The following is a 57,671-nucleotide window of genomic DNA, read 5'->3' as shown; positions in this document are numbered from 1 at the left end:
CGCCCCGGCCACACCATTGTTGACCACCATACCTGGTGTTTCTTGGGCGATGGCTGTTTGATGGAAGGTATCTCCCATGAGGCAGCTTCCCTGGCGGGCACTCAGCAGCTGGGCAAACTGATCGCCCTCTACGACGACAACGGCATCTCCATCGATGGCGAAGTGGAAGGCTGGTTCACCGACGACACCGCCAAGCGCTTTGAGTCCTACGGCTGGCACGTGGTACCAAACGTCGATGGCCACAAGCCTGAAGAGATCAAAGCGGCCATCGAGCTGGCGAAGAGCCACGATGACAAGCCGAGCCTGATTATCTGCAAAACCATCATCGGCTTTGGTGCACCCAACAAGCAGGGCAAAGAAGAGTCCCATGGCGCACCGCTTGGCGAAGAAGAGGTCGCGCTGGCGCGTAAGCAGCTGGGCTGGGAGCACGCGCCTTTCCATATTCCCGAGCCGATTTACTCCGCCTGGGACGCCCGTGACGCCGGTAAAGCCCGCCAGCAGGAGTGGGAAGCGCGGTTTGCCCGCTATGCGGATGCCTTCCCTGCGGAAGCGAAAGAGTTTGAGCGCCGCATGAAAGCGCAGCTGCCCGCCGAGCTCTCAACCCCCGCCCTGATCGAACAAGCCCAGGAGAAAGGCGAGAGCATTGCCTCGCGTAAAGCCTCCTTCGAGGCGCTGAACGTGATTGGCCCGCAAATGCCGGAACTGCTGGGCGGCAGCGCTGACCTAGCCCCCTCCAACCTAACGTTCTGGAAGGGTGCCAAAGCAATTACTCCAGAAGATGCCAGCGGCAACTACCTGCACTACGGGGTGCGCGAATTCGGCATGGGGGCGGTGATGAACGGTATCGCCCTGCACGGCGGCTTCGTGCCGTACGGTGCTACCTTCCTAATCTTCATGGAGTACATGCGTAACGCCGTGCGTATGGCTGCACTGATGGGGCAGCAGGCGATTTACGTGTTTACTCACGACTCCATTGGCCTGGGTGAAGATGGCCCGACCCACCAGCCGATTGAGCAGCTCACCAGCCTGCGTACTACGCCAAATCTGAACACCTGGCGCCCCTGTGACGCGGTGGAAACCGCCGCTGCCTGGGATGCCGCTATCAAGCGCCACTCCGGCCCCACGGCCCTGGTCCTCTCGCGCCAGAACTTGCCCCACCAGCAGCGCACCAAGGCACAGCTGGCCTCCATTCAGCGTGGTGCTTATGTGCTGAAAGACAGCGAAGGCACGCCAGAGCTGATCTTGATTGCCACCGGCTCCGAAGTCGCCCTGGCGATGGACGCCGCCGCCGAACTGGAGCAGCAAGGTAAAGCCGTACGTGTGGTGTCCATGCCATCGGCTTACCGCTTCAACGGCCAAGATGCTGACTACCGTGAAAGCGTCTTGCCGAAAGCCATTACCAAGCGTATCGCTATCGAAGCGGGCCACGCCGACTACTGGTACAAGTATGTCGGCCTCGACGGCCGCGTGATTGGCATGACCACCTATGGCGAGTCGGCCCCCGCTGGCGAGCTGTTTAAGTACTTCGGCTTTACCGTCGAGAACATCGTCAAACAAGCCAATGAGCTGCTGGGTTAACGCCTCTCAAGCAGGCTATCCTGGGCGGGGGTTCCCATGCCCGCGCTAAATGGCCTGCTCTGGTTGACGAGCTACTGGTTAATCGGAGAAGTGGTGATCCGCTTCTCCGGATTACCTATCTCTTCCGGGGTGGTGGGTATGCTCCTGCTGTGCGCCACCCTGGCGGTTATCGGTCGAGTCCCTGCAAACCTAGCTGCTGCCGCCCAACCGCTGATCGCCTTGCTAGCCATGCTGATTATGCCGGGCGTGGTCGGCGTGTTCTTTATTTTGGGTGAACTTGCTGGCCAGTGGCTGGCGATTATCGCTGCCCTGCTTGTTGGTACACTGCTGAGTGTTTTCACTACGCTATGGCTGCTGACGCGCTTAATGGGGAGGGGTGATGCCGGCTGATCTGCTAACGACCTTAACCGCTACACCGCTATTCGCCGTGGGGCTCACGCTTGCTGCCTATTTGCTGGGCAGTGCGCTGTTCCAGCGCCTTGGTAAGCCCTCCTGGCTACCCGCTATTTTAATTGCCGCGCTGCTGCTAGCTGCCACGCTAGCGCTGCTTGGGTTGCCGTACACCACCTATCAGCAAGGGGCCACCTGGCTAACGGTGCTGTTAGGCCCCGCCACGGTGGCGCTGGGTATGCCGCTCTACCAGCAGTTGCCGCGCATTCGTGAGCTATGGCGTCCGCTGGCCGCCTGTTTGCCGATTGCCGCCTCTCTGGCTGCCTGCTATGCCCTAGGGATTGCATGGCTGCTGGGTGCAGGGCCAGAGATTCTGGCCTCCATCGCGGCAAAGTCGGTGACCGCTCCCATTGCCATCGGTATCACCGAACAGCTAGGCGGCAGCGTCGCGCTCCTAATGGGCTCGCTGCTGGTCACAGGGGTGGTGACAATACCGTTCGTTAGTTTGGCGGCACGGTTGCTACGTATTCGCGATGAGCGCCTCATCGGCTTTGCACTAGGACTAAATGGCCATGCTATTGGCACCGTGCGGGCATTTGATATCAGCCCAACCGCCGGGGCATTTGCTTCGCTCGGGATGAGCCTTACCGGCATCTTGACAGCCCTGCTGCTACCGCTGATGTGGCGGCTGCTTGGTTTGGGAGCTGGGTAAACAACCCCCGTTGAATACGCTATCATCGGGCCACTTTTTCCAAGAGCCGCACCGCGACATGGCTAACGCATCCACTAAATATCGCATTGCTATCAATGGTTATGGGCGCATTGGCCAGTGTGTGCTGAGAGCACTGGTGGAGCGCCAGCACCCGGAGCTTGAAGTGGTGGCGATTAACGAGCTTTCCGATCTCGCCACCATCACCTACCTGACACGTTACGACACCACCCACGGGCGCTTTCCTGGGGAAGTGGATAACGATGGCAGCGCTTTAATCGTCAACGGCCAGCGTATCCATGTGCTGTGCGAGCGCGACCCCCAAGCGCTGCCCTGGGGTGAGCTGGATATCGACTTGGTGCTGGAGTGTTCGGGAAGCTTCAAGGATCGCGCCACCGCCGAGCAGCATTTAAGCGCTGGGGCCAAGCGGCTGCTGTTCTCCCAGCCCGCTGAAAATGATGTGGACGCCACCATCGTGTGGGGCATCAACGAGCATGAGCTTGCCCCCACGCAGCGTATTCTCTCCGCTGCTTCCTGCACCACCAACTGCCTGGTGCCACTGCTCACCGTGCTGGATGAGGCGCTCGGCTTGGAGCACGGCGTGACCACCACGATTCACTCGGCGATGAATGACCAGCCAGTCATTGATGCTTACCATCAAACGGACCTGCGCCTCACCCGCTCCGCCATGCAGTCGATTGTACCGGTGGATACCGGCCTTGCGGTGGGGATTAGCCGCCTGATGCCACGTCTGGCCGGTCGCTTTGAGTGCCTGCATGTGCGGGTGCCCACTATCAATGTCTCTGCCATGGATGCTGCGCTGACCGTGCGCCACGATACCAGCGCCGAGCAGGTGAACGCGCTGCTACAGAGCGCTAGCCAACAGCGCCTAAAGGGAGTGCTAGGCTATACCGAAGCGCCCATGGCTTCGATCGATTTTAATCATGACCCCCGCTCTGGCATTCTAGATGCCACCCAGACTCGGGTGGCAGGCACGCGTTTGATCAAGCTGCTGTGCTGGTTTGATAACGAGTGGGGGTTTGCCAACCGTATGCTGGATATCAGCCAGCGCTTGGCATCGTTTCGCTAACGGGTGGGTCGTATCACCTGACGCTATTACATTCGCTTGAACACGAGGAAACCGCTCACATGAACGTGCAAAAAATGACCGACCTGCCGCTGGAAGGGCAGCGCGTGCTGATTCGTGAAGACCTGAACGTGCCGATTAAGAACGGCCGCGTGTCCAGCGATGCCCGCCTACGGGCCGCCCTGCCAACCATCCAGGCGGCAGCCAAAGCGGGAGCCAAAGTGATGCTGATGAGTCACCTGGGTCGCCCCACCGAAGGCGAGCCCGCCGAGGAGTTCTCACTGGCACCAGTAGCCGAGCATCTCAGCGAGCTGTTGGGTAGCCCCGTTAAACTGATCAATAACTACCTAGACTCCGCCCCAACGCTCAACAATGGCGACGTGGTACTACTAGAGAACGTGCGTTTTAACAGCGGCGAAAAGAAAGACGACGAGCAGCTTGCCAAGCAGTATGCAGCGCTGTGCGATGTGTTCGTCATGGATGCCTTCGGCACCGCCCACCGTGCCCAGGCCTCTACCCACGGCGTGGCACGCTTTGCTCCCACTGCCTGTGCAGGCCCGCTGCTGGCTCAGGAGTTGGATGCGCTGGAGAAAGCCCTGGCGAATCCGGCGCGCCCGATGGCTGCTATTGTGGGCGGCTCCAAAGTCTCCACAAAGCTGGACGTTCTGACCGCACTCGCCGATAAGTGCGACCAACTGATCGTCGGTGGTGGGATCGCCAACACCTTTATCGCGGCGGCAGGCTATAATGTGGGCAAATCGCTCTATGAAGCCGACCTGATTGGCCAGGCAAAAGCACTGATGGAGAAGGTTTCTATTCCGCTGCCTACCGATGTCGTTGTGGCAACGGAGTTCTCTGAATCAGCGGAAGCGGTGGTCAAGCCGGTGGACCAAGTTGCTGATAACGAGATGATTCTGGATATCGGCCCTGACACCGCCGCCCACTTGGCCAGCCTGCTGAAAGATGCCGGTACCATTTTGTGGAACGGCCCCGTTGGCGTCTTTGAGATTGACCAATTCGGCAAAGGTACCGAAGTGCTCTCCCATGCCATTGCCGATAGCAGCGCGTTTTCGATCGCTGGCGGCGGTGACACCCTCGCTGCCATTGATAAGTACGCCATTGCCGACCGGGTTTCCTATATTTCCACCGGCGGCGGTGCGTTTTTAGAGTACGTTGAGGGCAAACAGCTGCCAGCTGTTGCTGCGCTTGAAGCCGCCGCAACGCAAAGCTAATACGTAATAATTGAATTTGCACGCTCACTGCACCTGTTCACACTGACAACCTATAAGGTGACCCCATGGCTTTAATTAGCATGCGCCAGATGCTCGACCACGCCGCCGAATACGGCTATGGCATCCCTGCGTTCAACGTCAACAACCTTGAGCAGATGCGGGCGATCATGGAAGCCGCCGATGCCACCGACTCTCCGGTGATCGTGCAGGCTTCCGCTGGCGCGCGCAAATACGCGGGTGCCCCTTTCCTGCGCCACCTGATTTTGGCGGCGGTGGAAGAGTTTCCGCACATTCCGGTGGTGATGCACCAGGATCACGGCACCAGCCCCGCCGTGTGCCAGCGCTCTATCCAGCTCGGTTTCTCCTCCGTCATGATGGACGGCTCGCTGGGTGAAGATGGCAAGACGCCGATGGATTACGACTACAACGTCGACGTCACCCGTCGCGCGGTCGAGATGGCCCACGCTTGTGGCGTCTCTGTGGAAGGCGAACTGGGCTGCCTGGGTAGCCTGGAAACCGGCATGGCCGGTGAAGAGGACGGCATTGGTGCCGAAGGCAAGCTGGATATGGAACAGCTGCTCACCGACCCCGAAGAAGCCGCCGCGTTTGTGAAGGCCACCCAAGTCGATGCCCTTGCGATTGCCATTGGTACCAGCCACGGCGCGTATAAATTCACCAAGCCGCCGACCGGCGACACGCTCTCTATTCAGCGTATCAAAGAGATCCATGCGCGCATTCCGGACACGCACTTGGTCATGCACGGCTCCTCCTCTGTACCGCAGGAGTGGCTGGAAGTGATCAACCGCTACGGCGGCCAAATCCCGGAAACCTACGGCGTACCGGTCGAGGAAATCGTCGAAGGCATTAAGCACGGCGTTCGCAAGGTGAATATCGACACCGATTTGCGTCTTGCCTCCACCGGTGCCGTGCGCCGTTTTATGGCTGAGAACCCGTCAGAGTTTGATCCACGCAAATTCTTAAAAGAAACGGTCACCGCCATGCGCGATCTGTGTATTGCCCGCTACGAAGCCTTTGGCACCGCTGGCAATGCGAGCAAAATCAAACCGATCAGCCTGGAAGCGATGTTCCAGCGCTACGAGCGCGGCGAGCTGGCACCGAAAATTAAGTAACTTGCCAGCAAATAAACGTGTTCAAGGCGGCCTGCGGGCCGCCTTTTTTATTGCAATGCAACACAAATAGACTATTACTAAAAAGTGCTACCCCACATTTCTTCACTAGGCAGCCCTCACTATGAAGCACTCCCCAATGACCCTCTTCACACCGCCCACAGCCATATTTGATCTATGGAAAGCTGGCATGATGGGGATGGAGCTGTGGAGCTCATCGCTATCCACTATTGCGATGCGCCAACAGCTTTGGCAAACACAGCCCTTTTTTAGCCCCTCCATGATGCGCGAAAACCAGCGTATGGTGACCGAAAAGATCGAGGCCAGCATCGAAGCTGGCCTCGCGATGCAAAAAGCGATGCTCAGCGCCATGAGTGGCCAGTATGCGCCTTGGTGGATTACCAGCCAGAAAGCCATGAAGCCTTACCATCGGCGCAGCAGCGCCAACTCACGACGCCTTTCCCGCTAACCGACGCGTTTACTCGTTATCGTCGTTGCTCTGCTCATCTTCGCCGTTTTCAATGGCGTCTTCAGCGCTTCCCGTGCCACCGGTACCACCTTCGGTATCTTCACCGCCGTTGTCAGCGCCTTCTTCTGCGCTGGCTTCATCCGTAGCAGCCACGTTTGATGGCTGCTCATCTCGTTGAACAGACCCTGCTTTAATGCCGTACTTCTCTTCCAGCGCCGCATCATCCAGCGCTTGATGCTGCCCGCTGTCAGTTTCAGCTTCGGTCTCGGCTAATACGCTACCAGAGGAAGCAATCAGCGCAGTGCCAAACACAAATGAGAGTAGCCAAGGGGGAAATTGCATATCCAGCTCCATTTTATGGTTATTGTGACGTTGCTTAACTACTATAGCCCGCCTCATTAAGATTCACATGGGTTACCTTGTTAACCGAGCTGTTAACCTAGGAGTAGACCTGGCTGGGAGCCTGCTATGCACAAGCTGACTGATAAAAAATTATAAAACAGTGTTCACAAAGCTAGCAAAATCCCGTTCAATAGCAGTCTAGACGGCTTAAACTAACGTGAGTAGCGCTTGTAACGCTGCAAGGAACTACCATGCCGCTTCCACTTCTGCTGTTTGATTGTGATGGCACCCTCGTCGATAGCGAACCCCTGCTGGCTGAAGAGATGGCCCGTGGCCTGAATACGGTGGGTTTGCCATTCGCCTCTTCCGATTACTTGGGTGAGTTTCGTGGTGCCCGCTTCCGACGCATTGTGGCCGAGCTGCAAGCTCGTTACGGCGAGGTAGATGCGGACCAGTTAAACCGCATGGAGCAGACCATGCGCTCTAATCTGGCCAGCCGTTTAGCCAACGAGTTAACGACTATCCCCGGCGCTCGGGAGTCGCTCGATGCTCTCGTTCACTACCCAAGCGCCGTGGTCTCCAACGGGCCAGAAACCAAAATTCACACTGCACTTACAGCCACTGGGCTAAGCGATTATTTTGGTAATCGCTTATTTAGTGGCTATGCCGCCAACTGTTGGAAGCCTGAGCCCTGTTTACATCTTCACGCAGCCAGTATCATGGGGTTTGCAGCCAAGGATTGCATTGCCATTGATGATGCCTTAGTGGGTGTTAAAGCAGCCCTGCAAGCAGGCATGACTGTGATTCACTTGAATCGCTTTCCCGATGCTGAGGCAACACCGGAAGGCGCTATTATGATTAGCAATATGTATCAACTACCTGCCGTTATCGAACAATTGACCCACGAGCGATGGCAGGCTGCAATGCCTTATCACTCAATAGAGAATTAGTATGGTAGAGAATTAGCATGGCTTCATTACGTGATCAGTTAGGTGGTCTGGTTTACTCCACCGAGCATGGTAAAACTTGCCCCGACTGCCGAGCTCCCATTGATGACTGCCGCTGTGAGGAAACCAGTGAGCAGGAGCGGCTTGCGGCACTGGACGGCATCGTGCGTATTCGCCGGGAAACTAGCGGGCGCAAAGGCAAGGGCGTTACGACGATTAGCGGGGTACCGCTTGCCCACGCTGAACTCAAGGCGCTAGCCAAGACGCTTAAGCAGCGCTGTGGTACCGGTGGCGCTGTCAAGGATGGCATGATTGAAATCCAGGGCGACCATCGCGAAACGCTGCGCAATGCCTTAACCTCTATGGGCTACCAGGTAAAATTAGCGGGCGGTTGATGCGCTCTGGGCACTCATAGGCACTCTCCCCCCTGGCACACGGCTAAAGGGCAAGGCACGACAATGGTTTGGTTGGAATACCTGCTACCGCTCATCTTCTTGTTCCCCATGGCAGCAATGGGCGGCATTGTATTAGCATTGCGTAGCCTTCACGATGCCCGTGTTCACTCCCCCTTCGCCGCACCGCTGCGTGAGCCAGGCCAAGCGCTTCGCCACCGCCTGGACCAAGCATTCTCTAGCCTGTTTCTGAACGGTACATTGGGGCCTCTGGTCAGCCTAGCACCGCTGGTCTATGGCATGGGGCGTATGCTGTTTGTTGATAAACAGGACTGGGTGGAATGGGCTCTTTACGGTCTGCTAAGCACGCTGCTGGTGCTGGCATTTTCGCTGCTGCTGGTGCGTGACTACCAGCGCATTCGTCGTTTGAAACTGGGCCTTGCTTGCGAGCTGGCAGTGGGGCAGGAGTTGGAGCGCCTAGTGCGGCCAGAGGCGCATCCTTACTACGTCTTCCATGATGTACCTACCGACAGCTTCACCATCGACCATGTTGTCGTCACGCCCCACGGCGTATTTGTTGTCGAAACCAGGGCAAGGGCACTGGCGATCGGCACCGATGGCAAAGAGCTGAACTGCGTGGCGGTGGAGCGTGAGCGGCTGCGTTTCCCCCACTGGCAGGAGCGGCGGCCGCTGCATAAAACACGGCAAGGGGTTAGCTGGCTCAGCCAGTGGCTAGAGCGCCGCTGTGGCGTACCGGTGCCGGTGAAAGGGGTTTTAGTATTGCCCGGCTGGGAGATTGATACCAGCGAGGCCTCGCCGGATATTCTGGTGGTCAGTGGCGAGCAGCTTGCTAAGCAGCTCACCGAAATCACCCCTGGGCAGATGAGCGATGCCATTCATGACAAGATCATCCATATCTTGCTGGAGCGGGCACGACTGATGGAGCTCAAGCACCTCCGCCAGCCGTCCGTGTAATACGTGGCTCAGTCGCCGCGTAGCCGCCCCCCCATCTCTTGGGCAAGATCGACCGCGTAGTGGTCGGTCATACCGCCAATGAAGTCCAACATCCGCCGGTAGCTGTCATAGAGCGTCCATGAGGGTAACGGCGTGTTCTCGCCAATTAACGCCAGCACCCGCTGGTGTTTAAAAGAGCTGTGGCCGGTATGATGTAACTCATGGGCCGCGCCGATAAAGGCCTCTAACAGGATACCCAGCGTGGTATAAGCACCAATCTCTAGCTTGGCCTTGCGCTCATTCTGGAAAATCCGCTCTCGGGCAAGCTGCTTGGCGGAGCGTACGCCCCACCCCAAATCAGGGTGGCAAAGCTCCAGTAAATCTTCACTTAGCGTGCCGCTGAGTAGCGCCTGCTCATGCTGGACAAATACCGCGCCCACTTCATTAACGGCCCGCTCCATAGCAGCCCCCCTTAACAGGGCAATACGGCGGCGTTGCGAGACATTTTTACGCTGCATCTCGGCATACTCAGGAGGAAAGTCGCCGGCAATCTGGCGCAGAATCTCGACCACTTCCTCATAGCGCAGAATACCCATCTCCAGGCCATCTTCCAGGTCCAGCAGGGCATAGCAAATATCATCCGCCGCTTCGACAAGCCAGGCCAGCGGGTGGCGACACCAGCGCTGCTCCCCTTGGGGAAGCAGCCCAACTGCATCCGCAACTTCCTTCAACAGCGCCTGCTCCGACTGGTAGCAGCCAAACTTACCCGCCCGTCCGCTATAGCGCACCGTCCACGGGTACTTCAGAAGCGTGCCCAGCGTCGCTGCGGATAGGCGCATTCCGCCGTTGAACTGGTTGTACTCAATCTGGGTGATCACGCGGAAGCCCTGGGCGTTGCCTTCGTAGGTCAACAGGTCTTCCCGCTCAGCGTCTGACAGGCCATCCAGCAGGCCGCTTCCCTGGGCGCGCCGGAACCAGTCGCGGATAGCGTACTCACCGGCGTGGCCAAAGGGCGGGTTGCCGATGTCATGCCCAAGACACGCGGTTTGCACGATCACACCAAGGTCGGCGGGCGTAATCCAATCGGGGAGGCGGTCGCGCAGAAGCTCACCCACAATCATTCCCAGGGAGCGGCCAACACAACCAACTTCCAGGGAGTGGGTCAAACGCGTATGGATATGATCGTTTTCAGTGAGGGGATGCACTTGGGTTTTACGCCCCAAGCGCCGGAAGGAGCCGGAAAAGACAATGCGATCATGATCTTTATGAAACGGACTACGCCCAATTTCTCGGGAGCTACCTGTCCGTTTATCGTGAAGGCGTCGGGGGGAAAGTAACTGATCCCATTGCATTTGTGTCATAGCACTCCTCCTTGGAGTGCACATTCTGACATAAAAATGCTGACATAAAACGACGGGATCGATAGACAAACAAAAAACCCAGCCTAATGGCTGGGTTCTTTGCAGGATAGGTGCCTGACGATGACCTACTCTCGCATGGGGAGACCCCACACTACCATCGGCGCTAAGCGGTTTCACTGCTGAGTTCGGCATGGGATCAGGTGGTTCACGCGTGCTATGGTCGTCAGGCGTAACGGGTAATGCATATCATGCTGTGTTAAGTGACGTCTCTTTGGCAAGCCTTCGCTGGCTTGTGCGTATCCGGTGTTCTGAGTGGCTGTCCACTCGTCGTTATCATCGCGCCCAGACCCCTTGGGTGTTATAGGGTCAAGCCTCACGGGCCATTAGTACACGTTAGCTCAACGCCTTGCAGCGCTTCCACACCGTGCCTATCAACCAGCTGGTCTCGCTGGGCCCTTTAGGAGGCTCAAGGCCTCGGGGATGTCTCATCTTGAAGGGGGCTTCCCGCTTAGATGCCTTCAGCGGTTATCCCGTCCGACCATAGCTACCCGGCAATGCCACTGGCGTGACAACCGGAACACCAGAGGGTCGTCCACTCCGGTCCTCTCGTACTAGGAGCAGCTCTTCTCAAACATCCAACGCCCACGGCAGATAGGGACCGAACTGTCTCACGACGTTCTAAACCCAGCTCGCGTACCACTTTAAATGGCGAACAGCCATACCCTTGGGACCGACTTCAGCCCCAGGATGTGATGAGCCGACATCGAGGTGCCAAACACCGCCGTCGATGTGAACTCTTGGGCGGTATCAGCCTGTTATCCCCGGAGTACCTTTTATCCGTTGAGCGATGGCCCTTCCATACAGAACCACCGGATCACTAGAACCTGCTTTCGCACCTGCTCGACGTGTCTGTCTCGCAGTCAAGCACCCTTATGCTCTTGCACTCATTGCACGATGTCCGACCGTGCTGAGGGTACCTTCGTGCTCCTCCGTTACGCTTTGGGAGGAGACCGCCCCAGTCAAACTACCCACCACACACTGTCCTCGATCCGGATCACGGACCTGAGTGAGAACGCCAATGATGCCAGGCTGGTATTTCAAGGTTGGCTCCACCCGAACTGGCGTCCGGGTTTCCAAGCCTCCCAGCTATCCTACACAGGCAACATCAGCGTCCAGTGTGAAGCTATAGTAAAGGTTCACGGGGTCTTTCCGTCTAGCCGCGGGTACACCGCATCTTCACGGCGATTTCAATTTCACTGAGTCTCGGGTGGAGACAGCGTGGCCATCATTACGCCATTCGTGCAGGTCGGAACTTACCCGACAAGGAATTTCGCTACCTTAGGACCGTTATAGTTACGGCCGCCGTTTACCGGGGCTTCGATCAAGAGCTTCGGCCGAGGCCTAACACCATCACTTAACCTTCCGGCACCGGGCAGGCGTCACACCCTATACGTCCGCTTGCGCGTTAGCAGAGTGCTGTGTTTTTACTAAACAGTTGCAGCCACCTGGTATCTTCGACCGGTTCGGGCTGAGGAAGCAAGTTCCCTTACCCTACGCCGGCGTGCCTTCTCCCGAAGTTACGGCACCATTTTGCCTAGTTCCTTCACCCGAGTTCTCTCAAGCGCCTTGGGATTCTCACCCTGACCACCTGTGTCGGTTTGGGGTACGGTCGCACATGATCTGAAGCTTAGAGGCTTTTCCTGGAAGCGTGGCATCAATGACTTCGACACCGGGGTGTCTTCGTCTCGTCTCTCGGCCTTGGCGTCCCGGATTTACCTAAGACACCAGCCTACTGACTTTCACCAGGACAACCAACGCCTGGCTCACCTAGCCTTCTCCGTCCCCCCATCGCAATCATGTCCGGTACGGGAATATTGACCCGTTTCCCATCGACTACGCCTTTCGGCCTCGCCTTAGGGGCCGACTCACTCTGCTCCGATTAGCGTCGAACAGAAACCCTTGGTCTTCCGGCGAGGGAGTTTTTCACTCCCTTTATCGTTACTCATGTCAGCATTCGCACTCGTGATACCTCCAGCATGCTTCTCAACACACCTTCATTGGCTTACACGACGCTCCTCTACCGCTCATCCAGAGGATGAACCCGTAGCTTCGGTACCTGGTTTAGCCCCGTTACATCTTCCGCGCAGGCCGACTCGACTAGTGAGCTATTACGCTTTCTTTAAAGGATGGCTGCTTCTAAGCCAACCTCCTAGCTGTCTGAGCCTTCCCACATCGTTTCCCACTTAACCAGGATTTGGGGACCTTAGCTGACGGTCTGGGTTGTTTCCCTTTTCACGACGGACGTTAGCACCCGCCGTGTGTCTCCCACGCTGGCACTCACCGGTATTCGGAGTTTGCCTCGGGTTGGTAAGTCGGGATGACCCCCTAGCCGAAACAGTGCTCTACCCCCGGTGGTGATACGTGAGGCGCTACCTAAATAGCTTTCGAGGAGAACCAGCTATCTCCGAGCTTGATTAGCCTTTCACTCCGATCCACAAGTCATCCAAATCTTTTTCAACAGATCCTGGTTCGGGCCTCCAGTTGATGTTACTCAACCTTCACCCTGCTCATGGATAGATCGCTCGGTTTCGGGTCTATATCCAGCGACTGTGTCGCCCAGTTAAGACTCGGTTTCCCTACGGCTCCCCTATACGGTTAACCTCGCCACTGAATATAAGTCGCTGACCCATTATACAAAAGGTACGCAGTCACGGAACAAAGTCCGCTCCTACTGCTTGTACGCACACGGTTTCAGGATCTATTTCACTCCCCTCTCCGGGGTTCTTTTCGCCTTTCCCTCACGGTACTGGTTCACTATCGGTCAGCCAGGAGTATTTAGCCTTGGAGGATGGTCCCCCCGTCTTCAGTCAAGGTTTCTCGTGCCCCGACCTACTCGATTTCACGTGATCAGATTTTCGGCTACGGGGCTATCACCCGCTATGGCCGTGCTTCCCAGCACGTTCGCCTAATCCGTCACACGCTTAAGGGCTGGTCCCCGTTCGCTCGCCGCTACTAGGGGAATCTCGGTTGATTTCTTTTCCTCAGGGTACTTAGATGTTTCAGTTCCCCTGGTTCGCCTCCTACGCCTATATATTCAGCGTAGGATACTCAGCTGGTGCTGAGTGGGTTTCCCCATTCAGAGATGTCCGGGTCACAGGTTGTTTGCCACCTCACCGAACCTTATCGCAGGCTACCACGTCTTTCATCGCCTCTGGCTGCCTAGGCATCCACCGTGTGCGCTTCATTGCTTGACCCTATAACCCGAAGGGGTCTGGTATCGCGCAATGATAACGATTGCCGGATACGCTTGAGACGTATCACTTAACAATTTACGTATGAACGTTTTCAAAAAACGTTCATGTCAGCATGATATACATTGTTAAAGAGCGACTGCTATAAGCAGTGATAAACGAATCGTATTGTCACCATCAAAAGAAAAAGAAAGGGCTTTAAAAAGTCTTTTCTCTTTTTTCAATATGAAGAAGACGCTTATCACTGCGTACCAACAGCATTCTGATCAGGTAATTCATTGTGAGCGCTTACCGCGAGGGGGAGTCATCGTTTAAGGAGGTGATCCAGCCGCAGGTTCCCCTACGGCTACCTTGTTACGACTTCACCCCAGTCATGAACCACACCGTGGTGATCGCCCTCTTGCGTTAGGCTAACCACTTCTGGTGCAGTCCACTCCCATGGTGTGACGGGCGGTGTGTACAAGGCCCGGGAACGTATTCACCGTAGCATTCTGATCTACGATTACTAGCGATTCCGACTTCACGGAGTCGAGTTGCAGACTCCGATCCGGACTGAGATCGGCTTTTCGGGATTGGCTGACTCTCGCGAGCTCGCAACCCTTTGTACCGACCATTGTAGCACGTGTGTAGCCCTACTCGTAAGGGCCATGATGACTTGACGTCGTCCCCACCTTCCTCCGGTTTGTCACCGGCAGTCTCCTTAGAGTTCCCGCCATTACGCGCTGGCAAATAAGGACAAGGGTTGCGCTCGTTACGGGACTTAACCCAACATTTCACAACACGAGCTGACGACAGCCATGCAGCACCTGTCTCTGCGTTCCCGAAGGCACTAAGGTATCTCTACCGAATTCGCAGGATGTCAAGAGTAGGTAAGGTTCTTCGCGTTGCATCGAATTAAACCACATGCTCCACCGCTTGTGCGGGCCCCCGTCAATTCATTTGAGTTTTAACCTTGCGGCCGTACTCCCCAGGCGGTCGACTTATCGCGTTAACTTCGCCACAAAGTGCGCTAGGCACCCAACGGCTGGTCGACATCGTTTACGGCGTGGACTACCAGGGTATCTAATCCTGTTTGCTACCCACGCTTTCGCACCTCAGTGTCAGTGTCAGTCCAGAAGGCCGCCTTCGCCACTGGTATTCCTCCCGATCTCTACGCATTTCACCGCTACACCGGGAATTCTACCTTCCTCTCCTGCACTCTAGCTTGACAGTTCCGGATGCCGTTCCCAGGTTGAGCCCGGGGCTTTCACAACCGGCTTATCAAGCCACCTACGCGCGCTTTACGCCCAGTAATTCCGATTAACGCTCGCACCCTCCGTATTACCGCGGCTGCTGGCACGGAGTTAGCCGGTGCTTCTTCTGCGAGTGATGTCTTTCCTAGCGGGTATTAACCGCTAGGCGTTCTTCCTCGCTGAAAGTGCTTTACAACCCGAGGGCCTTCTTCACACACGCGGCATGGCTGGATCAGGCTTGCGCCCATTGTCCAATATTCCCCACTGCTGCCTCCCGTAGGAGTTCGGGCCGTGTCTCAGTCCCGATGTGGCTGATCATCCTCTCAGACCAGCTACGGATCGTCGCCTTGGTGAGCCGTTACCTCACCAACTAGCTAATCCGACATAGGCTCATCCGATAGCGGGAGCCGGAGCCCCCTTTCTCCCGTAGGACGTATGCGGTATTAGCCTGGGTTTCCCCAGGTTATCCCCCACTATCGGGCAGATTCCTATGCATTACTCACCCGTCCGCCGCTCGTCAGCATCCAGCAAGCTGGATCTGTTACCGCTCGACTTGCATGTGTTAGGCCTGCCGCCAGCGTTCAATCTGAGCCATGATCAAACTCTTCAGTTTAAGATCTATGCGGTTCTTGCCTGTCGCCAAAGCGACAGAAGCGAACCAAACTTGGCTCAAGGGTCAAACGAATTCATTTATTAGGCCGAAGCCTGTTTGACGAGTCGCTTGCCTTGATGTTTTGGTGATTTATCACCCTCATCGGCAAGCGCCCACATGAATTACCTGATCAAATTGTTAAAGAGCTGTGTCGCGAGGCGGGCTTCGATGACCTGAACCGTGTTTCCTCAGCGAGGAAGGCGTATTCTACGCATTCCGTGGTGTTTGTCAACCGCTGTTTTTAGCGAGGGAAGCGAGCAATCCAAACTACCTACAAGACGGCGCTAACTTCCTGACAAACCAGAGGTTTTTCACCTCTTGCACCGCTGGTAACGCTAGGCGTCCCCGGCAGCGGATGCGTACTTTACGGATTCGCGGCCGGGTTGGCAAGAGCTATTTATCAAATAGTCGAAAAAAGTTTTCTTGGGGCAGCGTTTGCTGCTGAAAACCACTCAGACACTCTCTTAATGGCCTGGTTGGCGGTTACACTTAGCACACTACCAATAACAGGCATTCGGCCACTTCACCCACGCCTACCTATGATGAGGTCCATGATGAGCCAGCACCTATTAACAGTCGATTCATTAAATCGCGATAGCGTTGACCACCTGTTACGTGTGGCGGCACGCATGGAGCCGATTGCCAGTCGCCGCCAGGTGACCCGGGTGCTGGAGGGTGCAGTGCTGGGTAATTTGTTTTTTGAAGCGAGTACCCGTACACGGGTGAGCTTCAATGCAGCGTTCTGCCGATTGGGGGGAAGCGTGTGCGACACCACCGGCTTTACGTTCTCTTCCATGGCGAAAGGCGAGTCGCTTTATGACACCAGCCGAGTGATGAGTGGCTACTGCGATGCGATTGTGATGCGCCATCCAGATCAAGGCTCGGTAGCGGAGTTCGCTGCGGCCACCCATGTCCCCGTCATTAATGGTGGCGATGGCCCAGGCGAACACCCAAGCCAAGCCCTGCTGGACCTCTATACGATTGATAAGGAGTTTCAGCGATTAGGCAAACGCTTAAGCGGGGCGCATATTCTGCTGACCGGTGATTTGAAATACGGGCGCACGGTGCATTCGCTAATTAAGTTGCTGTCGCTCTATGACCCGCTGCGTATTACGCTGGTGTCACCCCCAGGGCTGGAGATGCCCTCCCATTTGATTGATCTAGTGGCTTCCCGTGGGCACCGCATCGAGCAACGCGACTCGCTGGCCAGCGACTTTAGTGATTTAGATGTGGTCTACACCACTCGTATCCAGAAAGAGCGCTTTACGGATGAAATGAACGAGAGCTTCCAGGGGCTTTCCGATGACTTTATGGTCAACCGTGATTTTCTTGACCAGCGCTGCAGCCAGAGCACGATCGTGATGCACCCACTGCCCCGCGATAGCCGCCCTGGCGCCAATGATTTGAACGTCGATTTAAACGGGGACCCAAGGCTGGCGATTTTCCGCCAAACCGATAATGGTATCCCCATGCGAATGGCGATTTTTGCCACGCTGCTAAAAGTGGATGAACTGATCGAGAAGGATTTGCGCCCTGTCCGCTGGTTCGTGCCCTCCCAAACCGGCACCCTCGACCGTTAATACGATGCTGGGTTAGTAAGCACTCCGCCCGCCGGGAAGGCCTTCCTGGTGGGCGAACCAGCCTTCTAAGATCAGTACAGCGGCAATGCCATCCACGCTCTCTGCTCGGTAATTACCCCGGTGCCCTGCCGCATGAGCAATCTGTTTGGCTTCACGGGTAGAGCCACGCTCATCGATCATTTCACAGGGCTTGCCATAGCGACCGTGCAGGCGATTGCCAAACTTGCGTGCGCGGGTACTCATCAATGATTCAGTGCCGTCCATATTGAGCGGCAAGCCGACGACGAACAGATCTGGCTGCCACTCTTCGATGAGACGCGTGACCACGTTCCAGTCGGGGATACCGTCCCGAGCCGTCAGCGGCGACAGCTCACGGGCACTGTTGAGCAGTTCGTTACCAACGGCAACACCAATACGGCGCGTGCCGAAATCAAAGGCCAGTATTAGGCGCTGTCCGTGCTCTGCCATGCTGCTCCTACTCCACGCCACTGGGTCTTATGCGTGACCCGCGTTGCGCGTCATCAGATTTAAATCCACCCCCAAAATACCCGCCGCTGCCGCCAGGCGCTCCGCTGGGGGTGTATCAAACAACACGCTGGCTTGACCTTCGACGGTTAGCCAGGTGTTCTCTTTGAGTTCCTCTTCCAGTTGCCCAACTTCCCAACCCGCACAGCCCAAACAGACCAAAAAGTGCTCAGGGCCGGTGCCATCCGCCAGCGCCTGGAGAATATCCATGGAGGTGGTCAGCGCGATGCCATCTTCCACCTGGATGCTGGAGTCCCACGCCTGGCTGTCTCCGATATGCAGAATAAAGCCACGGTCTTTATGCATGGGGCCGCCGTAATAAACCGGCGCATTACGATGGGGGCTGTCGTCACCGCCGAGAGAGAGCTGCTCAAACAGTGCATCCAGAGTGATCTCCAACGGGCGGTTGGCAATTACGCCCATGCAACCGTTATGGTCATGGTCACATAAATAGATCAGGCTGCCCGCGAAGTTAGGATCTTCCAAGTGGGGCATCGCCATCAAAAAGTGGTGTTTTAAACTTTGCATGGATCTCCTACGGCTTGCCGATGGCTCGGCAAGCCTTGCGTCATTTGGCGAATAGAACGTTCACGGTTTAGGCCAAGCGACGTTCGATAGCGTCTAGCAGCATTCCGGCAATATTGGTGCCTCGCTGGTCGTCAATCTCACGAACGCAGGTGGGGCTCGTTACATTGATTTCCGTGATGTAGTCGCCAATCACGTCCAGGCCGACGAACATCAGCCCTTTTTCACGAATTATCGGCTGTACTTGCTGGATCAACCAGTGGTCGCGCTCAGTTAATTCACGGCTCACGCCGCGCCCGCCTGCGGCCAGGTTGCCACGGGTTTCGCCCGCTGAAGGAATGCGCGCCAACCCATAGGGTACCGGCTCGCCATCCACCAAAAGAATCCGCGTGTCGCCATCCTTGATTTCTGGCAGGTAGCGCTGGGCCATGATTTGCCGCTGGCCACGTAGCGTCAGCTGCTCAATGACCGCACCAATGTTGCGGCCATCGGGGCCAATATGAAAAATCCCCGTGCCGCCCATGCCGTCGAGCGGCTTGAAGATCACATCGCCATGCTCGGCATGGAAGGCGCGTAGCACGTCATCGCGGCTGGCGACCACCGTCGGCGCGCAGCACTGGGGGAACTGCTGGGCAAAGAGCTTCTCATTGCACTGCAACAGCGCGGCGGTGGGATTTACCACCAGTACGCCCTCGCGCTCGGCAAAGCCCAACAGATGCACCGCATTGATAAACTCCGCATCCACCGGCGGGTCTTTACGCATTAGCACTACGTCCAGCTCGGCCAGTGGCCGGTGAGTAGCCTCACCCAGATCGTACCAGTGCTCGGGGTTACGATGTACCTTCAGCGGGCGCATCCGCGCGTAAGCCTTACCTGCCTGCAAGAAAAGATCGTCCTGCTCCATGTAGTGGAGCGTATAGCCTCGCTCTTGGGCTGCCCACAGCATCGCTAAGGTGGTGTCTTTCTTGTAAGCGATGTCGCTGATGGGATCCATCACCACACCGAGATGCAACGTTGATTGGCTCATTGAAATACAGTCCATGCAGGATCAATAGGTCATCAGTATGCCGCACTGCTTCCACGGCTCCAAACGCAGCTACTTATCCGTAGCGTCGGAGAGCGCGCCAGGCACTAGGCGAATCGCATCCGGTGCGAGGGTGATTAACTGCTGTTTATAGAGTCGGCCAATCGCCTGCTTATAGGCGCTTTTGCTCACCCCTAACCGCGTTTTGATGTCGTGCGCCGAGCTTTTATCGCCCAGCGGCAAATAGCCACCGCTTTCGCGCAGCGCCTTCAGCACTTTGTCACCCACCACGTCCAGACGTGCCGCACCTGGCGGTAGTAGTGAAATATCCACGCGGCCATCCTCGCGGCGTTGTTTCACGAAACCTTTCAGCGACTGCCCACGACGTAGGGGCTGGGTAATATCGTCCTGATAAATCAGCCCCCAGTAGCGGTGATTAACCACCACTTTCATGCCCAGGTCGGTACGGTCGGCCACCACCACATCGACTTCATCGCCTTTCTCTAGGGCCCAGGCGTCGTCCGTCAGGAAACGGTCGAGTCGCATGGAAGCAACCGGCCGCCCCTGGTCATCGCTATACAGCATCACCAACACCCGCTTGCCGGGGTCGGGGCGAAAGCGCTGCTCGCTATAGGGCAGCAGCACGTCTTTGGGCTGCCCCCAGCGGAGAAAAGCCCCGGTGCTGTTCACCGCGGTCACGGTTAGGTAGGCCACATCGCCCAGTTGGGCAGACGCATCGCTGACGGATCGGGGGGTGGAGTGTGACTCACGGACCATGGGTACCGTCCTTACAAGAAGTAGATCTTCATTATGGTACCTTGCCTACGCAAGGCAAAGCAGCGTCGGATGACGTCATCGACGGGTACAAAAAACCGCTGCCGCAGCAAAGACGGCAGCGGCTTGATAGTAAGCGCTTACAAATCGCCGAAGTGGTGCTGCAAAAGCGTTAGCGCGACAACGGGAGCGGTTTCAGTACGCAGTACCCGAGGCCCCAGCGTGAGGGGCGTAAAGCGGCTGGCGATCGCTGCCTGAATATCCGTCTCGCTTAGGCCACCCTCTGGGCCAATCAACAGCGCGGCGGACGTGGGCCTCTCTGGCTGGGCAAAGCCGTTACCTGTCGCCAAGTGCAGCATCAAGCGAAGCGGCTCCTGGCGCTCGACCAACCACTCACCTAACGCCTGTGGCGGGTGAACAGGTGGAACAACGGCACGGCCGCTCTGCTCACAGGCGCTGGCCACCACGGCCTGCCAGTGGGCTAACTTCTTCTCTTCGCGATCACCTTTCAAACGCACATCACCCCGCTCGGTATAGAGCGGGGTGATCGCCGCGACGCCAAGCTCGACGGCTTTTTGAATGGCGTAATCCATGCGGTCGCCCTTGGAAATGGCTTGCCCAAGATGCACCGCCAGCGGCGACTCACCGCTGCCTGGCCACACCGCCTCAACAGTCACGGTGGTGTGCTTGCGGCTCACCTCCGCCAACCGCACGCCCGCCTCTTGGCCTGCACCATCAAACAAGATCAGCGGCGCACCTTCGCCCATTCGCAGTACGCGGGTCACGTGCTTCGCTGGGCCTTCGGGCAGCGTCAAGGTAGCGCCCGCTGAAAGCTCAGCAGGCACATAGAGGCGCGGCATTTTGCCGTGTTGGGCCAGCCAGTCTGCAGCGGTCAGCGAGTCCGACATGGCTTAGTGGGTGTTCTCAGCCGCTTGACTCGCCTGCTGCGCTTCGCGCTGCTTGCGCTGGGCATACATGGCTTCAAAGTTGACCGGTGCCAGCATCAGCGGCGGGAAACCGCCACGATTGACCAGGTTATCGACGCACTCGCGGGCATACGGGAACAACAGGTTGGGGCAGAACGCACCTAGCGTTTGCTCCAGCTGCGCGCCTTCGATACCCGCAATACGGAACAGGCCCGCCTGCTCAACTTCCGCCAAGAACGAGGTGGTGCCAGTCTCGCTATCGTTAACCTGGGCAGTCACTTTTACGACCACTTCATACTGGTCATCCGCCACTTTCTGGCTGGTGGTGTTGAGGTCCAGATTGACCTTCGGCTTGAACGCCTGCTTGAACACAGCAGGAGAGTTAGGTGCTTCGAAGGAAATGTCTTTCACGTAAATACGCTGTAAAGAGAATTTCAGCTGGGGCTTTTCGCCTTCTGCGGCGCCTGCCTGCGGGGTGTTGTTATCTTCCGCCATGGGATACTCCTGATTGTTCATCCAATAAAAATAGGTGCGGCAATACCGCTATTTATGCTCTCGTTTACTTCTTAACCATCGGAAGGCCATCCGCCTGCCACTGCATCATGCCGCCGCGTAGCTTCATCACACGCTCAAACCCTGCTTTAGCGAGTTTTGCCTGGGCAGCGCCAGCGCTTTGGCCATGCTTGCAGACTACAATGATCGGCTGGGCTTTCACTTTATCCAGCTCGTTCATGCGGCTATCAAGGCTGCTTTGGGGAATGTTGCGAGCGCCTGCGATATGCCCGGCTTTGAAGTCTTTGCTTTCACGAATATCCAGCACCACCGCGTCTTCACGGTTGATAAGCTGGGTGGCCTGCGTAGAGGACACCGCATTCGAGGCGGCGCTGCGCGTTTCATAAACAATCCACGCTATGAGCACCAGCAAAAATGCCCCCACGAGGAGGGGGTGGTTCATTACGAATTCGAGCAGCTGATCGATCATCGCGAACACAATCTCTTGGTCTATGCAGAAAAAAGCGGCCTAACCGCCCTCAGAAACGCGACAAGTATACACGTCACAGGGCATACCGCGCAGGCCATGACGCCCGACGGCTGCCTGCGTTATGATGCCCCAAGCGCGCGCCTGTCGCGACCCCGATTATCAGGTGTTGTCTGAAAACTGGCTGAGCCGCCCTCACCAGCGTTTCAAACAGCACCTCACGTCGCTTGGCTGACCCACAAACGAGGGATTTTTTCATGTCATCATCTGCACCGCGCCCCGTGGCGCTGATCATCCTAGACGGCTACGGCCACAACCCCGATAACGCTCACAACGCCGTCGCAGCGGCTAACACCCCGGTGATGGACGCGCTATGGGCCAACCGCCCCCACGCCTTCGTGCATACCGATGGCCGCCATGTCGGGCTACCCGACGGGCAGATGGGCAATTCCGAAGTGGGCCACATGAACCTAGGTGCCGGACGCATCGTTTACCAGGACTTTACGCGCATCACCAAAGCCATTGAGGATGGCGACCTGGATACCAACGAGGTGCTCACCAAGCCCATCGATGAAGCAGTCGCCAATGGCCGTGCCGTACATCTGTTGGGCCTGCTCTCCCCAGGCGGCGTACACAGCCACGAAGATCACTTCATCGCCATGGCCGAGCTAGCGGCGCGGCGTGGTGCCCAGCGCATCTACGTGCACGCCTTTCTGGATGGCCGCGATATGCCGCCGCAAAGCGCGCTGGCGTCTATCGAGCGCGCCAATGCCCGCCTGTCAGAGCTGGTCGGTGCCGATAACGGTTTTGTCGCCTCGATTATTGGCCGCTTCTTCGCCATGGATCGCGACAACCGCTGGGAGCGCGTGGAGCAAGCCTACCGCCTGCTCACCGACGGCCACGCCGACTACACCACCACCAGCGCAGAGATCGGGCTACGCGACGCCTACGAGCGCGGCGAGACCGATGAGTTCGTGGCCGCCACCAGCGTGCCGGTCAACGGTAACGCCATCACGTTACAAGATGGCGACGCGGCGATTTTCCTGAACTTCCGCTCCGACCGCGCCCGCGAGCTGACCCGCGCCTTTACCGATGCGAACTTTACCGGCTTTGAGCGCCAAGCCCGCCCCGCACTGGCAGGCGATGGCTTGGTGATGATGACCCAGTATGCGGCCGACATCGATGCGCCCGCAGCGTTTCCGCCTACCGACCTCACCGATACGCTGGGCGAAGTGGTGGCCAAGCGCGGTCTCACTCAGCTGCGAATTGCCGAAACGGAAAAGTACCCTCACGTCACCTTCTTCTTCTCTGGTGGTAACGAAGCCGAGTACGAAGGCGAAGAGCGCATCCTGGTGCCCTCCCCTCGTGACGTAAAAACCTACGATGAAAAGCCGGAAATGAGCGCGTTCGAAATCACCGACAAGCTCGTCGAGGCCATCGACAGCGGTCACTTTGATCTCATTGTGTGCAACTATGCCAATGGCGACATGGTGGGCCACACCGGTGATTTCGATGCCGCCGTGAAGGCGATTGAAACCGTTGATATTTGCGTTGGCCGCGTAGTGGAAGCGATTGAGCGCGCAGGCGGCGCCTGCCTGATCACCGCCGACCACGGCAACGCCGAGCAGATGGTCCACCCGGAAACCGGTGCCCCGCAAACCGCCCACACCACCTTTGTGGTGCCACTGGTGTACGTGGGTGAACGGCCTGCCCAGCTCGAAGATGGCCGACTGTGCGATCTGGCCCCCACGCTGCTAACCATGATGGACCAGCCGCAGCCTGAGGCGATGACCGGAACGTCGCTACTGCGCTTCGCGTAATGCCCATGTGGCGACGGCTCGCTTTAGCCTTCCTGCTGCTGGCGTTGAGCCAGACGCCTGCCTTGGCGCAGCAGGACGAGCAGGCCGCCAGAGAGCAGCTCGATGCCCTCGGCCAACAGATTGACGCCATGGCCGAGCGGCTGAGTGCCACCGGCCAAGCGCGGGACAGCGCCCAGCGCGAGCTACGTGCGGTGGAAACGGAGCTGGCCCAAACCCACCAGCGTCTGGATGAGCTACAGGCCGAGCGGCGCCAGCTAACCGACGAAACAACCAGGCTACGCCAGCACCGTGCACGCCTGGAGAGCGAACGGGATGCCCAGTATGCTGCCCTAGGGCAGCAGCTGGCCGCGCTTTACCGGCTGGGGCCAACGCCCCAGCTCAAGCTACTGCTTAACCAAAGCGACCCCGCCGAGCTTGACCGTATGCAGGCCTATTTAAACCGGCTTACCCAAGCACGTCAGCAGCGCTTGGCCGATATTGCGCGGCTGGACACGGCGCTAGCCGATACCGAACAGGCGCTTGCCGAGCGCCAAGCTCGTTTGGATACATTAGCTGACGAACTGGAAACCCAAAGTGCACTGCTCGCCGAGCGTACCGAAGAGCGCCGTGGCGTAGTCACCACCCTGGACGACCGCTACGGTAGCGAAGCGGATCGATTGGCCGACCTGAACCAAAGCCGCGAGCAGGCGGAGCAGCAGTTGCGAGCAATTCAGGCGGAACTAGCGCGCCTAGCGGAGCCCACACCCACCACGCACATCACCCGCACCCAAGGCGATTTGCCCTGGCCGGTGCAGGGCGCCATCACCACCGGCTTCCAGCGGCGCGATGGCGTTCACTATAACGGCATTGTGATTAAGGCCAGCCAAGGAACCGCCGTCACAGCGGTCCACGCGGGCCGCGTGGTGTTTGCCGATTGGATGCGTGGATTCGGTAACCTATTGATTATCGATCACGGCGACCAGATCATGACGCTCTATGCCCACCTGCAGCAGTTCAGCGCCCGCCCAGGCCAACAGGTGGAACGCGGCGATGACATTGGCCGGGTAGGCAACAGCGGCGGCCAAGCCAGCCCAGCGCTCTACTTCGAGGTACGCCGTAGCGGTGAACCAATTAATCCGCAACGTTGGATTGCGCGCCGTTGACGGGATAAGCTGGTGATAGTGGCTTTATGATGAACGTCTCAACCCATGCAGTGCTGTCTGGTGCTGCCTTTCGCCTAGCGGAGTCCGCATGACGCTATCTGTTACCAAGGTATCGGCCCCTGCCAAGCGTTTCTTGGCTACCCTGCTTCCGCTCGCGCTGCTGGCCACTTCGTTCCCCCTCGCTGCTCAACCGAACGACGTTGCCGATGCGCTGCCGCTAGAGGAGATCCAAACCTTCGCTGAGGTCTTCGAGCGCATCAAGCGTGGCTATGTGGAAGAGGTGGATGACCGCACGCTGCTACGTAATGCCATGCGCGGCATGTTGAGCGAGCTGGACCCCCATTCGGCTTATTTGGATGAAGACGAGTACCAGAGCCTGCGGGAATCCACCCAAGGCGAGTTTGGCGGTATCGGTATCGAAGTGGGCACCCAGAATGGCCAACTGATGATTGTGACGCCCATTGACGACACGCCCGCCTCCCGGGCGGGCCTACTGTCCCAGGATATTATCATCGCCATCGACGGCACCCCCACCGATAGCCTATCGCTACAGGAAGCCGTCAATCTGATGCGTGGCGACCCCGGCACATCGCTTCGTTTGACGATTCTGCGCTCCGGCGAAGAGTCACCCCGTGAATTTACGCTGACCCGCGAAGTTATCCGCAGCGAAAGCGTCAAACATGAAACGCTGGAACCTGGCTATGGCTACCTACGTATCAGCCAGTTTCAATCCCGCACTCCTGAGCAAGCTCGCAGCGCCCTTGAGGATATGACCCGCGAGCAGCCGTTAGAAGGCTTGATTCTTGATCTACGAAATAATCCTGGAGGTGTTCTACAAGCAGCCGTCGGGGTGGCGGATCTGTTTCTGGATGAGGGGTTGATCGTCTATACCGAAGGGCGGCTGTCGGATACAGAGATGTCATTCTCGGCTTCCCCCGATACTCCCGCAAGAGACGTACCGCTGGTGGTACTGATCAACAGCGGCAGCGCGTCGGCGGCGGAAATTGTCGCCGGTGCCCTGCAAGACCAGCGCCGAGGTGTCATCATGGGCACCGAAAGTTTTGGTAAAGGATCGGTGCAGCAGATTATGCCGCTAGGTAACGGTGAAGGCTTGAAACTCACCACCGCACTTTACTACACCCCCAACGGCCGCTCGATTCAGGCCCAGGGTATTGAGCCCGATGTCGACGTGGTGCGCGGCCGCCTGGAAGTCGCGGAAGGGCGACGAGAAATCCGCGAAGCAGACCTGGACGGCCACTTGAGCAGCCAACGCGAGCTGCCGCCGGAGCGCGCCGCGATGTCCCAGCGGCTGCGCGACGACTACCAGCTCAGCGAAGCCCTTAACCTGTTGAAAGCGCTGAACGTGGTGGATCGCCGCCGCGGCTAGCTAGCGGCACGACGCTGGCAGGCGGCCCCGCTCTCCGGTCGCCTGTCGCATTACCAAGCGCTTGAGCGGCACGAGCTGGTTCATACTGCTCATCCCGACATTGCGCGCCAGCGTGAGTACCGGCTGATGGCTGCCAAACAGCAGCTTAAAGCCTTTCATTAAGCCCAGCATGGCGCTGTTATCCAAGCGCCGCCGGCGCTCATAGCGGCTAAGCGTGGCAAGGCTTCCCCAGGGGGCACCGCGCCGCCATGCCGCGACCACCTCTTCAGCTAACACCGCTGCGTCCATCAAGCCCAAATTAACCCCCTGCCCAGCCAGTGGATGAATGCTATGGGCAGCATCGCCTACCAGAGCGAAGTTGGGCTGCACATACTGTTTGGCGTGGCGCTGTATCAGCGGAAACCGGTAGGCGCTATCCACGGGCACGACTCTGCCCAGGCGGTGGTCGAAGGCTTCCCCAAGCGCCTGCCCCAATGCTTCTGGAGCACACCCGGTAAGTTCATTGGCATGTTCCGATGTGGTGGACCAAACAATGGAACAGTAGCGGTCATCGCCATTGACGGTGAGCGGCAAGAACGCCAGCGGACGGCCGCCAATAAAGGCTTGGCGTGCGGTAGCGCCGTGGGGCTGTTCGCAGCGCACCGTGGTGACCACCGCTTCTTGCTCCATGGACTCCTCGGCAACCGAGATCCCTGCCAGCTCCCGCAGGGCTGAGCGCGCACCGTCGGCGGCGACTAATAGCGGCGTCTGTAGCTGCCGACCATCGTCCAGCACCAGCCAACGGCCACCGGCTGTGGTTTGCAGGGCAGACACACGGGCACCATCCAAGCGTGTCACGGTCGGCAGCTTGGCGACCTGCCCATTCAGCGCGGCCAGCGTGATATCGTTTTCGACAATATGGCCAAGCACGGCGGTACCCGCCTCGTCCGCCGAGAAGTGGATATGGCCACTGCCCTCGGCATCCCACACCTGCATATAGCGGTAAGGCGTGACCCGCCGCACAGTAGCCATGGCGGACCACGCTCCTAAATGAGTCAGTAAGCGCTGGGAAACCGGGGTTAGCGCACTCACCCGCGCGGCGGGAATATCCCCCACAACATCGTCAAGGTGCAGCGGCGCCTCTTTAGCCTCCACCAGCGCCACCCGCATCCCTTCTCTGGCCAGTAATCCGGCAAGCGCCGTGCCCACCATGCCCGCACCAACAATCACCGCATCGAAACGCGCGACGGGCGGCTTAGCTGCTTCTGATTGCGTTGTCATAACACTCCTTAGATGCACTCCCTAGACGAATGAGCACTCTAGCGTTCAAGCCCCATCGCGCGGCGAGCCAACCCACGGCGCAGCGGGCCAATCAAATTAAGGCCGATCAAGCCAGCTCCACGGGCGTGGGGCAGCAGTGGCAGCGAATAGCCGAATAGCCGCACTAAGCCGTCGCTAAAGCGGATCACATTGGCACGGTCTTGGGCACGACGGCGTTCAAAGGCCAGCAGCGTGTCCATATCGCCCAAGGTGCGTTGTTGTTGAGCGCCCTGGGAGAGTGCTTCGACCAAATCCATCACCGAGCGCAACGCCAGGTTGAAGCCTTGCCCAGCCACCGGATGTAGCGCATGGGCGGCATTACCTAGCACCACCAAGCCAGGACGCACCGGCTCCTCTGCGGTCACCAGCGAAAGCGGATAGCTAAACCGCTGGCCAACACGGGTAAAGCGCCCAACTCGGTCGCCAAATGCCTGTTGAAGCTGGCTCAGGAACGCATGGTCCGGTAGCGCCAGCCGTGCCTGCTCGCTACCGCTAGGATGGGTCCACACCAGCTCCATAACCTGCCCTGGCAAGGGCAGTAGGGCAATGGGGCCTTCTGAGGTAAAGCGCTCATAAGCAACGCCTTGGTGAGGCTGGCTAATACCGACATGGGCAATCACCGCCGTTTGCTCATAAGAGTGGCGGCGGCTGGCGATGCCTAGCTGCTCTTTCAGCCCCGAGCGTCCGCCATCGGCCAAAATCGTCAGCGTCGACGTTAGCTCGCTTCCATCGGAAAGCCGCAGATGGTGTCCGCTTGCCGTAGGGGTTAGCTGCGCCACCGTGGCTGGGCAGTGCCACTCAATGGGTAATTGCTGTAGCTGCCGATGCAGCACACGGCCCATCCAGGCGTTGGGTATCACATGCCCTAACGCCGCTACCCCTAGTTCTTCCGCATGCAGGCGAGTGGCGCCCAAGCGGCCCCGCTCGCTGATATGGATGCGCTTAATAGGCGCTGCCTCGGTCTGCATCGCCTCCCACACGCCGAGCTGGCGAAAACGCTGGGCAGAGCCTTCGGCAATGGCGCTGGCGCGGGCGTCGAAGCTGGGCTGCCAGGCGGTTTCCTGAGTATTTTGCGGGATCGCAGTCGCCTCAATAATGGCGACCCGCCAGCCGTAGCGCTCAATCAGTGGTGCCAATGCACAGCCCAAGCTGGCACCTACCAGTCCACCGCCCACAATCACGATGTCATGGGTGGGCGACTGCTTCTGTGCAGGCTTCACCTGTTCAGCCCCATGCATTGGCCTCTCCTCTTCATATTGCGTGGCTTTAAACCTAAACGTAATTTCGTAACGTAGTTTACATAATAAAAAAATCAGCCATATTGGCTGGTTATTTCTTAGCCATTATTTGCTCTATTTCTGCTACCTGCTTCGGCACACCATCGGTGAGAATGTCGTGCCCTTGCTCAGTGACCACTACGTTATCCTCGATACGAATACCCATACCGCGATAAGCGCTGGGAATATCATCGTCGGCAGGAATATAGAGGCCTGGCTCAACGGTGAGCACCATGCCAGGAGCCAGCGGGCGAGGCGTCGCTTCATCCAGGCGGTAAGTGCCTACATCATGCACATCCAACCCTAGCCAGTGAGAGGTAGAGTGGAGATAAAAGCGGCGGTAGCTTTCATCATCGATACGCGCCTGAACGTCACCCTCTAAAAGCCCCAGTTCAATCAACCCGGCGGTTAGGTCATGCACCACGCCTTGGTGGATATCCGCCAGCGTAGCGCCAGGAGCGACAGCCTCAACGGCGCGCACCTGGGCGTCTAGCACCACTTGGTACAGCGCCCGCTGGGCATCATTAAAGCGCCCGTTTACCGGGAAGGTGCGGGTAATATCGCCCGCGTAGAGATCAAACTCCGCACCGGCGTCAATTAATACCAGCGTGTCCTCCGCCAGCACGTCGCTGTTTTCAATATAGTGCAGCACGCAGGCGTTAGCGCCGCCGCCCACGATGGTGCCGTAGGCCGGGCCGCTGGCTCCCTGCCATACAAAAGTGTGCTCCAGCTCTGCCTGTAGCTGGTACTCGCCAAGCCCGGCACGGCAGGCACGCATGGCACGCACGTGCGCCTGGGCCGAAATGGCTGCGGCGTGGCGCAGCAGGGCAATTTCGGCGGGGCTTTTGATCAGGCGCATCTCGTGAGTCAGCGGGCGGCTATCCAGCCAGCCCTTCAGTGCAGGCTTGCCCCGGCGCATGCCCGCCTGGGCATGGGCAAGAGCCTCTTCAGCGATGCTAATTGCTTCGGGGTTATCCAGCGGCGCATAGAGCAGCTCGCGGCACTCCAGCAGGCCAGGCAGCAGGGCATCACGCTCGGCATTCTCGAATGCCTGGTCGATACCATGCAGGCTGACAACGCCTTCGGCCCCTAGCCGTCGGCCGGTCCAGGCCTCCATGGTGGGGTCGCGGTCTTGGCAGAACACCACGCTCTGCCCCTCGGCGCGGCCAGGCAGCAGTAACAGCAGCGCATCCGGCTCTCGGATACCGGTTAAATAGTAGAAGTCGCTCTGCTGGCGGAAGGGGTATTCACTGTCGTGGGAGCGGGTCACCAGCGATGCTGCAGGCAGCAGCAGCGCAGCATTGTTAGGCAGCTGCGCTATGAGCGCTTCCCGACGCTGCCGATACTCGTCTGGCCCAATAGCGGCGGGGCGAGGCGGTAACGATGACGGTAACTCTGGCAACATAACGGCTCCTATAAAAGCTTGGTCAACAGGAAAATTAGTGAACGGGGGCGTCGGTTTGCTCAACCTGGGGCTTGCCGGGGTGCTGTTCGGTGTAGAGCAGCATGGCTGCCATTCGGGCATGTTCGGTTAAGGCAAACAGGTCGTTCTCGTTTTCCGGGCTATCGTCGATGTCGGTTTCGATCTGCCCAAGGCCTTGGAGGTCATCAATCGCTTCTTTCAAGGTTTGCGACCAACGTTCCCGCAGGGTGTTATCCGCCACTTCATCGACCACTTCCATGAAGCCCAGCGTCCACTCTTTAAGGCCTTGGGCCTGCTCTGCAAGGGAGAACAACTCATCAGGCAGCAGCGGTGCGTAGTTCATGTCGCTGGCGCTAAGTGCCTCTAGCGTTTGGCGGCGCCAGCCCAATAGACGCTCGGCGCTGGCCGGGTCGCGGGGCTGCTCAACGCCCAGGCTTAGGCAAACCTCCTCCAGCCATGCTTCGGCAGTTACATCGCGCAGCGCCAATAAGCCGCATAGCCGGCCATCCAAAAAGGCAGGTGACTGCATGCTACCGTGCAATAAAAATACATCCGCTACGTCAGAAAAGTCCTGGCGCTCGTCAATCAATGACATGATTCGTGCTCGCTTTATCGAGTGTGAAGGTATGACCATGGGGATAGCGCGGCGTGCCTGCGCGTTGACCCCGCACAAGCGGCTCTCTTATAGTGAACGCCGACTATCCTTCCTATGTAGTGATGTTAACGCATCAGGCCCCTTACTGGCCTGTGCTGGAGCCTTTGATGAGTAACGCAAAGCGGCCAACGAAAGAGATTACCCTGCTGGGTCGCAGCTATATGATTGCCTGCGACACGGGCGAAGAAGCCCAGCTTGAACGCGCTGCTCGCTATTTGGATCGCGCCATGCACGGCATTCATGCCCAAAGCAGCGTGCTGGGCAGCGAACGCATCGCGATTATGGCCGCGCTCAATATTACCCACGAATTGCTGGAAGCGCTGGATGAGCACCGCGCGGGTGAAGCGAGTCTCACCCGTTTAAACGACCGGCTTGAGCGGGCGCTCGCCAGTGCCCGGCCGCGCAAAGACCCCTAAAGCCACCGCTCATCTTTAACCGATACTTTGGCATTAGCGGCAGCTCTGTTAGGATAGCGGTGTTCTCTGGGGTGTACGCCAGTCGTTATAGTCCCTCGAGCCTATGCGCAGTACCCAGGGGGCCAAATGCTAGCCAGACCCGTGTGCATGTCCGTGCGTCGGAAAGCCTGACGGTTTGGCTGCGGCCACCCACCTGAACCAGTAGGTTCAGGGCCAGAACGACAGCGGCACTCTGGGGAACACTTTTCTAATGGCCTAACGCGTTATGATTCACACCTCGCCTAGCGATAAGCCTGCACTACGTCGCGAACTGAAACGCCGACGCCGCGCTCTCACCGCCAGGCAGCAGAAGCAGGCGGCTTTGGCTCTCTGCCAGCGTCTAAAACAACTGCCAGAAATCCATCGTGCCAAACGGATCAGCCTTTACCTGCCGGTGAATGGTGAGATCGACCCCACCCCGTTAATCCCTTGGCTGCGCCAGCGCCGCATCGCGATCTACTTACCCGTGCTGCGCCCGTTTAGCGCCAATAGCCTCTGGTTTGTTGCTTACCGCGATACCACACCTATGGTAAAAAATCGCTTTGGCATTGCCGAACCCTGCCCGCGCTTTGCAGCCCATCGCCGTAACCGGCTGCCTGCCTGGGCACTGGATACGCTGATTGTGCCGCTGGTGGGATTTGATCAACACGCTAACCGTATGGGTATGGGAGGCGGCTTCTATGACCGCAGCTTAGCCTTTATGCGCCGCCCAGGGCCTGCGCCCACATTGATTGGCGTGGCCCACACCTGCCAGCAGGTGGATGCCCTACCGGTTGAACCCTGGGATATCCCGCTCAACGCGGTGGTCAGCGATTCGGCCGTTGTACGGCCAACCAATGTACGGCCAACAAAAACGGGCTGATCGTTAGGATCAGCCCGTTTTATTCATTCACCTAGTAGGTGCAGCGTTCATGCTGAAAGCGCTGTGATTAACCGTTGGTTAACTCCCCGACAGCGCTTGCGCATATCCAGTGGCTAATACGCCGAGTAAAAACACCACTGTCAACGCCATCACCATATCAGGCTTTCTACGCCGCATGCCTCTTCTCCAACGTCTTACTTAGTTGCTAATTTATCTTAGTGCGTCACCAAGCTTTTCATTCTGAGAAGATGACACACCTCATCAATGTCGAACACGACTATAGGGCCATAGAGTGCTTAATGACAACTGTTAATAGCACTCTTTTAGCCCCTTAATTGAACGTTTTAACCAAAACCTTCTGCCTACCAGCTCTGGTATGCGTCGTAAGTAAGCACTTACATAACGTTACGCCATAAAGAGCCGGTAAGCGGGGTTCTCACTCTCTTGCCAGTAGCGGTAGCCAATTGCGTCTAGATACTCGGTGACATGGGTACGATCTTCGCTGGGCACCTGCATTCCCACCAGCACGCGGCCATAGGCGGCACCGTGGTTGCGATAGTGGAACAGCGAAATGTTCCAGTCGTGTGGTAGCTGAGTTAAGAAATTCATGAGTGCGCCGGGGCGCTCTGGGAACTCGAAGCGATACAGCTCCTCTTCAAAGCGTTCGCTGGGGCGGCCACCGCTTAAATGGCGGATATGCAGTTTCGCCAACTCATTATCGGTTAAATCTTCTACCTGATAACCGCCCTCGCGCAGTTTATCGATCACCGCTTGGCGATCCTCCCCACCCGGCTTGACCTGTACGCCTACGAAAATGTGCGCTTCGCTATCGTCGGCGTAGCGGTAGCTAAATTCGGTCACCATGCGTTTGCCCAGCGTGCGGCAGAATTTCTTAAAGCTGCCGGGTTTTTCTGCAATGGTGACGGCCAGAATGGCTTCGCGCTGCTCGCCCAGCTCGGTGCGCTCGGCAATATGCTGCAGGCGATCAAAATTGGTATTAGCCCCGGAATTAATGCACAGCAGTGTCTCGCCTTCCGCGCCAGTTTGCTGCACGTATTTTTTAAGGCCCGCCAACGAGAGCGCACCGGAAGTTTCTGCCACGGCGCGGGTATCTTCAAAAATATCTTTCACCGCAGCACACATTTCATCGGTATTGACGGTGATCACATCGTCGATCAGGTCACGCACCAGGGAGAACGGTACTTCGCCAATCTGCGCCACCGCAACGCCTTCGGCAAAGACGCCTACCTGATCCAGCACCACTCGCTCACCGGCTTCCAAGGCAGCCTTCAGGCAGGCGCTGTCCTCCGCTTCCACGCCGATGATTTTGATGTCCGGACGCAGGTACTTCACATAGGCGGCCACCCCGGCAATCAGCCCGCCGCCGCCTACAGGGATAAAAATCGCATCTAACCGGCCACTGTGCTGGCGCAGAATCTCAACGCCAATGGTGCCTTGGCCCGCCACTACGTCGATATCGTCAAACGGTGGAATATAGGTGTAGCCGTGCTCTTTGATCAGTTCCTGGGCATGCTCGGCGGCGGCGGCAAAGGCGTCGCCTTTCAACACCACTTTCGCACCACGGGCACGCACCGCTTGCACTTTGATGTCCGGCGTAATGCGCGGCATGACAATCACCGCTTTCACGCCCATCAGCTTAGCCGCCATGGCTAACCCCTGGGCGTGGTTGCCCGCCGAAGCGGCGATAACGCCTTTGGCTTTCTGCTCATCGGTCAACTGGGCCATTTTGTTGTAGGCCCCGCGGATTTTGAACGAGAACACTGGCTGCAAATCTTCGCGTTTAATCAAAATCTGGTTGTTGAAACGACGCGACAAAAAGGGAGCGGGAGAAATAGGCGTCTCGCAAGCGGCTTCATAAACGCGGGCTTGGAGGATCTTTTTGACGGTTGCTTCGAGCATGCTGACATCCCAGAAAAATGACGTGACCCTGACGGGTGCGAACAAAACCTTTATTGGTAGCAGATTACGCCTAGCAACGTCTAGCGGCGTTTCCATCGGCAGCCAGCGCTTAGGTCGTTATACTAAGGGGCGACTGCCTCTCCTGATACTGGAACCATCATGACACAAGATGAACTAAAAGCCGCCGTGGCGGATGCCGCCATTCGCGAAATTGAGCCTCACCTGGATAAAGACACGGTGCTGGGCATCGGTACCGGCTCGACGGCCAACCTATTTATCGACCGCTTAGGCCCTCTAGGCGACCGGTTTAAAGGTGCTGTTGCCAGCTCGGAAGCCAGTGCCGAACGGCTGAAAGGCCTGGGTATCGAGGTGTTTGAACTGAACCATGTGGGCGACGTGCCTTTCTACATAGACGGTGCAGACGAAGTAAATGCTCACTTACATATGATCAAAGGCGGCGGCGCAGCGCTGACCCGAGAAAAGATTGTGGCCGCTTGCGCCAAACGCTTCATCTGTATCGCCGATGGTTCCAAATACGTGGCACAGCTAGGCCGCTTTCCGCTGCCGGTGGAGGTGATTCCCATGGCGCGCTCCTACGTGGCGCGGGAGTTGGTCAAGCTGGGTGCCGAGCCTGTTTACCGCCAGGGTGTGGTGACCGACAACGGCAACCATATCATCGACTGCTTTAATTTTATGATTGATGACCCGGTCGCCATGGAAGCGCGCATTAATGCCATTGTCGGCGTGGTTACCAACGGCCTGTTTGCCGCACGCGGCGCCGACGTACTGCTGCTGGGCAAGGCCGAAGGCGTAGAGCGCACTGCGTTACGGTAAATAGTGGTCAAGCCCATCAAGGGTGCGCGACAGCGCCCCGCGATGGGCTTCGATCACCGCCTGCCCTGCCTCACCCGCCTGCCGAGCGCGCTGGGGGTAGGCGATATACTCTGCCAAAGCGCTTGCAAGCGCTTCTGGGGTATCCACCACGGTCAGCGCCTTGGCCGCCAACAGCGGTTCCGCGACGTCGCTGAAGTTCTCCAGAGACGGCCCACACACCACTGGTTTACCCAATGCGGCAGGCTCTAACACGTTGTGCCCACCCAGCGATACCAGGCTGCCGCCCACGTAAGCCACGCTCCCCGCACCGTACAGCGCTGACAGCTCGCCTAATGTGTCGCCCAAATACACTTGAGTGGAAGGCGTGACAGGCTGTTGCTGGCTACGGCGACTGACTTCCCAGCCGTCACGCTCGCAAAGTTGAGCCACGTCGCCAAAGCGCTGGGGGTGGCGTGGAACAAGCACTAAAAGCGCCTCTGGAAAGTGTTTAAGCAGTTGGCGGTGTGCCGACAGCATTAGCGCCTCTTCCCCTTCACGGGTGGACCCCGCTACCCAAACGGGCCGCCCATCCCACATTCGTAGTAAGCACTCACTCTCTTTTAGCGCCTTGGTTGGCAAGGGTTGCTCAAACTTCAGCGAACCCACCACGCTGGTAGTGCTCGGCGCGCAGCCCAATGCCTGGAAACGCTCGGCATCCTGTGGCGACTTGGCAGCCAGCCACGTCACATTGGCGAGGGCGCTTTCCATCAGCGGGCGCAGCCGTTGGTAACGGCTAAACGCACGGGGCGATAGCCTGCCGTTGACCACCGCCACCGGCACTGCCTGCCGTCGACAGGCATGGAGCAGGTTAGGCCACAGCTCGGTTTCAAACAGGATGGCCAGGGCAGGTCTTACGCGGGCCACAAAGCGCTTGGCTGCGCCGGGGAAATCCAGCGGAAGAAAACGGTGGGCAAGGCGAGGTTGATTGGTAGCGCCCTGCTCTGCTATCAGCGCCAACGCCTGCTGGGCACCGGTGGCGGTCATGGTGGTCAACAGCAGGCTATAGTGGGGAAAGCGCGCCAGCAGCCCTTCGATCAGCGGGCGGGCAGCGCGTACCTCGCCTACCGAGGCACAGTGCAGCCAAATGCGCGGTGCGGGCGGCAGCGGTTCGAGGCGCACCCCCAGCCGCTGGAGCCGTGAGTAAGTGGGCACTTGCTCACGCCAGATGCGCCAGCCGATCAGCGGCGCTAGCCCATAGAGCGCCGCCGAATAGGCCAGCCGAGGCCAGCGGGGGGCTGCCATTAACTTTCGCGGTCCAGAATGGAGCTGATCATCGCCGTGGTGGAAACGCCATCTTCAAAGCCTAGCACTTTCACCTCGCCACCGTTGGAGATCACGGCGCTGCCGCCGGCGATATCCTCGGGGCGGTAGTCGCCGCCTTTGACCAGGATATCCGGCAGTACCTGCTTGATCAGCGCAGCGGGCGTATCATCACTAAACGGCACGACCCAATCCACTGCACCTAGCCCGGCCAGCACCTGCATCCGCCGGTTCAGCGGGTTGATGGGGCGCTTTGGCCCTTTTAAGCGGCCAATGGAGGCGTCGTCGTTCACCGCCACAATCAGGCGGTCGCCCAGGCGCTTGGCCTGCTCTAAGTACGCCACATGGCCGGCATGGAGAATATCGAAGCAGCCGTTGGTCATCACCACACGCTCGCCGCGTTGTTGCGCGGCACGTACCGCGTCGACCAAGGGAGCCTGCTCAATAACGCCGAATTCGGCCAGCTTATCGCCGTGCAGCGCCGTGTAGAGTTCGGCAATGGAGAGCGTGGCGGTCCCCGGCTTCGCTACCACCAGGCCCGCCCCCAGGTTAGCCAGCATCATCGCTTCCGGCAGCGCGTGGCCGGCGGCTAGGGCTAACCCCATCAGGCCGATCACGGTATCGCCTGCGCCGGTCACATCGAATACTTCCTGGGCACGGGTAGGCAGGTGCAGTGGTGCTTGGCCTTCACGAATCAGCGTCATGCCCTTCTCACTGCGGGTAATCAGCAGCGCTTCTAACTCAAGTTCAGCACGCAGCGCTTCGCCCCGCTCGGCCAGTATGGCATCGGTGGGGCAAGGGCCTGCCACGGCTTCAAACTCGGTCAAGTTGGGGGTAATCAGGCTGGCCCCCCGGTACTTGGTGAAGTCTTGGCCCTTGGGATCGATCAGCACCCGCTTGCCGTGGTGGCGCGCCATCTCGATTAGCCGCTCCACTTGGTTAAGCGTGCCTTTGCCGTAGTCCGACAAAATCACCACGTCGCACTCGGGCAGTGCCTTTTCTACTTGTGCCAGCAGAGCGCTGGTATCCACGCTGTCGAGGCGCTGTTCAAAGTCCAGGCGCAGCAGCTGCTGGTTGCGGCTCATCACTCGCAGCTTGGTGATCGTGGGAATCTCGGCACTGCGCTGAAAGTAAGTGCTTACATCAGACGCAGCCAGGCGTTTGGTGAGCAGCTCGGCATTCTCATCCTCGCCCACCACGCCCGCCAGTGCCGCATGGCCGCCTAATGACGCCACATTGAGCGCCACGTTGGCCGCGCCGCCGGGGCGGTCGTCGGCATTTTCCACGCGCACCACCGGCACCGGCGCTTCAGGTGAGATGCGCGAGGTACCGCCATGCCAGTAGCGGTCGAGCATGACATCGCCTACCACCAGTACGCGGGCATGTTCCAGGGCGGTTAAATCAACTTTCATCCGAGAGTCCTGTTGTGGTCTGCGCTGCGCTATGCGCCAGCAGCACGTCTAACTTGGCAATCACATCGTCAGCTTTGATTAAGTCCATGGCATCGGCATGGCGTACTCGCTGCCCCCAGCTCACCTCGTCCACTGATTTATGCAGGTAGGTGCGTACCGCATCGGGGTAGGCATTGACTGCAAAATCGCGCCACAGATAGGGCGCGGCCCGCTGGGGGTTGGTGGTGGCGTAGAGGCCGAGCGTTGGCGTGTCCATGGCATTGCCCATATGGGCAGGGCCGGTATCCGGCGCGATCACCGCACGGGCGTTATCAATCAGCGCCAGCAAGCCTTTCAGTGAAGTACCGCCAATGGCGTTGATCACGCTACCAGGCTGGCAGAGCGCTTCGATGCGGTCACCCATTTCACGCTCAAGAGGACTACCGCCACCGGTCAGCACGCTCTTCAGACCGTGCTGCACCCAGGCGTGTTCAATCACGCTGGCGTAGCCTTCTACCGACCAGTTGCGAAAGTTGCGAAGGCGGGCATTGCTGCAGGGGTTAATCACTAGGTAGGGGGCATCGCCGCTAATCGCGTTGGCTTCCTCATAGGCTGCCGCTGGCACCGCGAGATTCCACTCCAGGCTGTCGTCCTCTACGCCCAGTAGACGAGCAAAGTCCATAAACGACTCCAACACGTGGGCATTGGCATGGGGCGCTAGCTGGTGCTGGGTAAACCAGTGCTGGGCATCTTTGGCGCGGGCTTTATCATAGCCAACGCGCACGTTGGCTTTGAGCCCCAAGGAGAGCACGCTGGCGCGAATGGCCTGCTGCATATGCAGCAGCACATCAAAGCGGGTATCGGCCAGCTCGCGCCAGATAGCGCGCATGCCCGAAAGCCCCGTCGATTTGTCGTACACAACAAACTCGACCCCGGAAAGCCCCGCCAGTAAACTGTACTCCCCCTTGCCGATAATCCAGGTAATGCGCGCGTTCGGCCATTGACGCTGCAGCGCCCGCACCGTGGGCACGAGATTGCATACGTCTCCCAATGCGGAGAGGCGCAAAATGGCAATATGGTTTGGTTGAGCAGGCAGAGAGGGCTTCATGCGCTTAGCGGCACTCCGGCAGAAAAATGGGCTGATTCTACATGATGCAGACAGTTTAAGTGACGCCTGTGCATCACACCAACTCTCCTCCCCAGCTCACCCCCTGAGCACGGCGCTGTTTGATGCGGCCTACTGGCGCTCGCACGACTTAGTAGTGGGCGAAGCGCCTGGTCGTGGCAGCAGCCTGTTCCTGCAGGCACGCGACGATGAGCAGTGGGTGCTGCGGCCCTACCAGCGCGGTGGGCTCATCGCCAAACTCAGCCAGCAGCGTTATGTCTGGCTGGGGGCAGAACGCACCCGAGCGTTTCGCGAAGTGCGCCTGACCGCCGCGCTGTATGAGCAAGGCCTACCCGTGCCCCGCCCGGTGGCCTGTTGCGTCACACGGTTTGGGCTGACCTATGAGGCGGCGCTGCTGACCGTGCGCATCCCCGGTGCTCGGGCGTTGGCCTCATTACTCACCGATGGCGAGGCTGATGAGGCGCTGCTAAAGCGCATCGGCGCGATGATTAAACGCTTTCATCAAGCAGGCTTGGACCATGTAGACCTCAACGCCCGCAACATCCTGGTGGATGAGGCTGGCAAGCCCTGGCTGATCGATCTCGACCGCTGCCGACTGCGCCCGCCGGGCAAGTGGCAGGCTGGCAACTTGCAGCGGTTGGAGCGGTCGGTGGTGAAGTTTGGCAAAGCCCACCACCATATTGGTATTATTGAAGGTTATCAGAGCGCGCGCTGATACTCCCTCATCAGTTTACTGATATGCACATCCATGGCCATATGGGCAACCACCCATTGACGTGCCTTTTCTCCCAACCCTGTGCGTAAAGAGAGATTGTTCATTAACTCTTCAATCGCGGCTGCCCAAGCGCCAGGGGACTGGGGATCAGCCAAGCGTCCGCGCTGATGGTCTACTAATTCAGGAATTGCTCCGCTATGCGCGCCCACAACCGCACACTTAGCTGCCATTGCTTCAATAACCGTTAAACCGAAGGCTTCGTTACGAGATGGAATGCAGGCAATGTCCACTGCCTGCAGCAGTGTCGGCAAGTCCCGACGAAACCCTAAAAAGAGTACCCGCCCATCAAGCCCTAGCTCTGCAACTCTCTGCTTGATGTATGCTACAAATGACTCATCTGCGCCTTCACTAGCACTCACGCCCCCGATGATCACACCATACCAAGATTGTGTACGGTCCAACTCAGCCAAGGCTTCTAACCACACCTCATGCCCTTTGCCCGGTGTAATACGGCCCGGCAATGCAATCAGGCACCCTTCCTCCGGCAATCCTAGCGCTGATTTAGCGCTCACGTGGCCCGTGTAAGCGTCTAAATTCACTCCTAGCCCTAGACAATAAATGCGCTCCTTAGCGATTGGAAGCGCATGGATATTGCGCTGATAAGTCGCCTGACTAATAGAAAACACGCGAGAAACGCGCGAGTAGGCAAACCGGTGGTATAGGCCGTGCTTTGGGCGGGTTACTCCCATGTGTTCAGTAAAAAATAGTTTTAGCTTTGGGCGAAAAACGGTAAGGAGCGATGCAATACGAAGGTCACTGGACTTGTGGCAGTGCAGAATCTCGATTGCATGTTGATCTATATAGGCAAGTAGTGCTGGCAGCGAAAGTATCGCTCTAGTGGAATTCGGCACGGTAATTAATGTTGCCCCAGCCGCTACCATACTCTCCGCGACACGTGACCCAGCTATGGCAAGTCCATGGTTCACCACCCCCAAACGCTGCAATTCAGGCATAATACGCGACGGGTACATTTCTAGTCCGCCCCATCCACGAGAAATACAGACCTGCATAATATGGTGAGTCACTGATACCCCTCTGCCATCGCGTTGACGTTTATACTGTTAAGCATTATCACCCCAGGAGCTTTCATGAATCACCCCCAAGCTGCGAAACCCAACATTCTAGTGGTCCGCAACGATAAAATTGGTGATTTTATGCTGGCTTGGCCAGCCCTAGCGTGTTTAAAGCAAGCTTCGCCGGTCCCCCGCATTACCGTTTTAGTCCCCGCCTATACCGCTCCCTTAGCCAAGGCTTGCCCCTGGGTGGACGACGTTCTTGTTGATCCCGGCAACCAAGCCGATAAAGCGGCGCAGCAGGCGCTGCTTTATCATGTAAAACAAGCGAAGTTCGATGCGCTGCTAACGCTCTTCTCAACGCCACGCATTGGCTGGCTAGGAGTTCGTGCGGGCATTCCACTACGTGTTGCCCCCGCTACCAAATGGGCCCAGGTATTTTATAACGTACGGGTACGCCAACGCCGCTCTCAATCGGCAAAGCCAGAGTACCAGTACAACGTCGATTTGGCCTGTGAACTGCTGGCTCGCCTTTCGCTGAAGCTCTCCACCCTGCCCTCGCCCCCCTTTTGGCCGCTGGATCACACTCAGCGCCATGCCCAGCGCCAAACGTTGGTCAACAACGCCTCAGAGCACGTGGTAGTGGTTCATCCTGGCAGCGGTGGCTCGGCCGTGAATCTATCAGTGGCGCAGTACGCCGCGCTGATCACTCAAGTTCACCAGCAGTGCCAACACCTGCCACTACGCTGGCTGATCAGCGCTGGTCCCAGTGAACAGCCCCAAGCAGAGGCATTGAGGGAACAGTTGGCTGAAAACGGCGTCGCGGCAGACCACTTCCCTGATACCCCAGGCGTGGATGCCTTTGCCCTGCAGCTGGGCGGAGCGGATATGCTGATTGCCGGTTCAACTGGCCCGCTGCATATCGCAGGCTGTCTCGATATCGCCACGGCGGGGTTTTATCCGGCCAAGCGCTCCGCCACGCCGCTGCGCTGGCAAACCTGCAACCTTGCGGAAAAGCGTTTGGCGTTTAGCCCCCCTTCAGGCGCCGAGCAACAGGATATGTCTGCTATCGACCTCTATGAAGCCGCTGAACAGATCTCAGCGCTGCTTATCAGAGGTCTGCGTGCGAACCCAGAGATCGGCGTACTTGGCGAAAGTTGAATGTGCAGACAGAAGGGCTAACAACAAGCCCTGTTTGCCATCTTTAAACCCCGCTTTGAGCACATACATTTTGAGAAAGCAAGCCAGCCCGTGGCTAATGCCCTGCCATAGCGTGGCCGTTTTACCCTGTGCGGCACGCTGCTCTGCCCAGGCCTGGGCGTAATGTGCCGATTTTTCAAGATAGTGGCGCAGGTCGCGGTAGGTATAGTGAAGCAGGTCGCCGGATAACGGCTTTTCAGCCAGACCTGTTTCTACCACCAGCTTTTCATGTACCAGCGCAGTGTTATAGCCCGCCTGATGTTTCGGGTAGAGGCGCAGCACGCGGTCAGGATACCAACCGGAATGTCGAATAAAACGGCCAAAACACCAGGAAAGGCGGCTAACACTATAGGCAGCGGGCGTCTGTTGAACAGCTGCTTGAATGCTGTCACGCAGTTCAGGCGTTACGCGTTCGTCGGCATCGACCATCAAAATCCACTCGTGGCTTGCCAGCGCTTCTGCCCGCTGGCGCTGAACACCAAACCCCTGCCAGTCAGCGTTCACATGCACCTTATCGGTGAACTCGCGGGCAATCGCACACGTCTCATCCTGGCTGCCCGCATCCAGCACCACGATTTCATCGGCCCAGGTCAACGTTTTCAAGCATTCACGTAAATGATGAGCTTCGTTTTTGACAATTAACACAACGGAAATAGACATAAAAAAACCTCATCAAAAATTAATAAAATTAAGCCGTCTTTAACACAACGCCCTCATGCCAGCACCTAAAAGCAGTCTTTTTTTATTACCTGCTTGTACCTCAGGCTATCTTTTTTAGCAAATCCACCCAGCATAGAAGCAAAAATACTTAGCCCACTCCTACGCTTAAATACCCTAAATAACAGCTTAAAAAAGAGGGCTAGCTTTAGCAGTCCTCTTCCCAACTTACCATAGTGCTTGTCTAGCAAGTGAAAATAAGAAATATAATACTCTTTCTCTAAAGAGGTTTCTTGGCTAGAGCTTCCACCTGAAGCATGAAAAATCCGAGCGGAAGGGACAAAATAAACCTGACCACCTTGATCCCACACTCGCTTAGAGATATCTTCTTCTTCACAATAAAGAAAGAAAACGGTATCAAAACCACCAATTTCGCAAAACACTTTAGCATCGAAAAACATACAGGACCCACTAATCACTTCAACCTGTGCAGGGTGCTCAAGCTTCACTTTATTGCTAGGGAATTTTCTTTTTGAAAAAAGCCTTTGCACACTGTTCCCAAACAATTGCTTAGCTATGTGAGGGAATTGCTTGTAAGAAGACGAAGCCCTATTCTCTTTATCCAGTACGCTACCTGTTACCAACGCTGCCGTTGAATGGGTGGTCAAGAATTCTTTAAAAATGCTCGCCGCATCATTAAGCAGCTCACAATCATTATTTATAAAGAAGTAGTAACGCCCTTTCGCAACAGACACACCAAACATATTGCCACCGGCAAAACCAAGATTGATAGGGCTTCTTATTAATTTAACACTCTCACTCCAAAAACATTGAGCGCTCAAATTTTTAAAATCCTCCTCACTTGATGCGTTATCTACAACTATAACTTCATAAGAAGCACCCTTTGTATTTAACAAAATACTATTCAACAAAGACTTTGTATAATTTGAAGAATTGTAATTTATCGTTATAAAAGAAACTTCAACATTTTCCATAAGAAACACCTCAGCACTAAAAAGGATCTATGCGGATAGCTGGACGCCAAATATCTTATCGTCCATAATCACATTGCGATATAAAACGTTATTTTACGCAAACAATATTCATACCACATATCTTTATGAACTAAGGATACGGCATGCCCGCCTTAAGGTCACCCAAACTTACCCCCTGGCTACCGCTGGTCGTGATTGGTCTTAGCCTTGGCTATGCGGTCACCGTGCTGACGCGCTTACCCTGGTGGACACTCTTTTTGACGGCGGCGGTGTGGATCGGGATAGCGGTAAAACTACGCTGGGGAGCCCCGCTGAATGCGCGCTACCGGCCAGTGTGGCCTTGGTCGCTTATTCCGCTTAGCCTATTTAGTATTTATGTCTACTTAGCTGATAGCTTTGGCAATGTTGACCTAGGCGCGGTGTTTTTCCACCTTCAGGCGGGCATGGCAGAGCACGGTGGAGCCGGAAAAATGCTGCTGGCGCTCACCTACACCATAATCGTACTAGCGGTACTAGCATCCGTTACTTGGCTGTCACGCCATGACCAGCGTTGGCGCTTAACCGAGCGCTTCTTTGCCATTGTGCTATTAGCGGCCAACCCGCTGCTGTACGGTATTGGCCAGCGCAGTGCCGCGATTGTGACTGATGATGGTGCCTGGCTAGATCGCCGCTACGTGCCGCCGCCTACCAGTGACCAACCAGAAGCGCCCAACCTGCTGCTAATGTATTTAGAGAGCATAGAGCGCACTTATAGCAATGAGATATTTGGCGACGCTTACGCTGATTTAACCGCGCTAGGCGAGCGTGGGCTGGTGTTTGAAGGTATTCACCAAATGGAGAATACCGGCTGGACCATGGCCGGGATGATCGCTAGCCAGTGCGGGGTGCCTCTAATGCCTGCGGGGTTGTTGCACGATAGTCAGTTTGAACCGCTTTCTAAGGTAGTACCTGGTGTTGATTGCTTGGGCGATGTGCTAGCTGAGCAGGGGTACCGGCTAAGCTTTTTAGGCGGCGCCAGCACCCAGTTTGCCGGTAAGGGGCTTTTCTATCGCGGGCACCAGTTCAATACCGTCAAGGGCAAAGAGGAGCTGATGCCTGAGCTTGAAGATCCCGAGTACGTGAACAGCTGGGGGCTTTATGACGACACCCTCTATGACTTTACCGCCGACGAAATACGCCGCCTAAACGAAGAGGACGACGGCCCCTGGGCGGTTGTGAACCTGAGCATTGCAGGCCACGCTCCCAGCGGATTCCCTTCGCAAACCTGCCTAGACCGTCAGGGAGAGTTCGACGGCCAGGATATTCTCTACTCGGTGAAGTGCTCGGCGCGCCAAGCGCGGGACTTTATCGAACAGTTAGCGCAAGAGGGGCTGCTGGAAAATACTCTGGTGGTGGTCCTCAGTGACCACCTCACCATGCGGGTATCGGTATGGGATCAACTCATCGCGCTAGATCGCGACAACACGCTCATTATGCTGGGTGATGGCATTAGGCCACAACGGGTGCGTCGAAGCGCTACCATGCTGGATGTGTTTCCCACTATTTTGGATGCCATGGGCCTGCCGCTGAACGATAACCGTGCCGGGTTAGGTGCGTCACTGCTGAGCAGTCAGCCCACGCTGGTAGAGATGCATGGGCTTGAGGCGCTGAACGAGCGGCTACGGGAGGAGACCGCGCTACAGCATCGTCTTTGGGAGGGGCTGACGCCTCAGCGGCGGGATCCTGAAGAGAGCACCACCCAGCAGATTACCGAGACGCCCGCTGACCAAGTCGATGAAGTTGAGATTATGCGTTAACAATAACGCTAGTCGCGTTATGTCGATCAGCGCGCATCGCCTGATAGACTCTCTCAACGTCTAGCTCGTTTAAACAGTTAGTGTGGCCTAAGGGGCAAGTCCGCTGAAAGCACGGCGAGCAGGAAAGCCCCAGGTAGTGAATTACCGCATTGTTCGTGAGCGGTGGCGTGTAGGCAGGTGAGGAGGAGCCATAAAGCGCATGGATTCTTACGCCCACGGCGGCTGCCACATGCATCAGGCCCGAATCGTTGGTCACAACCTGACGGCAGTCGGCCAGCAAATCCACCGCATCCGCTAGCTGCGTTTTTCCACATAGGTTATGCGCGTGGGGTAAGCCCTGCACAATGGCTTGCCCCGCCGCCTGATCTTTGGCCCCGCCCAGTACGCGTACCTCAAAGCCATCTTTGATCAGCCTTGCTGCCAGTTGGTGGAAGTACTCAAGCGGCCACTGCTTGGCAGGCCCATACTCTGCCCCGGGCATCATGCCAATGGCGGGGCGTGACGAAAGTGCATGAGTGAGGCGCAGGTTGACTAGGTTATTCCGGTCGATGGCGAGCCGTGGCTTGGGAATGGCAAACTTGCCAGCTTGCGCTTCTTCCTGGGGTAGCCCTAGCGACACAAAGCGTTTTACGGTTTGGTCTAGCACCTGTTTATCTAATTTGCGACGCTCTTTTAACAGCCCGTAGCGGTGCTCACCTAAAAACCCTACCCGTTCGGGAATACGCGCCATAAAGGGCACCAGCGCTGCTTTCCAGGAGCGCGGCAGCACAATGGCACGATCAAAGCGGCCCCGCAGCCGTGCGGCCAGCTCGCGGCGACTCACCAGGCCGAACTCACCATGGCCCACCGCCAGCGGCAGCACTTCATCCACTTCCGGCATACGCTCAAGAATCGGCTGGGACCAGGCGGGTGCGACCACTCCTAGGGTGGCACCTGGGTAGCGCGCTTTTAAGGTCATAAACAGGCTCTGGGCCATGACCATATCGCCTACCCAGGAGGGGCCTACTACCAGCAGCCGCTTGGCAGGGTTAACCATTTAACCACTCCAAGTACGCCTTAACGCCCTGGGCAACGGTTTTGAACTCCACGTCGCAGCCAGCCGCCCGCAGGTTGCTAATATCAGCACGGGTGTAGCTCTGGTAACGGCCTTTCAGCTCCTCGGGGAAGGCGATGTAATCAATTTCCCCCTGACCATAGAAGTCGATGACTGCCTCGCCAATAGCCTTGAACGGCTCCGCACGGCCAGTGCCCAAATTGAAGATGCCCGAGGCGCTGGGGTTGTCCAGGAACCAGAGATTTACGTCGACCACATCGCCTACGTAGACAAAATCGCGGCTCTGCATACCAGCCTCATAGCCGCCGTAAGCGCCAAACAGCTTGAGCGTTTCCCCGTTACGGATCTGCAGGTGGTTATGGTAGGCCACGCTGGCCATCTTGCCTTTGTGCTGCTCACGCGGCCCGTAGACGTTGAAATAACGGAAGCCCACCACCTGAGTGGTCAGCTCGTTCCAGCGAGAACGCACATGCTGATCGAACAGCAGTTTGGAGTAGCCGTACACGTTAAGCGGCTTTTCATGCTCCGGCGCTTCCTTGAACACCTCGCTGCCGCCGTAGGTCGCTGCCGATGACGCGTAAAGGAAAGGAATGCCCAGTTTTTCACAGTAGTTGAGCAGCACTTTGGAGTACTCGAAGTTATTCTCCATCATGTAGTGCCCGTCCCATTCGGTGGTGTCCGAACAGGCTCCTTCATGGAAAATCGCATCGATGGTGGGTAAATCCACCGTCTCACCGCGCAGCGCTGCTTTCACGCGGGCAATAAAATCATCTTTATCCAGGTAGTCGGCGAGGGTGCAGTCCGCCAAATTGACAAACTTGGTGCCATCGCGCAGGTCGTCGACCACCATCACATCATCACGGCCACGAGCATTTAGCGCTTTGACAATATTGGCGCCGATAAACCCGGCCCCGCCTGTTACAACGATCATCTCGTTCTCCTTACCAAAAGCGGCTCTTTGGCTAACGTGCCTATAACCCATCTGCCTGTGATTGTATACTTGACGGCTTATGAATTCATGGCCAACGGTGCTTTCCGCGATGAGTGTCTCGACAAACCAATCGACACCCGATGTGTCGACCTTTCAAGGCTTGATCCTTGCTCTGCAACAGTACTGGGCAGAACAGGGCTGTGTCATCCTCCAGCCCCTCGATATGGAAGTTGGTGCGGGCACCTTCCACCCCGCTACTTTCCTTCGAGCGATTGGCCCAGAAACCTGGAATGCTGCCTATGTTCAGCCTTCCCGCCGCCCAACCGACGGCCGCTACGGCGAGAACCCCAACCGCCTGCAGCACTACTACCAGTTCCAGGTCGTCATGAAACCCTCCCCCAGCAACTTGCAGGACCTCTACCTAGGCTCACTCAAACGCCTAGGGCTTGACCCGCTAGTACATGACGTGCGCTTCGTGGAAGACAACTGGGAGTCCCCTACCCTCGGCGCCTGGGGCTTAGGCTGGGAAGTATGGTTGAACGGCATGGAAGTGACTCAGTTCACCTACTTCCAGCAGGCGGGCGGCATTGAGTGCTACCCCGTTACCGGCGAGCTGACCTACGGGCTTGAGCGTATCGCCATGTACCTGCAGAACGTCGATAGCGTTTATGACCTGGTGTGGGCCATCGCGCCGGACGGCAGCAAAGTCAGCTATGGCGACGTCTACCTGCAAAACGAGCGGGAGCAGTCAGCGTATAACTTCGAGCACGCCGACGTCGACCAGCTCTTTGCTGCTTTCGACCACCAAGAGAAAGAGTGCAGCAAACTGCTGGCTGCGAGTCTACCGCTGCCCGCTTACGAGCAGGTGCTCAAAGCGTCCCATACCTTCAACCTGCTGGATGCACGCCACGCCATCTCCGTGACCGAGCGTCAGCGCTTCATTCTGCGCGTACGCACCATGGCGCGTGACGTAGCCACTGCTTACTTCGAGTCCCGTAAAGCAGAAGGATTCCCCATGGCGCCCGAGGCCCTGCGCCGCGAACTGTTACAAGAATCACTCGCCGACCAGGGAGACGCATAATGGCTGTTGATACGCTTTTATTAGAACTAGGAGCAGAAGAGCTGCCGCCGACCGCACTGGACGCGCTCTCGGATGCCTTTGCCGCAGGCATTGAAAAAGGCCTGCAGGAAGCGGAGATTCCCTTCGAAGCGGTGATCGCCTATGCCACCCCGCGCCGCTTGGCAGTGCAGGTTACCGGGCTTGCCGACAAGCAGCCCGACCGTGAGGTTGAGCGGCGTGGACCGGCCTTGGCCGCCGCGTTCAAAGATGGCGCACCAACCAAAGCAGCGGAAGGTTTCGCGCGCTCCTGCGGTGTCAGCGTGGAGGATCTGATCCACCTAGAAACCGATAAAGGCACCTGGCTTGGCTACCGCGAACAGCAGCAGGGCGACAGCGTTCAAGCGCTGCTGCCTGAGATGGTACGTAAAACGCTACAGTCGCTGCCGGTGCCCAAGAACATGCGCTGGGGTGCCTCCCGCGTTGAGTTTTCCCGTCCGGTTCACTGGCTGGTGGCACTTTACGGTAGCCAGGTTATTGCCGCCGAAGCCCTGGGCCTTCAAGCCAGCCGTACTACCTACGGCCACCGGTTCCACGCGCCGGATGCTATCCAGCTTGAGCACGCCGATGACTACCTTGCCGCGCTGGAAAACGCCTACGTACTGGCTGACCGCCAGCAGCGTCGGGAGCGTATCCGTGAGCAGGTGCTAGCCGAGGCCGAGGTTCAGGAAGCCAATGCGGTGATCGATGAAGACCTTTTAGTTGAAGTGAGCGGTTTGGTAGAGTGGCCCGTCGCACTAACCGGCAGCTTCGACGAGCGTTTCCTGGAGGTGCCTGCGGAGTGCCTGATTTCTTCCATGAAGGCCAACCAGAAGTACTTCCACCTGCTGGATGACCAGGGCAAGCTGAAGCCCCTGTTTATCACCATCTCGAACATCGAGAGCCAAGATCCCGAACAGGTGATTTCTGGTAACGAGAAAGTAATTCGTCCTCGCTTGGCTGATGCCGCTTTCTTCTACGATACCGACCGTAAACAGACACTGGCCTCGCGCATTCCCCAGCTGGAGAGCGTGGTATTCCAGCAGCAGCTGGGCACGTTAGCGGATAAAGCCCGTCGCAGCACGGCGATTGCGACCTTTATCGCCGAGCGCATCAACGGCGACATTGCCCACGCCCAGCGCGCGGTGGCCTTAGCCAAGTGTGACCTCGTCACTGAAATGGTGCTCGAATTCCCTGAACTCCAGGGCATCATGGGCCGCTACTATGCCGAGCAGGATGGCGAGCCTGCAGAGGTTGCCCAGGCGTTAGAAGAGCAATACCTGCCCCGCTTTGCTAGCGATGCGATTCCGCAAAGCCTCACCGGCCAAGCGCTGGCACTGGCTGACCGTCTCGATACGCTGGTGGGCATCTTCGGTATTGGCCAACGCCCGACTGGTGCAAAAGACCCCTTCGCTCTGCGCCGCGCCTCCATTGGCGTGCTAAACATTCTGGTGAAAGGCGAGCTGAACCTCGACCTGCGCGAGCTACTGCAGGTCGCCGCCGACCAGCACCAACATCTGCCGAAAGCGGATGGCTTGGTAGAAGACGTGCTGACCTACATGCTCGACCGCTTCCGCGCCTGGGGGCAGGATGAGGGTATCTCCGCAGAGATGTACCTCGCCGTTCGCGCCCGCCCGGTCACCAAGCCGCTAGATTTCGCCCGTCGTCTACGTGCGGTAAAAGCCTTTGCCCAGCGTGAAGAAGCCGCTGCGTTGGCCGCTGCCAACAAGCGTGTCTCCAACATCCTAAGTAAGCAGGAGCACGATGGCAGCACGCAGGTAGAAGTATCGCTTCTTCAAGAAGCGGCGGAGAAAGCACTGTTCGAGGCGGTCACGGCCAGCCAAAAGCAGGTTGCCCCACTGTTTGCGGCAGGCAATTACCAGCAGGCGTTAGATGCGCTGGCCACGCTACGCGAGCCGGTCGATGCCTTCTTTGATCAAGTGATGGTGATGGCAGACGACGACGCTATTCGTCGTAACCGCCTCGCCCTGCTTGCCAGCCTGCAAGCGCTGTTCCTGGAAGTGGCCGATATCTCTCAGCTACCCCAGTAACACGGCTGGGTGTTTTAGAGCATCTACCGCTCTGAATGCACATCCGCTAGCCCGGCTTTTGATAAGCCGGGCTTTTTATTGGGTGCATGAATGTTTCACGTGAAACACTCGCTCATTCATTTTTCAGGGCTTACGCTAATGCTTACGTTTCGACCACCTGTAGCAAGAGGAACTACATGCTTACTGCTCAGCAGCTTGTGATATTGGATCGCGATGGCGTGATTAATCACGATTCGGATGCCTATATTAAAACTCTTGCCGAATGGGTCCCCTACCCTTCGGCAATTAGCGCTATTGCGCGGCTTACTCAAGCTGGTTTTACCGTCGCCGTTGCCACCAATCAATCAGGCATCGCCCGCGGCTACTACGATGAGGCCACGCTGAACGCCATGCATGAGCGTTTGAATGCCCTAGTCGCCGCCGAAGGTGGCCATATTGCCCATATCGCCTACTGCCCCCATGGCCCAGATGATCAGTGTGACTGCCGCAAACCTTTACCAGGGCTGCTAGCCGATATACAGCAGCAGCTCAACCTTACTAGCCTAAAAGGCAGTTGGATGGTGGGTGACAGCCTGCGAGACCTGCAAGCGGGTGAAGCGATGGGGTGCCGTAGCGTTCTCGTGAAAACGGGCAAAGGCGAAAAGACCCTAGCAAAAGGGGTCGGACTGGAGCATGCCTTGATCTACGCTGACTTGGCTGCCTTTGTTGACGACTTAGTAGCAGATGTCTTGAACTAACCGTTGACGCAATTTTCCGCGATATCGTCTTGAACACAACATATAAAAAACCGCAGGCATTTCGCCACCTGCGGTTTTGCTTTTCAATGTTTCACGTGAAACATATTGTTGAGATGTTTAGATATCGAGGTTAGCGACGAGGGCGTTGGTCTCGATAAAGTCGCGGCGTGGTTCCACTTCATCGCCCATCAGAGTGTTAAACATCATGTCAGCCGCAACGGCATCTTCGATGGTGACCCGAAGCATACGGCGGCTATCCGGGTCCATAGTGGTTTCCCACAGCTGATCAGGGTTCATCTCGCCCAACCCCTTATAGCGCTGTACTGAGAGGCCACGCTGGCCCTCTTGCATCAGCCAGGTTAACACTTCAGAGAAGTGTGCAACGGGCTTCTGGCGCTCACCACGGGCGATATAAGCGCCCTCTTCCAGCAGGCCGTTAAGGGTATCCCCTAGGCCTGCAATGGCGCGGTAATCAGCACTCTCGAAGAAATCTAAGCCCCAGACATACTCTGTCGTCACACCATGGGCAATCAAGGAAACCGCCGGTAGATATAGGCCGCGCTCGGTATCTTCCTGCAGGTAGAACTGATAACGCGGGCCGCCTTCATAGGCCACCATGTCGTCCATGGCTTTCTGCAGCTCGGCAATCCAGTTCTCCATGGTCACGCGGTCTTTCAGGCTAGCTTCGCCCTGAAGCGCGGTAGCATGAACAACCTGCTTCAATACTTCGATGGGGTAAACCCGCGCCAAACGGTCGATACGCTTCATCACGTTACGGTATTGGTTTACCAACGCTTCCAGCTGTGAGCCGGTAATCCCCGGCGCATTCGCATTGACGTGCAACCCTGCCCCATCCAACGCGGTGGTGGTCAGGTAATCAATCATGGCCTGCTCATCTTTCAGATAGAGCTCTTGCTTACCACGTTTGATTTTATAAAGCGGCGGCTGGGCAATGAAGATATGGCCCCGTTCGATCAGTTCCGGCATCTGACGGAAGAAGAACGTTAGCAGCAGCGTACGAATGTGCGAGCCGTCCACATCAGCATCCGTCATGATGATGACGGAGTGATAGCGCAGCTTATCGGGATTAAACTCCTCCCGGCCAATGCCGCAGCCCAGCGCGGTAATCAGCGTGCCCACTTCAGCGGAAGAGAGCATTTTGTCGAAACGTGCTTTTTCCACGTTAAGGATTTTACCCTTTAGCGGCAAAATGGCCTGGGTACGGCGATCACGCCCCTGCTTAGCGCTGCCACCCGCCGAATCACCCTCTACCAGATAAAGCTCTGATTGGCTCGGATCTTTCTCTTGGCAATCGGCCAGTTTACCCGGCAGGCCGGCGATATCCAGCGCGCCTTTACGGCGGGTCATATCCCGCGCTTTCCGCGCCGCTTCACGGGCACGCGCGGCATCCAGCATTTTATTGACGATAGATTTTGCTTCGTTGGGCTTTTCGATCAGATAGTCGGCAAACAGGCGGCCCATCTCCTGCTCCACCGCCGTTTTCACCTCGGATGAGACCAGCTTATCCTTGGTTTGCGATGAGAACTTGGGGTCCGGCACTTTAACGGAAATAATCGCTGTTAAACCTTCCCGCGCATCGTCACCGGAAGTATTCACCTTGGCTTTTTTCAGCAGGCCTTCGGCTTCGATATAGTGATTCAGCGTGCGCGTTAGCGCCGCACGGAAGCCCGCCAAGTGGGTGCCCCCATCCCGCTGGGGGATGTTGTTGGTATAGCAGAAGATGTTTTCAGTGAAGGCGTCGCTCCACTGCATGGCGACTTCGACTTCCACGCCATCTTCGCGCACGGCGTTAAAGTGGAACACCGGGTTCAGCACGGTTTTGTTCTTATTCAGGTGGTCGACGAATGCTTTCAAACCACCTTCATAGTGGAACAGCTCCTCTTTGCCGCTGCGCTCATCCATCAGGCGAATCGCCACGCCGGAGTTCAAGAAAGAGAGTTCGCGCAGGCGCTTTGCCAAAATATCGTAGTGGAATTCGATATTGGCAAACGTAGCCGGTGATGGGCGGAAATGAACGCGTGTTCCGCTCTTTTCCGTTTTACCGACCACGCCTAGCGGTGCTTGGGGCACGCCGTGATGGTAAATCTGCTCGAACACTTCCCCTTGGCGCCAAATCGTCAGGCGTAGCTCTTCAGACAGTGCGTTGACGACCGATACGCCAACGCCATGCAAACCGCCCGATACCTTATAAGAGTTATCGTCAAACTTACCGCCTGCGTGGAGCACCGTCATGATGACTTCAGCCGCAGAGACACCCTCACCTTCGTGCAGCTCGGTAGGAATACCCCGCCCGTTATCGCTTACGGTTACCGATTCATCCGGGTGGATCACCACGCGAATTTCGCTACAGTGGCCTGCCAAGGCTTCATCGATGGAGTTATCCACCAGCTCGAAAACCATGTGGTGCAGCCCGGTGCCGTCGTCAGTGTCACCGATGTACATGCCTGGACGCTTACGTACTGCGTCTAGCCCTTTGAGCACCTTGATGCTTGATGAATCGTAAGCCTGCTCGCTCATTGACCACTCCGTCGTGAAGTCTGTCTCGTTCCGTGTCGTCTACCCACCAGGCTGACACTGGCTAAGCCCCTGCGCGGAGTGTTTCACGTGAAACATCTCAACGGCGGTAGTGGGCTGCCAGACGTCGCTTAGCGCGGAGGGCTCGACGCTGGTAATAAATGCTTGACACTGCATCTCTTCAAGCAAGGCGCAGAACCGGCGGCGATGATGCTCGTCCAGCTCTGCCGGTAAATCGTCAATCAAATAAATGCAGTGCCGCTGTGCGGTACTTTCCAGAAGCCTCCCCTGGGCGAGTTTCAGCGCACTCACCACCAGCTTTTGCTGGCCTCTGGAAAGCACCTCAATGGCGGGCTGCTTGTTCAGCCGAATGCGTAAATCGGCGCGCTGCGGCCCCTGTTGTGTAAACCCCATCTGCTGGTCCGTCTCTCGGCTATCGTGCAGCACATCGGCTAGCGAGCGCTGCTTGTCCCAGCCTCTTGCATAGCGCAGCGTTAAACCGGGTAGCGGTAGTAACTTCTTTAGGGTTTCATCAAATACGGGCAAAAACTCGCTAAACCACGCTTGGCGGAGCGCGTCCATCCGTTCGCCCCAAAGCGCGAGCTCTTGCTCCCATACCGCTATCTCACTGGGTACTATTCTACCACGCCTAAGGAGCGCATTCCGATGTTTCACCGCGCGCCGGGTGCGCTGCCATGCTTCTAGAAAGTGGTGTTTCACGTGAAACACTCCCCAATCCAAAAACTCACGGCGCCCCGCCGGAGAGCCTTCCAGTAAACGGAAAGCATCGGGATTAATAAGCTGTAGCGGCATCGCCTCGACCAGCTCCGCTAATCGCACGCCCTTTTCACCACGTAGGCGAAGCTCCAGTTCTCGCTGGGAACGCATTCGCCTTACGCCCAGCGTGACCTCGGGTTCCCCCGCTAAACGGCCGTGTAGCGTCATATAGGGCGCCTCCGACTGGATCGCATTCTTAAGCTGGCGGGTGCGAAACGAACGACCCATACCAAGAATATGAATGCCTTCCAGCAAGCTGGTCTTACCGCTGCCGTTCACGCCATATATCACATTAATACGCGGTGACGGATGTATCGTGAGCGGCGCCAAATTACGCAACCCGTGGAAAGTTAGTTGTGTGACGCTCATCCGCTAATGCCACCTCGTAAGACCATCAATTCCGCTATACGTGCCACAAATGCGAAAACGGCGCTTCTGCAACCAGAAGCGCCGCTTTCCTCTACTTTTCGTGCGTTATAGGCGCATCGGCATTACAACGTAAAGCGCATCACCGCCGCCCGGCTCTTCCAGCAGTGCGCTGCTGTTGGGGTCAGCTAGTGTCATCTGTACCCGATCTTCATCCAGCACCGAGAGCACATCGACCAAATAGCCAACGTTAAAGCCTACTTCCATGGCGCTACCGTTGTACTCCACGGCGACGTTCTCTTCTGCCTCTTCCTGCTCGGGGTTATTGGCCATAACCTTGAGATTGCCTTCTTCTAGGTAGAGGCGCACACCGCGATACTTTTCGTTGGAGAGAATTGCGGTACGCGACAGCACCTGACGCAACTCTGCACGCTCGGCAATCAGCACTTTGTCACCGTTACGCGGCACCACGCGTTCGTAGTCGGGGAATTTGCCGTCGATCAGCTTGGAGGTGAAGGTGAAATCACCGGTATGGGCACGCACGTGGGTAGAGCCGAGCGTTAGGCTAACCGGCTCGTCGCTATCGTCCAGTAGGCGGGAAAGCTCCAGAATACCTTTACGGGGCACAATCAGCTTTTGGGATTGACTGACCGCTACCTCGATAGGGCGCGAGCACATCGCCAACCGGTGGCCGTCGGTTGCCACCGTACGCAGCAGATTGCTCTGAATTTCCAGCAGCATACCGTTTAGGTAATAGCGCACATCCTGCTGCGCCATGGCGAAAGAGGTGGACTCAATCAGATGCTTAAGCGTGCCACGGGGAACGCTAAGCTCCTGACTGCCATCGGCATCTTCAATATTCGGGAATTCTGCGACCGGAAGTGTAGAAAGTGTAAAGCGTGAACGACCGCTACGTAATACCGCACGCCCCTCTTCTACCGCTAACTGAATTTCGGACTGGTCGGGAAGCGACTTGCAGATGTCCATCAGCTTACGGGCTGGTACCGTTGCCGCTCCCGCTTGATCTACCTGGCTGGCCACCGTGCGACCTACCAGCTCAACTTCCAAATCGGTACCGGTCAGAGCGACCTGGTCGCCTTCTACTTGAATCAAGACGTTAGAGAGCACAGGCAGCGTTTGGCGCCGTTCTACTACGCCCGCTACCAGAGTCAGCGGGCGAAGCAGCGCCTCTCGGGAAATAGTAAATTTCATCGAAACTCCGGTTTTCTATCCTGAAAGGCCTGCCGCTTGGCAGGCGCAAACGAAAAAAGGTTAACTGGTTAGCAGACGAAGGAGGTTTTTGTAATCCTCGCGGATATCCGCATTCTCTTCTTGTAGCGCTTTCACTTTTCGGCAGGCGTGCAGCACGGTAGTGTGATCGCGGCCACCAAAGGCGTCGCCGATTTCCGGCAGGCTATGATTGGTTAGCTCTTTCGCCAGCGCCATAGCGACCTGCCGCGGCCGCGCTACCGAGCGGGAACGCCGCTTGGAGAGCAGATCCGCTACCTTGATTTTGTAATATTCAGCCACTGTGCGCTGAATATTATCCACGCCCACCTGCTTATCCTGCAGCGCCAGGAGGTCTTTCAGCGACTCGCGGATAAAGTCCTGGGTAATGGTTTTGCCCATAAAGTGCGAATCGGCAATAACTTTCTTCAGCGCGCCTTCAAGCTCACGCACGTTAGAGCGGATTTTCTGGGCGATAAAGAAGGCCGCATCATGGGGTAGGTCCACTTTGGCTTGATCGGCCTTCTTCATCAAAATCGCCACCCGAGTCTCAAGCTCTGGCGGTTCGATCGCCACGGTTAGCCCCCAGCCAAAACGCGATTTCAGCCGCTCTTCAACGCCGCTGATCTCTTTTGGGTAGCGGTCAGAGGTGAGGATCATCTGCTGGCCACCCTCTAACAGCGCATTAAACGTATGGAAGAACTCTTCCTGGGAGCGCTCTTTGCCGGCAAAAAATTGAATATCATCAATCAGCAGGGCATCGACACTGCGGTAGAAGCGCTTGAAATCATTGATCGCATTGAGCTGCAGTGCCTTCACCATGTCAGCCACAAAGCGCTCGGAATGCAGATACACCACACGGGCATTTTCACGACGGCCTGCTAAGGCATTGCCCACGGCGTGCATCAAGTGCGTTTTACCTAAGCCAACGCCACCGTACAAAAACAGCGGGTTATAAGCTCCACCAGGGTTTTCCGACACTTGTCGGGAAGCGGCGCGAGCCAGCTGGTTTGATTTACCTTCCACGAAGGTATCGAAGGTGAAATTCGGATTCAGGCCGCTGTTGTGCTTCAAGCTGCCCTCGACCTGTACCTGCCGCTCATTGCCACGACGGCTGGCAGCGTTCTCTTCGCGCAGCTGCTCGATTTCACGCTCATCGGCAATATCGCCACGCGGCGGCGTATGAACAGCAGGCGAAGAGGGCTGCGCTGGTGCAGCAGATACCGGGTTGCCAAGCTCGCGTGGCTGCGGTGCAGGCGCGGCGGCACGGCGGCTGCCCACCGTCAGGCTGACTTTGGGAGGCTTAGAAGGGGCAAGTTCGCGCATCAGTTCACTAATACGTTTGGCGTACTTATCACTCACCCAGTCGCGCACAAAGCGATTCGGCGCCAATAAGCGCAGCTCATTGGTGTCTCCTTCTTCTGCCTGCAGCGGACGTATCCAGGTATTGAACTGCTGTGAATTCAGTTCGTCCTGCAGGTAGTCCAGGCACTGTTGCCAAAGCGCAAGTGACAC

At 57.3% G+C, this 57,671-nt stretch carries 49 protein-coding genes, 3 rRNA genes and 1 other RNA gene (1 of these 53 running past the window's edge); 24 read left to right on the top strand and 29 right to left on the bottom strand.

Annotation, left to right across the window (positions count from 1 at the left end):
• From tkt to LG300_RS00235, 7 genes are all read left to right on the top strand, one after another.
• Positions 1–1,578 carry the 3' portion of a transketolase gene (gene tkt, locus LG300_RS00265; RefSeq protein WP_404376441.1) on the top strand. Its footprint begins 414 nt before the window's first position, so the window shows 1,578 of its 1,992 coding nt (coding positions 415–1,992); its start codon lies beyond the left edge, outside the window; the stop codon is at positions 1,576–1,578.
• 36 nt (positions 1,579–1,614) lie between these two features.
• On the top strand, positions 1,615–1,968 hold the full coding sequence (locus LG300_RS00260) for a CidA/LrgA family protein (RefSeq protein ID WP_404376440.1): 354 nt from the start codon (positions 1,615–1,617) through the stop codon (positions 1,966–1,968).
• Positions 1,958–2,680 carry an LrgB family protein gene (locus LG300_RS00255; RefSeq protein ID WP_404376439.1) on the top strand — a complete coding sequence of 241 codons (723 nt, stop codon included), beginning with the start codon at positions 1,958–1,960 and terminating at the stop codon, positions 2,678–2,680. Before LG300_RS00260 ends, LG300_RS00255 begins: the two co-directional genes overlap by 11 nt.
• 58 nt (positions 2,681–2,738) lie before the next feature.
• The gene (locus LG300_RS00250; protein WP_404376438.1) at positions 2,739–3,767 is read left to right on the top strand and encodes a type I glyceraldehyde-3-phosphate dehydrogenase; all 1,029 of its coding nucleotides are present in this window, start codon (positions 2,739–2,741) and stop codon (positions 3,765–3,767) included.
• Positions 3,768–3,826: 59 nt separating this feature from the next.
• A complete protein-coding gene (locus LG300_RS00245) occupies positions 3,827–4,996 on the top strand; it encodes a phosphoglycerate kinase (protein WP_404376437.1) in 1,170 nt (389 codons plus the stop codon).
• A gap of 65 nt (positions 4,997–5,061) precedes the next feature.
• A complete protein-coding gene (gene fba, locus LG300_RS00240; RefSeq protein ID WP_062363362.1) occupies positions 5,062–6,126 on the top strand; it encodes a class II fructose-bisphosphate aldolase in 1,065 nt (354 codons plus the stop codon).
• Between the two features lie 121 nt (positions 6,127–6,247).
• Positions 6,248–6,592 carry a hypothetical protein gene (locus LG300_RS00235; RefSeq protein ID WP_404376436.1) on the top strand — a complete coding sequence of 115 codons (345 nt, stop codon included), beginning with the start codon at positions 6,248–6,250 and terminating at the stop codon, positions 6,590–6,592.
• Between the two features lie 9 nt (positions 6,593–6,601).
• Here LG300_RS00235 and LG300_RS00230 read toward each other — a convergent pair whose 3' ends face one another.
• Positions 6,602–6,934 (bottom strand): hypothetical protein, encoded by a 333-nt coding sequence (locus LG300_RS00230; RefSeq protein ID WP_404376435.1) that lies wholly within the window; start codon positions 6,932–6,934, stop codon positions 6,602–6,604.
• A gap of 251 nt (positions 6,935–7,185) precedes the next feature.
• Here LG300_RS00230 and LG300_RS00225 point away from each other — a divergent pair, with 251 nt between their 5' ends.
• The 3 genes from LG300_RS00225 (at position 7,186) to LG300_RS00215 (ending at position 9,248) form a co-directional block, all read left to right on the top strand.
• Positions 7,186–7,884: an HAD family hydrolase gene (locus LG300_RS00225; RefSeq protein WP_404376434.1), complete on the top strand. Its 699-nt coding sequence runs from the start codon at positions 7,186–7,188 to the stop codon at positions 7,882–7,884.
• A gap of 17 nt (positions 7,885–7,901) precedes the next feature.
• A complete protein-coding gene (locus LG300_RS00220) occupies positions 7,902–8,276 on the top strand; it encodes a translation initiation factor Sui1 (protein ID WP_404376433.1) in 375 nt (124 codons plus the stop codon).
• A gap of 63 nt (positions 8,277–8,339) precedes the next feature.
• Positions 8,340–9,248: a nuclease-related domain-containing protein gene (locus LG300_RS00215; protein ID WP_404376432.1), complete on the top strand. Its 909-nt coding sequence runs from the start codon at positions 8,340–8,342 to the stop codon at positions 9,246–9,248.
• Positions 9,249–9,256: 8 nt separating this feature from the next.
• Here the strand turns inward: LG300_RS00215 and LG300_RS00210 are convergent, their stop codons facing one another.
• From LG300_RS00210 to LG300_RS00195, 4 genes are all read right to left on the bottom strand, one after another.
• Positions 9,257–10,588, bottom strand: coding sequence for a deoxyguanosinetriphosphate triphosphohydrolase (locus LG300_RS00210; RefSeq protein ID WP_404376431.1), 1,332 nt, complete (start codon positions 10,586–10,588; stop codon positions 9,257–9,259).
• Between the two features lie 112 nt (positions 10,589–10,700).
• Positions 10,701–10,816 (bottom strand): 5S ribosomal RNA (rrf, locus tag LG300_RS00205).
• Between the two features lie 134 nt (positions 10,817–10,950).
• Positions 10,951–13,842, bottom strand: a 23S ribosomal RNA gene (locus LG300_RS00200).
• A gap of 309 nt (positions 13,843–14,151) precedes the next feature.
• Positions 14,152–15,684: ribosomal RNA gene (locus LG300_RS00195) — 16S ribosomal RNA — on the bottom strand.
• Together the 16S, 23S and 5S rRNA genes form the textbook arrangement of a ribosomal RNA operon.
• Positions 15,685–16,277: 593 nt before the next feature.
• Between LG300_RS00195 and LG300_RS00190 the strand changes: the two genes are divergently transcribed.
• Positions 16,278–17,303: an aspartate carbamoyltransferase gene (locus tag LG300_RS00190; protein ID WP_404377950.1), complete on the top strand. Its 1,026-nt coding sequence runs from the start codon at positions 16,278–16,280 to the stop codon at positions 17,301–17,303.
• A gap of 12 nt (positions 17,304–17,315) precedes the next feature.
• Here LG300_RS00190 and ruvX read toward each other — a convergent pair whose 3' ends face one another.
• From ruvX to LG300_RS00155, 7 genes are all read right to left on the bottom strand, one after another.
• Positions 17,316–17,771: a Holliday junction resolvase RuvX gene (gene ruvX, locus LG300_RS00185; RefSeq protein ID WP_404376430.1), complete on the bottom strand. Its 456-nt coding sequence runs from the start codon at positions 17,769–17,771 to the stop codon at positions 17,316–17,318.
• Between the two features lie 27 nt (positions 17,772–17,798).
• Positions 17,799–18,356, bottom strand: a complete 558-nt coding sequence (locus tag LG300_RS00180; protein WP_404376429.1) for a YqgE/AlgH family protein — start codon at positions 18,354–18,356, stop codon at positions 17,799–17,801.
• 67 nt (positions 18,357–18,423) lie between these two features.
• Positions 18,424–19,380, bottom strand: coding sequence for a glutathione synthase (gshB, locus tag LG300_RS00175; RefSeq protein WP_404376428.1), 957 nt, complete (start codon positions 19,378–19,380; stop codon positions 18,424–18,426).
• 69 nt (positions 19,381–19,449) lie between these two features.
• The gene (locus LG300_RS00170; RefSeq protein ID WP_404376427.1) at positions 19,450–20,154 is read right to left on the bottom strand and encodes a S1 RNA-binding domain-containing protein; all 705 of its coding nucleotides are present in this window, start codon (positions 20,152–20,154) and stop codon (positions 19,450–19,452) included.
• 137 nt (positions 20,155–20,291) lie between these two features.
• Complete coding sequence (locus tag LG300_RS00165) at positions 20,292–21,059, bottom strand: 16S rRNA (uracil(1498)-N(3))-methyltransferase (RefSeq protein ID WP_404376426.1); 768 nt, start codon at positions 21,057–21,059, stop codon at positions 20,292–20,294.
• 3 nt (positions 21,060–21,062) lie between these two features.
• Positions 21,063–21,572: a protein-export chaperone SecB gene (gene secB / locus LG300_RS00160; RefSeq protein WP_404376425.1), complete on the bottom strand. Its 510-nt coding sequence runs from the start codon at positions 21,570–21,572 to the stop codon at positions 21,063–21,065.
• A 64-nt stretch (positions 21,573–21,636) separates the two neighbouring features.
• Positions 21,637–22,059 (bottom strand): rhodanese-like domain-containing protein, encoded by a 423-nt coding sequence (locus LG300_RS00155; protein WP_404376423.1) that lies wholly within the window; start codon positions 22,057–22,059, stop codon positions 21,637–21,639.
• A gap of 254 nt (positions 22,060–22,313) precedes the next feature.
• Here LG300_RS00155 and gpmI point away from each other — a divergent pair, with 254 nt between their 5' ends.
• The 3 genes from gpmI to LG300_RS00140 all read left to right on the top strand — a co-directional run bounded on the left by gpmI (position 22,314) and on the right by LG300_RS00140 (position 26,405).
• Complete coding sequence (gene gpmI, locus LG300_RS00150) at positions 22,314–23,876, top strand: 2,3-bisphosphoglycerate-independent phosphoglycerate mutase (RefSeq protein ID WP_404376422.1); 1,563 nt, start codon at positions 22,314–22,316, stop codon at positions 23,874–23,876.
• A complete protein-coding gene (locus tag LG300_RS00145) occupies positions 23,876–25,018 on the top strand; it encodes a murein hydrolase activator EnvC family protein (protein WP_404376420.1) in 1,143 nt (380 codons plus the stop codon). The genes gpmI and LG300_RS00145 overlap by 1 nt, the downstream gene beginning before the upstream one ends.
• A gap of 88 nt (positions 25,019–25,106) precedes the next feature.
• A complete protein-coding gene (locus LG300_RS00140; RefSeq protein WP_404376419.1) occupies positions 25,107–26,405 on the top strand; it encodes a S41 family peptidase in 1,299 nt (432 codons plus the stop codon).
• Here LG300_RS00140 and LG300_RS00135 read toward each other — a convergent pair whose 3' ends face one another.
• From LG300_RS00135 to LG300_RS00120, 4 genes are all read right to left on the bottom strand, one after another.
• Positions 26,406–27,665: a UbiH/UbiF/VisC/COQ6 family ubiquinone biosynthesis hydroxylase gene (locus LG300_RS00135; protein ID WP_404376418.1), complete on the bottom strand. Its 1,260-nt coding sequence runs from the start codon at positions 27,663–27,665 to the stop codon at positions 26,406–26,408.
• Between the two features lie 38 nt (positions 27,666–27,703).
• Positions 27,704–28,942 (bottom strand): 2-octaprenyl-6-methoxyphenyl hydroxylase, encoded by a 1,239-nt coding sequence (ubiH, locus tag LG300_RS00130; RefSeq protein ID WP_404376417.1) that lies wholly within the window; start codon positions 28,940–28,942, stop codon positions 27,704–27,706.
• Between the two features lie 91 nt (positions 28,943–29,033).
• Positions 29,034–30,386, bottom strand: a complete 1,353-nt coding sequence (pepP, locus tag LG300_RS00125; protein ID WP_404376416.1) for a Xaa-Pro aminopeptidase — start codon at positions 30,384–30,386, stop codon at positions 29,034–29,036.
• 34 nt (positions 30,387–30,420) lie between these two features.
• Positions 30,421–30,999, bottom strand: coding sequence for a UPF0149 family protein (locus LG300_RS00120; protein WP_404376415.1), 579 nt, complete (start codon positions 30,997–30,999; stop codon positions 30,421–30,423).
• Positions 31,000–31,166: 167 nt separating this feature from the next.
• Here LG300_RS00120 and LG300_RS00115 point away from each other — a divergent pair, with 167 nt between their 5' ends.
• The 3 genes from LG300_RS00115 (at position 31,167) to LG300_RS00105 (ending at position 32,376) form a co-directional block, all read left to right on the top strand.
• Positions 31,167–31,475, top strand: a complete 309-nt coding sequence (locus LG300_RS00115) for a cell division protein ZapA (protein ID WP_404376414.1) — start codon at positions 31,167–31,169, stop codon at positions 31,473–31,475.
• Between the two features lie 60 nt (positions 31,476–31,535).
• Positions 31,536–31,718: non-coding RNA, 6S RNA (gene ssrS / locus LG300_RS00110), on the top strand.
• A gap of 22 nt (positions 31,719–31,740) precedes the next feature.
• Positions 31,741–32,376: a 5-formyltetrahydrofolate cyclo-ligase gene (locus tag LG300_RS00105; protein WP_404376413.1), complete on the top strand. Its 636-nt coding sequence runs from the start codon at positions 31,741–31,743 to the stop codon at positions 32,374–32,376.
• A gap of 405 nt (positions 32,377–32,781) precedes the next feature.
• Here the strand turns inward: LG300_RS00105 and ilvA are convergent, their stop codons facing one another.
• Positions 32,782–34,296: a threonine ammonia-lyase, biosynthetic gene (ilvA, locus tag LG300_RS00100; RefSeq protein WP_404376412.1), complete on the bottom strand. Its 1,515-nt coding sequence runs from the start codon at positions 34,294–34,296 to the stop codon at positions 32,782–32,784.
• Positions 34,297–34,455: 159 nt separating this feature from the next.
• Between ilvA and rpiA the strand changes: the two genes are divergently transcribed.
• Positions 34,456–35,130 carry a ribose-5-phosphate isomerase RpiA gene (gene rpiA / locus LG300_RS00095; protein WP_404376411.1) on the top strand — a complete coding sequence of 225 codons (675 nt, stop codon included), beginning with the start codon at positions 34,456–34,458 and terminating at the stop codon, positions 35,128–35,130.
• On the opposite strand, the gene waaA is transcribed toward rpiA, so the two are convergent.
• From waaA to LG300_RS00080, 3 genes are read right to left on the bottom strand one after another with little or no spacing between them, the layout of a single operon-like run.
• Positions 35,122–36,411, bottom strand: a complete 1,290-nt coding sequence (gene waaA, locus LG300_RS00090; RefSeq protein WP_404376410.1) for a lipid IV(A) 3-deoxy-D-manno-octulosonic acid transferase — start codon at positions 36,409–36,411, stop codon at positions 35,122–35,124. The genes rpiA and waaA overlap by 9 nt on opposite strands.
• Positions 36,411–37,841, bottom strand: a complete 1,431-nt coding sequence (hldE, locus tag LG300_RS00085; protein ID WP_404376409.1) for a bifunctional D-glycero-beta-D-manno-heptose-7-phosphate kinase/D-glycero-beta-D-manno-heptose 1-phosphate adenylyltransferase HldE — start codon at positions 37,839–37,841, stop codon at positions 36,411–36,413. Before hldE ends, waaA begins: the two co-directional genes overlap by 1 nt.
• On the bottom strand, positions 37,831–38,928 hold the full coding sequence (locus tag LG300_RS00080) for a glycosyltransferase family 9 protein (protein ID WP_404376408.1): 1,098 nt from the start codon (positions 38,926–38,928) through the stop codon (positions 37,831–37,833). Before LG300_RS00080 ends, hldE begins: the two co-directional genes overlap by 11 nt.
• Here LG300_RS00080 and LG300_RS00075 point away from each other — a divergent pair.
• A complete protein-coding gene (locus LG300_RS00075; protein WP_404376407.1) occupies positions 38,927–39,661 on the top strand; it encodes a 3-deoxy-D-manno-octulosonic acid kinase in 735 nt (244 codons plus the stop codon). The genes LG300_RS00080 and LG300_RS00075 overlap by 2 nt on opposite strands.
• On the opposite strand, the gene LG300_RS00070 is transcribed toward LG300_RS00075, so the two are convergent.
• Positions 39,646–40,746 carry a glycosyltransferase family 4 protein gene (locus tag LG300_RS00070; protein WP_404376406.1) on the bottom strand — a complete coding sequence of 367 codons (1,101 nt, stop codon included), beginning with the start codon at positions 40,744–40,746 and terminating at the stop codon, positions 39,646–39,648. The genes LG300_RS00075 and LG300_RS00070 overlap by 16 nt on opposite strands.
• Before the next feature lie 63 nt (positions 40,747–40,809).
• On the opposite strand from LG300_RS00070, the gene LG300_RS00065 reads away from it, so the two are divergent.
• Positions 40,810–41,895, top strand: coding sequence for a glycosyltransferase family 9 protein (locus LG300_RS00065; protein ID WP_404376405.1), 1,086 nt, complete (start codon positions 40,810–40,812; stop codon positions 41,893–41,895).
• Here LG300_RS00065 and LG300_RS00060 read toward each other — a convergent pair.
• Positions 41,833–42,594, bottom strand: coding sequence for a glycosyltransferase family 2 protein (locus LG300_RS00060; protein ID WP_404376404.1), 762 nt, complete (start codon positions 42,592–42,594; stop codon positions 41,833–41,835). The genes LG300_RS00065 and LG300_RS00060 overlap by 63 nt on opposite strands.
• Positions 42,595–42,659: 65 nt before the next feature.
• Positions 42,660–43,586, bottom strand: coding sequence for a glycosyltransferase family 2 protein (locus LG300_RS00055; protein ID WP_404376403.1), 927 nt, complete (start codon positions 43,584–43,586; stop codon positions 42,660–42,662).
• A gap of 143 nt (positions 43,587–43,729) precedes the next feature.
• On the opposite strand from LG300_RS00055, the gene LG300_RS00050 reads away from it, so the two are divergent.
• On the top strand, positions 43,730–45,382 hold the full coding sequence (locus tag LG300_RS00050) for a sulfatase-like hydrolase/transferase (RefSeq protein ID WP_404376401.1): 1,653 nt from the start codon (positions 43,730–43,732) through the stop codon (positions 45,380–45,382).
• Here LG300_RS00050 and waaF read toward each other — a convergent pair.
• Both waaF and rfaD read right to left on the bottom strand, forming a co-directional pair.
• Positions 45,372–46,418, bottom strand: a complete 1,047-nt coding sequence (waaF, locus tag LG300_RS00045; RefSeq protein ID WP_404376400.1) for a lipopolysaccharide heptosyltransferase II — start codon at positions 46,416–46,418, stop codon at positions 45,372–45,374. The two genes, LG300_RS00050 and waaF, sit on opposite strands and share 11 nt — an antisense overlap.
• On the bottom strand, positions 46,411–47,367 hold the full coding sequence (gene rfaD / locus LG300_RS00040) for an ADP-glyceromanno-heptose 6-epimerase (protein ID WP_404376399.1): 957 nt from the start codon (positions 47,365–47,367) through the stop codon (positions 46,411–46,413). Before rfaD ends, waaF begins: the two co-directional genes overlap by 8 nt.
• A gap of 109 nt (positions 47,368–47,476) precedes the next feature.
• On the opposite strand from rfaD, the gene glyQ reads away from it, so the two are divergent.
• The 3 genes from glyQ to gmhB all read left to right on the top strand — a co-directional run bounded on the left by glyQ (position 47,477) and on the right by gmhB (position 51,251).
• Positions 47,477–48,448 carry a glycine--tRNA ligase subunit alpha gene (gene glyQ, locus LG300_RS00035; protein WP_404376398.1) on the top strand — a complete coding sequence of 324 codons (972 nt, stop codon included), beginning with the start codon at positions 47,477–47,479 and terminating at the stop codon, positions 48,446–48,448.
• On the top strand, positions 48,448–50,514 hold the full coding sequence (gene glyS, locus LG300_RS00030; protein WP_404376397.1) for a glycine--tRNA ligase subunit beta: 2,067 nt from the start codon (positions 48,448–48,450) through the stop codon (positions 50,512–50,514). Before glyQ ends, glyS begins: the two co-directional genes overlap by 1 nt.
• A 176-nt stretch (positions 50,515–50,690) precedes the next feature.
• On the top strand, positions 50,691–51,251 hold the full coding sequence (gene gmhB, locus LG300_RS00025) for a D-glycero-beta-D-manno-heptose 1,7-bisphosphate 7-phosphatase (RefSeq protein WP_404376396.1): 561 nt from the start codon (positions 50,691–50,693) through the stop codon (positions 51,249–51,251).
• Between the two features lie 117 nt (positions 51,252–51,368).
• On the opposite strand, the gene gyrB is transcribed toward gmhB, so the two are convergent.
• The 4 genes from gyrB to dnaA form a co-directional block, all read right to left on the bottom strand.
• Complete coding sequence (gene gyrB / locus LG300_RS00020) at positions 51,369–53,789, bottom strand: DNA topoisomerase (ATP-hydrolyzing) subunit B (protein ID WP_404376395.1); 2,421 nt, start codon at positions 53,787–53,789, stop codon at positions 51,369–51,371.
• A 39-nt stretch (positions 53,790–53,828) separates the two neighbouring features.
• Positions 53,829–54,932, bottom strand: a complete 1,104-nt coding sequence (gene recF / locus LG300_RS00015; RefSeq protein ID WP_404376394.1) for a DNA replication/repair protein RecF — start codon at positions 54,930–54,932, stop codon at positions 53,829–53,831.
• A 105-nt stretch (positions 54,933–55,037) separates the two neighbouring features.
• Entirely contained in the window at positions 55,038–56,141 is a 1,104-nt protein-coding gene (gene dnaN / locus LG300_RS00010) for a DNA polymerase III subunit beta (protein ID WP_404376393.1), read from the bottom strand.
• 60 nt (positions 56,142–56,201) lie between these two features.
• Positions 56,202–57,671, bottom strand: coding sequence for a chromosomal replication initiator protein DnaA (dnaA, locus tag LG300_RS00005; RefSeq protein WP_404376392.1), 1,470 nt, complete (start codon positions 57,669–57,671; stop codon positions 56,202–56,204).

Source organism: Vreelandella aquamarina, assembly GCF_044805175.1.
GTDB lineage: Bacteria > Pseudomonadota > Gammaproteobacteria > Pseudomonadales > Halomonadaceae > Vreelandella > Vreelandella aquamarina_B.
This window is presented reverse-complemented; position numbering and strand designations above follow the sequence as displayed.

Bases quoted from the DNA above. Each gene is read 5' to 3' on its own strand.
- waaF (WP_404376400.1), bottom strand. From the start codon at position 46,418: ATGGTTAACCCTGCCAAGCGGCTGCTGGTAGTAGGCCCCTCCTGGGTA.
- LG300_RS00050 (WP_404376401.1), top strand. From the start codon at position 43,730: ATGCCCGCCTTAAGGTCACCCAAACTTACCCCCTGGCTACCGCTGGTC.
- LG300_RS00120 (WP_404376415.1), bottom strand. From the start codon at position 30,999: ATGTCATTGATTGACGAGCGCCAGGACTTTTCTGACGTAGCGGATGTA.
- recF (WP_404376394.1), bottom strand. From the start codon at position 54,932: ATGAGCGTCACACAACTAACTTTCCACGGGTTGCGTAATTTGGCGCCG.
- LG300_RS00145 (WP_404376420.1), top strand. From the start codon at position 23,876: ATGCCCATGTGGCGACGGCTCGCTTTAGCCTTCCTGCTGCTGGCGTTG.
- LG300_RS00075 (WP_404376407.1), top strand. From the start codon at position 38,927: ATGCGCTTAGCGGCACTCCGGCAGAAAAATGGGCTGATTCTACATGAT.
- LG300_RS00225 (WP_404376434.1), top strand. From the start codon at position 7,186: ATGCCGCTTCCACTTCTGCTGTTTGATTGTGATGGCACCCTCGTCGAT.
- LG300_RS00190 (WP_404377950.1), top strand. From the start codon at position 16,278: ATGAGCCAGCACCTATTAACAGTCGATTCATTAAATCGCGATAGCGTT.
- LG300_RS00255 (WP_404376439.1), top strand. From the start codon at position 1,958: ATGCCGGCTGATCTGCTAACGACCTTAACCGCTACACCGCTATTCGCC.
- glyQ (WP_404376398.1), top strand. From the start codon at position 47,477: ATGAGTGTCTCGACAAACCAATCGACACCCGATGTGTCGACCTTTCAA.
- LG300_RS00055 (WP_404376403.1), bottom strand. From the start codon at position 43,586: ATGGAAAATGTTGAAGTTTCTTTTATAACGATAAATTACAATTCTTCA.
- LG300_RS00140 (WP_404376419.1), top strand. From the start codon at position 25,107: ATGACGCTATCTGTTACCAAGGTATCGGCCCCTGCCAAGCGTTTCTTG.
- fba (WP_062363362.1), top strand. From the start codon at position 5,062: ATGGCTTTAATTAGCATGCGCCAGATGCTCGACCACGCCGCCGAATAC.
- gpmI (WP_404376422.1), top strand. From the start codon at position 22,314: ATGTCATCATCTGCACCGCGCCCCGTGGCGCTGATCATCCTAGACGGC.
- LG300_RS00135 (WP_404376418.1), bottom strand. From the start codon at position 27,665: ATGACAACGCAATCAGAAGCAGCTAAGCCGCCCGTCGCGCGTTTCGAT.
- gmhB (WP_404376396.1), top strand. From the start codon at position 50,691: ATGCTTACTGCTCAGCAGCTTGTGATATTGGATCGCGATGGCGTGATT.
- LG300_RS00215 (WP_404376432.1), top strand. From the start codon at position 8,340: ATGGTTTGGTTGGAATACCTGCTACCGCTCATCTTCTTGTTCCCCATG.
- LG300_RS00230 (WP_404376435.1), bottom strand. From the start codon at position 6,934: ATGCAATTTCCCCCTTGGCTACTCTCATTTGTGTTTGGCACTGCGCTG.
- LG300_RS00235 (WP_404376436.1), top strand. From the start codon at position 6,248: ATGAAGCACTCCCCAATGACCCTCTTCACACCGCCCACAGCCATATTT.
- waaA (WP_404376410.1), bottom strand. From the start codon at position 36,411: ATGGCAGCCCCCCGCTGGCCTCGGCTGGCCTATTCGGCGGCGCTCTAT.
- rpiA (WP_404376411.1), top strand. From the start codon at position 34,456: ATGACACAAGATGAACTAAAAGCCGCCGTGGCGGATGCCGCCATTCGC.
- LG300_RS00260 (WP_404376440.1), top strand. From the start codon at position 1,615: ATGCCCGCGCTAAATGGCCTGCTCTGGTTGACGAGCTACTGGTTAATC.
- LG300_RS00245 (WP_404376437.1), top strand. From the start codon at position 3,827: ATGAACGTGCAAAAAATGACCGACCTGCCGCTGGAAGGGCAGCGCGTG.
- LG300_RS00115 (WP_404376414.1), top strand. From the start codon at position 31,167: ATGAGTAACGCAAAGCGGCCAACGAAAGAGATTACCCTGCTGGGTCGC.
- LG300_RS00065 (WP_404376405.1), top strand. From the start codon at position 40,810: ATGAATCACCCCCAAGCTGCGAAACCCAACATTCTAGTGGTCCGCAAC.
- LG300_RS00060 (WP_404376404.1), bottom strand. From the start codon at position 42,594: ATGTCTATTTCCGTTGTGTTAATTGTCAAAAACGAAGCTCATCATTTA.
- LG300_RS00165 (WP_404376426.1), bottom strand. From the start codon at position 21,059: ATGTCGGACTCGCTGACCGCTGCAGACTGGCTGGCCCAACACGGCAAA.
- hldE (WP_404376409.1), bottom strand. From the start codon at position 37,841: ATGAAAGTTGATTTAACCGCCCTGGAACATGCCCGCGTACTGGTGGTA.
- LG300_RS00080 (WP_404376408.1), bottom strand. From the start codon at position 38,928: ATGAAGCCCTCTCTGCCTGCTCAACCAAACCATATTGCCATTTTGCGC.
- LG300_RS00180 (WP_404376429.1), bottom strand. From the start codon at position 18,356: ATGCAAAGTTTAAAACACCACTTTTTGATGGCGATGCCCCACTTGGAA.
- ruvX (WP_404376430.1), bottom strand. From the start codon at position 17,771: ATGGCAGAGCACGGACAGCGCCTAATACTGGCCTTTGATTTCGGCACG.
- gyrB (WP_404376395.1), bottom strand. From the start codon at position 53,789: ATGAGCGAGCAGGCTTACGATTCATCAAGCATCAAGGTGCTCAAAGGG.
- ubiH (WP_404376417.1), bottom strand. From the start codon at position 28,942: ATGCATGGGGCTGAACAGGTGAAGCCTGCACAGAAGCAGTCGCCCACC.
- LG300_RS00220 (WP_404376433.1), top strand. From the start codon at position 7,902: ATGGCTTCATTACGTGATCAGTTAGGTGGTCTGGTTTACTCCACCGAG.
- glyS (WP_404376397.1), top strand. From the start codon at position 48,448: ATGGCTGTTGATACGCTTTTATTAGAACTAGGAGCAGAAGAGCTGCCG.
- secB (WP_404376425.1), bottom strand. From the start codon at position 21,572: ATGGCGGAAGATAACAACACCCCGCAGGCAGGCGCCGCAGAAGGCGAA.
- pepP (WP_404376416.1), bottom strand. From the start codon at position 30,386: ATGTTGCCAGAGTTACCGTCATCGTTACCGCCTCGCCCCGCCGCTATT.
- LG300_RS00170 (WP_404376427.1), bottom strand. From the start codon at position 20,154: ATGGTCCGTGAGTCACACTCCACCCCCCGATCCGTCAGCGATGCGTCT.
- LG300_RS00210 (WP_404376431.1), bottom strand. From the start codon at position 10,588: ATGACACAAATGCAATGGGATCAGTTACTTTCCCCCCGACGCCTTCAC.
- LG300_RS00155 (WP_404376423.1), bottom strand. From the start codon at position 22,059: ATGATCGATCAGCTGCTCGAATTCGTAATGAACCACCCCCTCCTCGTG.
- dnaN (WP_404376393.1), bottom strand. From the start codon at position 56,141: ATGAAATTTACTATTTCCCGAGAGGCGCTGCTTCGCCCGCTGACTCTG.
- LG300_RS00105 (WP_404376413.1), top strand. From the start codon at position 31,741: ATGATTCACACCTCGCCTAGCGATAAGCCTGCACTACGTCGCGAACTG.
- LG300_RS00250 (WP_404376438.1), top strand. From the start codon at position 2,739: ATGGCTAACGCATCCACTAAATATCGCATTGCTATCAATGGTTATGGG.
- rfaD (WP_404376399.1), bottom strand. From the start codon at position 47,367: ATGATCGTTGTAACAGGCGGGGCCGGGTTTATCGGCGCCAATATTGTC.
- gshB (WP_404376428.1), bottom strand. From the start codon at position 19,380: ATGAGCCAATCAACGTTGCATCTCGGTGTGGTGATGGATCCCATCAGC.
- ilvA (WP_404376412.1), bottom strand. From the start codon at position 34,296: ATGCTCGAAGCAACCGTCAAAAAGATCCTCCAAGCCCGCGTTTATGAA.